Origin of the sequence: Cryptosporangium sp. NPDC051539, from assembly GCF_044454545.1 — a bacterium.
Lineage (GTDB): Bacteria > Actinomycetota > Actinomycetes > Mycobacteriales > Cryptosporangiaceae > Cryptosporangium.
In genome coordinates this window covers 57,672-115,342 of sequence record NZ_JBITDV010000003.1, presented here as the reverse complement: position 1 = coordinate 115,342, position 57,671 = coordinate 57,672, and the positions used below count along the sequence as shown (strand labels likewise).

Below are 57,671 nucleotides of genomic sequence, written 5' to 3'. Positions count from 1 at the left end.
GCGCTGGTGACCTGGAGGCCGACGGTCCCGACTGCGTGCTTCGGCGCCTTCGCCGTGAAGTAGCTCCCATCCGTGGCCATCTTGACCTCGGTCATCGCGGTACCGCCGAGGGACGCCTTCAGCGGCAGGGCGGTCGAGTTGGCGAACGGCGTGCCGCTGGCGGCCACGACCCGGACGACGGTGCCGCCCTCGATCGGTGACGTGACCGTCTGGTCGGCGTAGGGAAGACTCGCGGTGGTCTCGTTGAGGAGCGGGCGGTTCGAGCCGTCGATCGCGACGATCGCGGGCGGGGCCGCGAACGTCAGCACCTGGTTACCGGCGTTCGACGACACCGCGGTGTCCCCGTCGGCGTCGGTGATCGTGATGATCGCCGCGCCGGTCGCGCAGTCGGTCCCAGCCGTCTTGAGCACCATCGAGGTCGCGCTGACCACGATGTAGGTGGGCGCGGTCGAGCATTTGTCGATCGTCACGCCGGCGATGGTCGTCTCGTCGAACCCGGTGCCGGTCACCGTGATGACCTGGCTCTTCGTGGCCGACGCGACGATTTTCGGGCTGAGCGCGGTGATCGTGACGGATGCGCTGGTGCCGGCGAACGCCGGGACACCCGCGGTCAGGACGGTGCCGACTCCGACGGAGCCGGCGGCGAGAGCGGCAACGATCCGGAGCCGTCGCCGTTTACTGGTGAGCATCAAAACCCCTCCGTGTCTGCCGTGCCCTGCCCGGGTGCTCCGGGACAGACATAGGGGCACATATCAGACGTATACCGCGATTCTGACCTATCGCGGCGCGATACTCCGCCAGCGAACCGCGTGCACTTTCTGTCAGAGGTTCGTGTACGTGTAGATCGACCCCGCGGTGAGGCCTGCGGTGGTGCCGTCGGAGAACGTGGGAAGCACCGGGACGGCGCCGGCGGCGCCAGCCGGAATGTTGACGCACGTCCACGTCGTCGCCTCCTTGCCGGCGACCGCGGTGCACGTCCCGGCGGTCTTGCCGAACGTGAAGCCGGTGGCCGAGGAGAGCCCGACGCCGGTGATCGTCAGCACGGGTTTCGCCGTGGAGCCGGTGGTGCCGGCCAGCTTGCCGCTGGTCACCGACAACTTCGTGACGACGGCGTCGTAACGGGCATGGGTACTGTCGGCCGGGCCGGCGACGCCGTTGTTGTACACGACGACCAGGAGCTTCGCCCCCGACTTGGTCGGCAGCCCGGCCGGGGCGGTGAGGTCGGCGTGGGTGGCGTCGACCCAGGTCAGCGGTGCGACCGTGCCGTCGACCGTGGCGGTGATCTTCTTCGCGGTGAACGTGCTCTGCGACGTGCCGAGGTCGAGGTTCTTGCCCGACAGTGTCAGGCGGACGACCGTGCCGCCGGCGGCGGAGAACTCGGTCTTGTCCGGGAGCGCGACCGTGATCGGGTCCAGGTACGTGAAGTCGTCGCCACTGGTGTCGGGGCTGACGTACGTGCCGTCGGTGACCGAGACCTGGACCTTCGCGCCGGTGCCGGCCGGGGCGGTGGCCGCGATCTGGGTGTCGGAGAGGACGAGGAACGTCGCGGCCGGGCTCTTGCCGAACAGGACCGAGGACTTGTTGGTGGCGTCGACCCGGCCGAAGCCCTTGCCGGTGAGCACCACGGTGGTGCCTCCTGCGGTGCTGCCGAACGCGCTGCTCAGCGACGCGACCGAGATGACGACCGGTCCGGTCGGGCTCGGCTTCGCGGACGCCTTGGGAGTCGCGGACGCTGTCGGGGTCGCCGGCGTTTTCGGGGTCGCGGACGCTTTCGGGGTGGGTTTGGCCGACGTCTTCGCCGGCGCCTCGGCGGTTGCCGACGTCGTCACGCCGGCGAGCGCGGGGGCGGCCGTCGCGAGCGTGCCGATGCCGAGAGCGCTCGCGCTGACGAGAGCGGCCGCGGCGGCCGCGCGGCGGGCGCGGGTGTCGAGCTTCACGAGTCGTCTCCTCCGGCAGACCAGATGGTTCCGAAGAAAACGTCGGCGCGGCGCCGCCCGGCCTGAGGCGCCCGGCAGGAGTGCCCCGGGAGCACCCCGCCCGCCCTGCGACCGGGAGTACGGCCCGGCCATACGGCTCCGGCTCCGGCTCCGGCTCCGGCTCGAGGGCCGGCTCCGGCCCGGCCGGGGGGTCAGATGCCGGCTAAAGCCAGGACTGCGGCCAGGCCGTGTACCGCACCCGGCGGGCTCGCCGGGAGCACCAGCGCGGGGATCCCGCTCTCGGCGGCCCCCGCGTCCGCGAGCGTGTCGCCGACCATCAGCGCCCGCTCCGGCTCGACCCCGACCGCCGCGCACGCCGCCGCGAAGATCTTCGGGCTCGGCTTCATCGCGTCGACCTCGTACGAGAACACGAACGCGTCGATCCACCGCGTCAGACCGTGGTGGTCGAACGTCGGGCGCAGGTCGTGCGCGATGTTGCTGACCACCGCGACCTTGATCCCGCGCGCGTGCAGCGTCTCCAGTACGACAGCGCTGTCCGGGTACGGCACCCACGCTTCCGGCGGGAACATCGCGTCGTACAGCGCGTCCGCGAGCTCCGGGTGGGGCAGGCCCGCCCGGGTCATCAGCGCGACGTACGCGTCCCGGTGCTGCTCGGGCGTCAGGTCGCGGGCCGCGTACAACTCGGCCAGGCCGTCCGTCAGTCCGGTGGGTGCGGGACCACCCGGCCGGCCGGCTCGCAGCAACCGCTCGATCAGCTCGGCGGATTCGGTGTCGGTGAACTCGAGACCAAGAGGAGAAGACGCTCTGTGGAGCCAGTCGGCCGCCGGTTCGACTGACAGCAACGTGCCGGAGAAATCGAAAAAGACGGCGTCAATGGGACGGAGCTGTCGGGCATCGGACACGGCCCTCACGCTAACGCACCGCCCGAACCACACGCCTCCGTGGTGATCGTCCGCAAAAGCCTATCGATCGGGTAGGTAATGCGCTCCACCGGCCTGAAACAGGCCCGCTATTCGGAAATAACAATGTAATGGTATTAGTTTGGGGGCAACCGTCAGTGACGGTTGTACTGGTTTCCGTGGCGGTGAAACCGCAGGTGGCTGACTAGAAGGTGACCGTACGGCGGGTTTTTTCCGACGAACGGTTGTGGTCGACCTAGTACTCGCTGTTACCCCACTGGTGGTTGTGGTGGTAACTCCCGGATTCCACGATCATCATCACAAGGTCGATCCGATCGGCTTGCGGGGACCGATAGCGTCAGGCTTGAACAGGCCTGTATTGTCATTTCCCGACGGGCCTTCGTGTATTCGAAACTTTCCGTTAACCACAAGCCTTATACGAAAGATCCGAGTCGTTTGTGAGGCGACCGGGCTGGCCGGTGCGTCGTTTTGCACCGCGCGAGGCCGCGCGTATGTCCCCACACCAGACGGTCACGAACATCGAGGATGGGGGGCAGTCCATGCTCAGTCGCGCCGAGATCATCGACGAAATCCTGACGCTGGCTCCGGCCGGAGACTTCGGCTCCGACCCGGCGGCGGTACGGGCGCGCTTGTGGGAGCTGACGAGCACGCTCATCAGCTCCTACAACGCCGATGAGCCGATCACGGTCGATCCGATGGACATCTACCGGCAGCGCGCGGTGCCACTGGAGGCGGCCCGGCTGGCCGACTTCCTGCGCGGCCGGCGGGTGCTGGTCACCGGAGCCGCGGGGGCGGTCGGCTCCGAGGTCGTCGAGGCGCTGGCCAACCGGTTACCGACCGGCGCGATCCTGGCGCTCGACCTGAAGGAGTCGCCGGTCCCGGCGGGCGCGGAAGACCGCGTGATCCCGGTGGTGTGCGACATCCGCGACGCCGAGGCCACCGGCAAGGTCTTCGCCGAGTTCAACCCCGAGATCGTCTACCACCTGGCCGCCCAGCGCGAGCCCGGTCTGGCCGAGTTCGAGACCGCGTTCACGATCACGACGAACATCTCCGGCACCCGCAACATCGTCACGCTGTGCGAGCAGTACGGCGTCGACATCTTCGTCCACGCGTCGACCGGCAAGGCCGCCCGCTACTACACGCCGGACGTCTACGCGGGTAGCAAGAAGGTCGCCGAGTACATGATCGCCGAGCTCGCGCCGACGATGACGACGAAGGTCGGCATGGTGCGGTTCACGCACATCGCCGAGAACAGCATCGTCTTCGACGACTTCCGCCGGAAGGTCGCCAACGGCGTCCTGAACATCCACGAGCCCTACCGGCTGATGTACGTCCAGAGCATGGTCGAGGCCGTCGCGCTGGTGCTCAACACGACGCTCTACGTCGACGACGGTGACGCCACGCTCGTCACGGTGGGTGACCTGGGCTGGCCGCTCGACATCCTCCGCCTCGCGCTGCACACGATCGCGATCAGCGGCGAAGAGGTCCCGCTCTGCTTCATGGGTCTCCCGGCCGGCTACGAGAAGCACACGTTCCTCGGGCAGCTCGACTGGTCGGCCCCGTGGAAGACGCACCCGATGCTCAACGCGCTCGAGTCCGAGGGTGCGCACCTCACCGACGACGAGGGCATGATGATCTCCCGCCCGTCGCGCCCGGCGGTGTCGGTGCTCGCCGAGGTCGACCGGCTCTGTTCCGACGTCGAGGCGTCCGACCTCGAAGACCGCGACACCCACAAGCGCCGGCTCGCCGAGTTCCTCCGGTGGGGCTGCAAGGCGACGTTCGAGAGCTCGGACGCCGTGCAGCGGATGCGCATGCTGATGTGGGGCTGCGACCCCGACGTGCTCGCCCGCGAGGGGGCCACGGTCGGCGAGTTGGGCCCGGTCGTCCCGATGCTGATCGATTCTCTGCAGGGTGTGCAATTCGGTCCCGAATTCGCCACGCTGAACGCCGACCGGGTGGCCCGGACGCTGCGCAGCCTGGCCGAGGAGCCGGAATTGAAGGCGATGATCGAGGCGATCGACCCGGCCGCGAAGCCGGTCTCGGCGTCCGCCTGAGCGACCATTCCGAATCCCCGGGTGCGGCCTCCGCCGTGCCCGGGGATTCGTGCTTTCGCGAACTCATTCCGGCCGTTGCGGGGAATCCTCGAGGAATCGCCGGTAACCGACCGAACTGTCGGAATACGGCGCACTACTGTGGGTTAAGTACGCGATTACCAGCTGCTACCGACGGGTTACGTAAACCGATGGATGTAACGGGCGCCGCGCTCCGCGTGAATCGGTCGCGCACTCGCGTAGCCTGGGGCCCATGAGCTCCCCCGCCGAGCAGTACGCGGCGGCTCGTCGGAGGGCCTCTTTCCCGGCCTACACCGACTTCACCGCGCAGCTGTCGTTCGACCTCGATGATTTCCAGCGGGAGGCCTGCCAGGCACTCGAAGACGGTGGAGGGGTGCTGGTCTGCGCCCCGACCGGCGCGGGCAAGACGGTGGTCGGCGAGTTCGCGGTCCACCTGGCACTGCGCCAGGGCACCAAGTGCTTCTACACCACGCCGATCAAGGCGCTGTCGAACCAGAAGTTCAACGACCTGGTCGCCCGCTACGGCGCCGACAAGGTCGGGCTGCTCACCGGCGACAACGCGATCAACGGCGACGCCCCGGTGGTGGTGATGACCACCGAGGTGCTGCGGAACATGCTCTACGCCGGGTCCGCCGCGCTGACGAACCTCGCCTACGTCGTCATGGACGAGGTGCACTACCTCGCCGACCGGTTCCGCGGAGCGGTCTGGGAAGAGGTGATCATCCACCTCCCCGAGTCGGTCGCGCTGGTCTCGCTCTCGGCGACGGTCAGCAACGCCGAGGAGTTCGCCGAGTGGCTGGTCACCGTTCGCGGCGACACCGACGTCGTGGTGTCCGAGCACCGGCCGGTGCCGCTCTGGCAGCACATGCTGGTCGGACGCCGGATGTTCGATCTGTTCGCGGAGAAGTCGACCGGCTCGGCCACCCAGAAAGACGTCGACCCGGAACTCATCCGGCACGTCCGTGACCAGCTGCGTCGCGTGCAGTACACGCGCAGCGGCCGGCCGATCCGGGCCAAGAACCTGGTGCCGTTCCGGTCCGACGTCATCGAGCGGCTCGACGCCGAGGGTCTGCTCCCGGCGATCACGTTCGTGTTCAGCCGGGCCGGCTGCGACGCCGCCGTGCAGCAGTGCATGGCCGCCGGCCTGCGGCTGACGACGCCGGAGGAGCGGGCCGAGATCCGGCGCATCGCCGAGGAGCGCACCAAGGACCTCGCCGCCGAAGACCTCCAGGTGCTGGGCTACTGGGAGTGGCTCGACGGGCTGCAGCGCGGCCTCGCCGCCCACCACGCCGGCCTGCTGCCGGTGTACAAGGAGGTCGTCGAGGAGCTGTTCGTCCGCGGCCTGGTCAAGGCGGTCTTCGCGACCGAGACGCTCGCGCTGGGCATCAACATGCCGGCCCGGTCCGTCGTCCTCGAACGCCTGGTCAAGTTCAACGGCGAGACGCACGTGGACCTGACCGCGGGGGAGTACACCCAGCTCACCGGTCGCGCCGGACGGCGCGGTATCGACGTCGAGGGGCACGCGGTCGTCGTCTGGTCGCCGGAGATCGATCCGCGCCACGTCGCCGGCCTGGCCAGTACCCGCACGTATCCGCTGCGGTCGAGCTTCCGCCCGTCGTACAATATGGCCGTCAACCTGGTCGGCTCGGTCGGGCGCGAACGGGCCCGTGAGCTGCTGGAGACGTCGTTCGCGCAGTTCCAGGCCGACCGCGCGGTGGTCGGGCTGGCCAAGCAAGCCCAGCGCCAGCACGACGCGCTGGATGCCTATCAGGAGTCGATGACCTGCCACCTCGGCGACTTCGCCGAGTACGCGGCACTGCGGCGCCAGCTCAAGGACCGCGAGAACTCGCTGGCCAAGCAGGGTGCGAACCAGCGGCGCGCGGCCGCGGCCGACTCATTGGAGAAGCTGCGGATCGGTGACGTCGTGATGGTGCCGACCGGCCGGCGTGCCGGGCCGGCCGTCGTCCTCGACCCCGGGACGCAGCCGCTCGGCGAGGCGCGGCCGCTCGTCCTCACGGTCGACCGGTGGGCCGGCCGGCTGTCGCTCGCCGATTTCACCCAGGAGATCGACGTCCTCACCCGGATGCGGGTGCCCAAGCACTTCAACCACCGCTCGCCGCAGGCGCGGCGCGATCTCGCGTCCGCGTTGCGGACGGCGGCGGCCGACCTGGCCGACGTCCGGAAGCGCAAGACCCGGTCGGGCGCGGCCGACGACGAGGTGCTCGCCGAGTTGCGCGCGGCGCTGCGGCGGCACCCGTGCCACGGCTGCAACGACCGGGAGGACCACGCGCGCTGGGCCGAGCGCTTCGACCGGCTGGCAAAGGAGACACACCAGCTCGAGCAGCGCGTGCACAATCGCACGAACTCGCTCGCGAAGACGTTCGACCAGGTGTGCGGGCTGCTCGAGGGCCGCGGTTACCTCGACGGCGAGCGGGTGACCGACGCCGGTCGCGGGCTGGCCCGGATCTGGTCGGAGTCCGACCTGCTGGTCGCCGAGTGCTTGCGTGCGGGCGTGTGGGAGGGGCTGTCGGCGCCCGAGCTCGCCGGGGCCGTGTCCGCGCTGGTCTACGAGGCGCGGCGGGCCGACGAGAGCCCGGCGCCGGTGCCGAGCGGTCCGCTGCGCGACACGCTCGCGGTCATCGGCCGGCTCGCCTCGGAGCTGCACGGGGACGAGAGCGCGCGGGGCCTGTCGCTGACCCGCGAGCCCGACTACGGCTTCGTCTGGCCGGCCTACCGCTGGGCGCGCGGCGAGCCGCTCGAGCGGGTGCTCACGTCGGTGGCGGGCATCGAGGGTGAGATGCCGGCGGGTGACTTCGTGCGCTGGTGCCGGCAGGTGCTCGACCTGCTCGACCAGATCTCGGGCGCGGCCCCCACCGAGAGCGGCCTCCGCAAGACCGCCCGGGAAGCCATCGACGCGACCCGCAGGGGCATCGTGGCGTACACCGCCGTCGCCTGACCTCCGATGTGATTAGATTTCCGGCATACCGGGCGTCGGGACAGGTTCTTTGTGGCGAGTGGGGGCTCAGTGCCGCACGACGGGCAGTTCGACCGGGGGTTCGTCACCGATGACGCCGGCGGTGTGCCGACCGCCCGATCGGCGGCGGACGGTCTCGACCCGGCCGCCGATCACGCGGCCTTCCAGGCCGCGTTCCGGGCCCGGAGCGGTCCCGGTGACGGTGTCGACTTCATCGAGGACTTCGTCGACCTGGTCGGCCACCACCTGCGGACGCCACTGACCGCGATCCGCACGCTGCTCGAACTGCTGGCGGACGACAGCGCGGGTGGCCTCGACGCGGCGACGGCCCGCCGGCTGCTCGACGCGATCAAGTCCAATTCCGACCGGATGCTCCGGGTGATCGACACGCTGTTCCTGCTGGCCCGTGCCCGTCAGGCGAACACCGATCACGTGCCGGTGGACCTGGCCGCGGTCGTCGACCGGGTCGGCACCGCGGTGGCGCCGGCCGCGAACGGCAGCGGTGTCGCGGTGACCGTCGAGGCGACGCATCCGGTCTGGACGGTGGGAGACCCGGTGCTGCTCGAGCGGGCGATCGGGCACCTGGCCGGCAACGCGCTGCGGTTCACCGACCGCGGCGGCCGGCTGAGCCTGCGGGCGCTGGCCGGTCCGGAGCCGGTGGTCGAGGTGCAGGACACCGGCATCGGCATCGAACTGGAGCTGCAGCCCGGCCTGCTCCGCCCGCTCCGGCTCGTCTCCGGCGGTTCCGGGCCGCAGTTCGACGAGGTCACCCACCTGGGCCTGGGCACGGTGAGCGCGATCGCTCAGGCGCACCACGGAGACCTGGACGTCCGGTCGTCCCCGGGCACCGGGACGACGTTCCGCCTCCGTCTGCCCACGGCCCCGTCAGCCGGCTAGCGCTTTCTCCAGCCGGGTGACCGCGCTCTCCAGGCCCCAGCGTTCGGCCAGCGCGCCGACCCGCTCGGGATCGACCGGCGCGGACGGCAGCGGATCGGTCACCGGAGGAATCGGCGCGTTCGTGGCCACCTTGACGACGTCCGGCGCCACCGCGAGGTACTCCCGGGCGGCGTCCAGTTTGCGCCAGTGCGTCGCCGGCAGGGCCTGGGCTTTCGCGTCCACGGCGGCCATCAGACCGGACAGGTCGCCCCATCGTCCGAGCAGGCCGGAGGCGGTCTTCTCGCCGATCCCGGCGACGCCGGGCAGCCCGTCGCTCGGGTCTCCACGCAGCGTCGCGAAGTCGGCGTACTGACTCGGCTCGACCCCGTACTTACCCCGTACGGCGGCGTCGTCGAGCTCCTCCAGTTTCGCGACTCCGCGTCCGGTGTAGAGCACCCGGACGCCCCGGGCGTCGTCCACGAGCTGGATCAGGTCGCGGTCGCCGGTCACCACGTCCACCGGGCCCGGACCGCGGGTGGCCAGCGTGCCGATCACGTCGTCGGCCTCGTAGTCGGCCGCGCCCGCGGTCGCGATACCGATCGCGGCCAGCACCTCGAGCAGCACCGGGACCTGCGGCGCGAGGAGATCGGGCACCTCCTCGACCGTGGGGTCGCCCCCGACCTCGGCCAGCCGGTGCTCCTTGTACGAGGGCACCAGCGCGACCCGCCAGGCCGGACGCCAGTCCTCGTCCAGGCAGGCCACCAGCCGGGCCGGCCGGTACCGGGTGACGAGCGTCGAAACCATGTCGAGGAACCCGCGCACCGCGTTGATCGGCGTCCCGTCCGGCGCCGTGATCGACGTCGGCACGCCGTAGAACGCGCGGAAGTACAGACTGGCGGCATCGAGGAGCATCAGTGCCCCGGGAGGTCTGCTCACGGGGTAGAGCCTGCCAGACGAGAGTGATTCCGGTCGCGTCCGGGAAACCCGACGCGGGCACCGACGTTTTCCGACTGACGACCTGGGGAGGCAGTCATGGCGGAGGAACTGGTCATTTCCGACCTGAAGGACGAGAGCCGCTACGAGGCGACGCTCGACGGCACGGTCGCCGGAGTGGTCGAGTACCAGCTCGACGGCGACGTCATCATGTTCACGCACACCGGGGTCCCGTCCGAGTTCGAAGGCCGCGGCATCGCCTCGCAGCTGGCCCGGCACGTGCTCGACGACGCCCGCGGCCGCGGGCTGGAGGTACTGCCGCGCTGCCCGTACCTGGCGGGCTGGATCGCCAGGCACCTGGATTACCTCGACCTGGTGCCGCCGGCGTCGAGGGTGCGCTACAAGCTGCCCGCGGAGGCGTAGAAAACCTTCTAGCCTGGCGGCATGTCTGAATCGCTCTACCCGTCCGACCGGCTGCGCACGGCCCAGCAGGCCACCGCCGCAGCCGGTCTGGACGCGCTCCTGCTCACACCCGGCGCCGACCTGCGCTACCTCACCGGCTACGACGCCCATGCGCTGGAGCGGCTGACCTGCCTGGTGCTGCCGGCGGCCGGTGACCCCGTGCTCGTCGTCCCGGCGCTGGAGGAGGCGGCCGCCAAGGCGTCGCCGGCCGGGGGCGTCGACCTGGAGATCCGCGCGTTCCCGGAGGGCGACGACGCGTACGCGCTGATCCGAGGCCTGCTCGGCCCGGGCGCGCGGCGGCTGGGCCTGGCCGATCGGATGTGGGCCGAGCAGGTACTGGCGTTCCGGGCCACGTTCCCGGAGGCCGAGCAGGCGCTGGCCGGCGGGGTGCTGCGTCCGCTGCGGGTGCGGAAGTCGGCCGCCGAGGTCGAGGCGCTGCGCCGGGCCGGCCAGGCGATCGACCGGGTGCACCACCGGATGGGCGAGTGGCTGATCGCCGGGCGTACCGAGGCCGCGGTCGGCCGCGACATCGCCGACGCGATCCTCGAGGAGGGGCACGCGCAGGTCTCGTTCGTCATCGTCGGCTCCGGGCCGAACGGCGCCAGCCCGCACCACGCGGTCTCCGGCCGCGTGATCCAGGACGGTGACCCGGTGGTCGTCGACATCGGCGGCGTCACCGCCGAGGGCTACTGCTCGGACTCCACCCGCACGTACGTCGTCGGCGACGCGCCGGAGGGCTTCACGACCGCGTACGCGGTCCTGTTCGAGGCCCAGGAGGCGGGAGTGGCCGCGGTCCGGCCGGGTGTCACCGCCGCGTCCATCGACGCGGCCTGCCGGGACGTCCTGACCGCGGCCGGTTACGGTGACGCGTTCATCCATCGGACCGGGCACGGGATCGGGCTGGAGGAGCACGAGGAGCCCTGGATCATCGGCGGCAACGAAACCGTGCTGGAGCCGGGGATGGCGTTCAGCGTCGAGCCGGGGTTCTACCTGGCCGGGCGGTACGGCGCCCGGATCGAGGACATCGTCGTGTGCGGGAAGGACGGCCCGGACCGGCTGAACGTCACGCCGAGGACGCTGACGCTGCTCTGAGCGCGCCCGCGGCCGCCCGGCGGCCCCGCGGGGCGACTCTCCGTAGGCGGGCAGAATGACCCGTATGGCGACGCTCTACCGCAACGGTGAGATCTACAGCCCCGCGGATCCTTTCGCGACCGCGCTGCTGGTGGACGGCGACCGGGTGCTGTTCGTCGGCTCCGACGACGCCGCCGACGCGGCCGCGTTCGGGGCGGACGAGGTCGTCGACCTGGAGGGTGCGCTGGTCGCGCCGGGTTTCGTCGACGCGCACGTGCACGCGACCCAGACCGGTCTGACGCTGGTCGGCCTCGACCTCGCCGGGCTGCCGACGCTCACCGCAGCCCTGGACGCACTGGCCGCGTTCGCCTCGACGCACCCCGGGGCGATTCTCGGGCACGGCTGGGACGAGACGGCCTGGCCGGAGGGGCGGGCGCCGTCGGTGCGGGAGCTCGAGCGGGCGGCCGGCGCCGGCCGGCTGGTGTACCTCTCCCGGGTCGACGTCCACTCGGCGGTGGCCTCGGCGGGGTTGCGTTCGTTCGTGCCCGATCTGGCCGGGCGAGCCGGATTCTCCGACGACGGGCCGTTGAAGCGGGACGCGCACCATGCGGTGCGGATGGTCGCGCTGTCGGCGATCTCGGCGGCGCAGCGGGCCGAAGCGCAGCGGGCCACCCGGTCGCACGCCGCCGCCCGGGGCATCGTCGCGCTGCACGAGTGCGGCGGCCCCGACATCGGCGGCGAGGACGACTTCACCGGCCTCCTCGCGCTGGCCGCCGCCGAACCCGGCCCGGACGTGTTCGGCTACTGGGGCGAGTGGCGGTCGGCGGCGAAGGCGCTGGAGCTCGGCGCGGTCGGCGCCGGGGGAGACCTGTTCGTCGACGGGGCGCTGGGGTCGCACACCGCGGCGTTGTCGGCCCCCTACGCCGATCTCGACACGTCCGGGCACCTGTACCTGGACGCCGACCAGATCGCGGAGCACGTCGTGGACTGCGTCCGGCACGACACCCAGGCCGGGTTCCACGCGATCGGCGACGCGGCGCTGACCGCGGTCGCGGACGGGCTCTCCCAGGCGGCCGGGGTCGTGGGGCTCGACCGGGTCCGGGTCGGGCGGCACCGGATCGAGCACGCCGCGATGCTGGACTCCGCGCTGATCAAGGCGCTGGTCAACCACGGCGTCGTGGCAAGCATGCAACCGGCGTTCGACGCGTTGTGGGGCGGCCCGTCCGGCATGTACGTGCGGCGGCTCGGCGCGTCGCGGGCGGCCGAGCTGAACCAGTTCGCGGCGCTGGCCGGCGTCGGGGTGCCGCTGGCGTTCGGGTCGGACGCGCCGGTCACCCCGCTCGACCCGTGGGGAACCCTGCGGGCGGCGGCGTTCCCGCACGATCCTCGCCACGCGATCAGCGTCCGGGCCGCGTTCGCCGCGCACACGCGGGGCGGGTGGCGGGCACTGGGCCGCGACGACGGCGGGTTGCTGGTGCCGGGCGCGGTGGCCTCGTTCGCGGTCTGGGACGTCGCGGAACTCGTCGTCCAGGCGCCGGACGACCGGCTGGCACGGTGGAGCACCGATCCGCGGGCGGGCGTGCACGGCTTGCCCGCGCTGAGCGAGGACGCGATCCCCCCGCGATGCGTCCGGACGGTCGTCCGCGGAGTGCCGGTGTTCGTGGATCCGGCGACACGCCGATGAGCGCGACACGCCGACGGGATTGTCGTGCGGGGTGAACGGGGCTGACCAGGTGCGATGTCCGCTCTATACCGATTCGTCCCTATTGACAGGAGACGGACGGCAATTACGGTGACGGGGTAACTTCCGCGGGCACCGGACGGCGACGGAACGTGCCCTCGCGCGCTGGGCAAAAGCGGTGGCGCCACCGCAGGGGCCAGGTCCAGCGCTCGAGGGGTGGCGGGACGACGACGGTCGCGTCCGGCGCCAGGTAAGCGGTGATGGAGGTTCGGAAGAATCAGTAGACAACGGTCTGTGCGGCGGCAGCCAGCCGGTTCGCAGCCGGTCCGAAGGTTCTCCCACCCTCCTCCCGTACCGGTCGGGGAGTTTCACTGAGCAGGGGCGCGGCGTGCACGCCGCGCCCCTGCCCCGTGTAGCGGGCGTCTACCACAGGGCCTTCCCGGGTCTCGGTCCGGCCACCGTGCCGCGGTAGCGCGCAAGAGTGGGCACAATCGTTCTTCGAGACGACCCCCTCCCGGGTCGGGAGGAGGATCGGTGCTGCGCGAGACGGAGAGCGGGGCGGTCGCGGCTCCCGCGCCCGGCGCGGACGACGCGCCGGGGCCGGTGTCTACCGCCACCTCCGCTGAGACTTCGGCGGCGGAGGAGCAGGCGGGTGCGGAGGCGCCCCGCGGGAGGCGCTGGTGGCGGGCCCGCCGCAGCGGGGTCGCGGACCCGGAGCGGCCGCCGTTGCCGGGGTGGCTCGCCGCCGTGCTGGCGCTCGTCTCGGGGGCGCTGCTCGTCCCCGCGTTCCCTCCGCACGACCTGTGGTGGCTGGCGCCGATCTCGACCGCGCTGCTGGCCGCGGCCGTGCACCGGCAGCGGGCGCGGCGCGGTGCGTGGCTGGGCTTCCTGCACGGCGCGGTGTTCTTCGGGATCCTGCTGCAGTGGGTCGGCATCTACGTCGGCGAGTCGTTCGCGTACCTGCTGGCCGGCGTGGAAGCGGTGTACCTGGCCGGGTTCGGCGCGCTGCTGGCCGCGTCGTCACGTCTGGTCGACCGGTACCGGTGGTCGTGGCCACTCGTGCTCGGCGCCGGCTGGGTCACCCAGGAGGCGGTGCGCTCACGCTGGCCGTTCGGCGGCTTCCCGTGGGGACGGCTGGCGTTCGCCGAGACCGGCGGACCGCTCCTGAAGCTCGCCGTCCTCGGCGGCGCGCCGCTCGTCACGTTCGCCACCGCCGCGGTGGGCGGCCTCCTGGTGGCCGCCTTCTGGCGCCGCCGGCCCGCCGGGTCCGAGCTCTCCCGGCCCCGCGCCTCGGCCGGTGACGCGCGCCGCGCCGCGGTGCGGGGCGCCGCGTGGGTGGCCGCGGCGGGCCTCGTGCTGCTCGCGGCCTGGTTCGTGCCCTCGCCGGAGGCGTCGGGGAAGAACGTCACGGTCGCGGTGATCCAGGGGAACGTGCCCCGCCTCGGCCTGGACTTCAACTCCCAGCGCCGGGCCGTGCTCGACAACCACGTCTCCCGCACGCTCGCCCTGGCCCGGGACATCGCCGCCGGACGCGAACCGCAGCCCGACCTCGTCATCTGGCCGGAGAACGCCTCCGACATCGACCCGCTGCTCAACGACGACGCCTACTCCGAGATCAGCGAGGCCGCCGCCGCGATCAAGGCCCCGATCCTGGTCGGCGCCGTCCTCCAGGGCCCCGGCGACTACCTGACCAACGCCGGTCTGGTCTGGGAAGCGGGCAAGGGCCCGATCGACCGCTACGCCAAGCGTCACCCGGTGCCGTTCGGCGAGTACGTCCCGCTCCGTTCGCTGGCTCGCAAGGTCACCTCGAAGGTCGACCTCATCCGCCGCGACTTCAAGGCCGGTACCGAGATCGGCACGGTCGGCATGCCCACTGCCCGTGCGGGTACCGTCCGAGTGGGTGATGTGATCTGTTTCGAGGTGGCTTATGACGGTCTGGTCACCGACACCGTGAACGCCGGGGCGCAGATCCTCGCCGTCCAGACGAACAACGCGACGTTCGGCCTGTCGGGCGAGAGTCCCCAGCAGGTCGCGATGGCACGGTTGCGGGCCGTGGAACACGGAATGTGGGCGGTCGTGGCCTCGACGAGCGGAATCTCCGCCACAATAGGACCGGACGGGACGATTCACGACCACGCCGGGATGTTCGAAGCCGGAACCCTGATCCGGTCACTCGCGTTGTCCGATGACCGTACGCTAGCCACCCGACTAGGGATGTGGCCGGAAGCGGTGTTCTGTGCGCTCAGCGGCGCCGCGCTGATCGCGGCCGGGGTACTGCGCCGGCGAACGACGAAGGAAGGCTGACACGTGACGGCCGAGAAGATGGAACCGGACACTCCGGAGTTCCCCGCGGTCTCCGAACACTTTCCGGAATACCCCGGGCTGGGGCACGTCGTCGTGGTGATCCCGACCTACAACGAGGCCGACAACATCCGCCCGATCGTGACCCGGCTGCGCGAAGCCGTTCCGGACGTCCAGGTGCTGATCGCCGACGACGGGTCACCCGACGGCACCGGTGAGATCGCCGACGAACTGGCCGCCGCCGACCCGCTCGTGCACGTCCTGCACCGGGCCGGCAAGGAGGGCCTCGGCGCCGCGTACCTGGCCGGATTCGCGTGGGCGGCCGAACGCGGTGCCGACGTGATGGTCGAGATGGACGCCGACGGCTCACACAACCCGGACGAGTTGCCGCGCCTGCTCAACGCGCTGCGCAACGCCGACGTCGTGATCGGCTCGCGCAAGGTCGCGGGCGGGAAGATCGTCAACTGGCCGATGTCGAGGGTGATGATCTCGCACGTCGGCAACCTCTACACCCGGCTGGCGCTGAGTATCCCGATCAAGGACAGCACGGCCGGCTTCCGGGCCTACCGCGCCGAGGTGATCGCGGCCAAGAACCTCGGCGGCGTCGCGTCGCAGGGGTACTGCTTCCAGATCGACATGGTCTACCGGGCCTGGCGGTCCGGTTACCGCGTCGTCGAGGTCCCGGTCACGTTCGTCGAGCGCGAGCGCGGCCAGAGCAAGATGAGCTCGGACATCGTCCGGGAGGCACTCTGGCGGGTCGGGCTCTGGGGCGTGCAGGCGCGGCTCGGTGCGGCGAAGAAGGCGCTCGACCGGCTGCGCTGAGAGCCTGCTGAGAGTTCATCTCCGGGCTGCGAACCAGACGTACGCTTGATTCATGAAAGCCTTCCTCGCGGCCTTCGTCCTTCTGATCGTCGTCCCCACCGCTGAGATCAGCGTCCTGCTGCGGGTCGGCCACGCGGTCGGCCTCGGGTGGACGCTCGTGCTGTTGCTCGGCAGCGCCTTCCTGGGCAGCTGGCTGCTCCGCCGTGAGGGCGCCCGCGCCTTCCGGGCCCTCCGTGAGGCCGCGGCCGAGGGCCGCACACCGGCCAGGGAGACCGCCGAGGGCGCGGTCGTGCTCGTCGGCAGTCTGCTGATGATCCTGCCGGGCTTCCTGACCGACGTCGTCGGCATCCTGCTCCTGCTCCCGCCCATCCGGGCGCTCGCCGGACGGCTGGTCCTGCGTTCCGCGGCCCGCCGGCTCCCGCCCGAGGTCAGCAGTGCCCTGCTCGGCCCCATGCAGGTCCGTTCCAAGCGCATGCGGACGCCGGCCGGCGCGCCGGCCGACGCGTCAGCGGCCGGGCAGGGCGAGCCGATGCCGCCCCGCGTGACGAACGCCGGGGCGGGCACCGTCATCGAGGGCGAGCTCGACCGCTGACGGCGGGCACACGAAAACCCGCCAACCCATTTCGGGTTGGCGGGTTTTCGTGTCGTTGGCCGGTGCCCGGTCGCGCCGGGCGGCTCCGGCGTCAGGCCGAGCGGCTCCGGCGGCCCCGGAGGACCTCCAGACGCTCGGCCAGGACCTCTTCGAGTTCGGCGACGGTCCGCCGCTCGAGGAGCATGTCCCAGTGCGTCCGCGGTGGCTTAGCCTTCTTGGCCTCAGGCTCGTCACCGTCGATGATGCGGGCCACCGTGCCGTCGGCCCGGCATTCCCACGTAATCGGGATCTCGGCATCAGCCGCGAAGGGAACAGTGAACCGGTGCCCACGCGGGCACAGGTACTCTCCCTGCTGGCGGGGCGCCAGCTCCGTGTTGCGGTCGGTCTCGTAGCTCACTGCTCCGAGCCGACTACCGCGCAGCGTGCGCTCACCCATCTGCATCAACCCCCTGGCGTCTGCGGTCAGCCACCGGTACCAACGACGATGACGGACAGAAGATTCCGCCGCCGTTGAGTTATGTGCCCAGCAGCACAGCACCGCATGCGCACATGCGGCAACTCATTACAAGGAGGACACGCGTGGAGCACTCGACCGACACCGGATCAGCCTCGACCGATCGTGCTCGGCAGATCGTCGTCGCGGTCGCACTGCTCCGATTGGCCGTCGGTGCCGTGTCCACTGGTCAGGATACCGTGCTGCCCCGAGCGTTGGGTATCGATAGCGCCACCGCCGGGCGAATGGCGTTTATCACTCGAATGTTCGCGAGTAGGGAGATTGCGCTCGCTCTCGGAACCGGTGCCGCGGTGCTGAAGGGCGGACCGGGTGCCCGGTCGTGGGTGCTCGCCTCGGCGCTGGCCGACGGGGCCGACGCCGTGACGCTCGTCACTGCGGTCCGAACCGGCCGAGCGGCGGGCCTGGCCGGTTATGCCGCCGCCGCGGGCGCGGTAGCCGCCGTGGGCGCCGCCCTCTGGTACGCCGCGACCCGCCGGTAACGCTCGCCGGTCGCACTCGCGGGGGGCGGAAGCGGGCCACTTATCGCCCGTGCCGGTCGAAAAGTTCGGGCTGTTTCCGCGCGTCCCCGGAACCCCGAACCGAAAGCCGGGATGTCACGTGCAGTGACCGAAACCGGATTGGATACCGTGCGCACGGCTGCGGACAGTGGCCGTGGGGCACGGGCGGAGATGACGGGGTGGCAGGGAGCATGACGCGCTCAGGCGGGGACGAGTACGACGTGATCGTCGTCGGTGCCGGGCCGGTCGGGGAGAACGTGGCCGACACGGTCGTCCGCGGAGGCCTGTCGGCGCTGATCGTCGAACGCGAGCTCGTCGGCGGAGAATGCTCGTACTGGGCCTGCATACCGAGCAAAGCGCTGCTGCGCCCGGCGGCCGCACTGGCCGACGCCCGCCGCGTCGACGGGGCCGCCACGGCGGTGCGGGGTGGCCCGAACGCCGAGCAGGTGCTGGCCCGGCGCACCGCGTTCACCCACAACTGGTCCGACGACTCCCAGGTCGGCTGGCTCGACTCGGCCGGCATCGCGCTGGTCCGGGGCAGCGGACGGCTGGTCGGCGAGCGTCAGGTCGAGGTGCGCACGCGCGACGGCGGCACGCGTCGCCACACCGCGCGGCACGCGGTCGTGCTCGCCACCGGAAGCCGCGCGATCGTCCCGGAAGTGCCCGGGCTGGCCGAGGCCGACCCGTGGACCAGCCGCGACGCCACCTCGGCGACTGCCGTGCCCGACAACCTGGCGATCCTCGGCGGTGGCGTGGTCGGGTGCGAGATGGCGACGGCGTTCGCGGCGCTCGGCAGCCACGTCACGGTGATCGCCCGGGGGAGTGCGCTGCTACCCCGGCTGGAGCCGTTCGCCGGTGAGGCGGTGGCCGCCGGCCTCCGGAACGCCGGGGTCGACGTCCGGCTCGGCGCGACGGTCACCACCGTCGACCGGGACGCCGCCGGGGTCCGGATCGAGATCGAGGACGCCGACGGCACCCGGACGATCCGGGCCGACGAGGTGCTGGTGGCCACCGGCCGTCGCCCGGCCACCGACGGGCTCGGCCTGGACGCCGTCGGCCTGGCCCCGGACGCGCCCGAGCACGTCGACGACAGCCTCCGGGTCCACGGCGTCGACTGGCTGTACGCCGCCGGCGACGTGAACAACCGGTCGCTCCTGACCCACCAGGGCAAGTACCAGGCCCGGGCGGCCGGTGCGGCGATCGTGGCGCGGGCGGCCGGCGACGTGGTCGACCTCGGGCCGTGGAGCCCGTACGCCGCGACCGCGGATCACGTCGCGGTGCCGCAGGCGGTGTTCACCGACCCGGAGGTCGGCGCGGTCGGCCGGACCGAGGCGCAGGCGAGGGAGGCCGGGCTACCGGTCCGGACCGTCGAGTACGACCTCGGGCAGGTCGCCGGGGCGGCGCTCTACGCGGACGGCTACACCGGCCGCGCGAAGCTCGTGCTCGACACCGGGCGCGACGTGATCCTCGGCGCCACGTTCGTCGGCACCACCGCCGCCGAACTCGTCCACGCCGCCACGATCGCCCTCGTCGGCGAAGTCCCGCTGGCCCGCCTCTGGCACGCCGTCCCGTCGTTCCCCACCATCAGCGAGGTCTGGCTCCGCCTCCTGGAGGCGTCCCGCTCAGGCGGCTGACGCGGCCAGGCGCTCGGCCAGGGCTTTTCCGCTGAGCGCTGCGGTGGAGTGGGCGTTCGCCAGGGACTCCGCGGCCAGCCCGCGGAGTTCGGCCATCGCCGGGGTCACCTCGGCCAGCGTCAGCTCGGCCTCGACGATCTCGAGGTCCAGCCCCCACATGTCGACGAGCAGGCGGCGCAGGTACGGGGTGTTGTGGTCCCAGCCCTCGCGGGGCGTCCCGGGTGCATAGCCGCCACCCCGGACCGTCACCAGGATCCCCGGGCGCCCGGCGATCGCCGACGGCCCGCCGGGCGCGAACGCCGGGGTGGTGATCAGCGTGTCGGCCCACGTCTTCACGGACGCCGGAACGCCGTAGTTGTACAGCGGGATCGCGAACAGGAACGCGTCCGCGGCCACCATCTCGTCGGCCAGCGACGCCGCGAGCTCGGTCGCGCCGGCCACCGCGGGGCTGGGCTCCGCGGCCGGGTTCATCATCGCGCCGATGATCGTCGACCAGGTGTCGGCCGGCAGCGGGTCGAGGCCGAGGTCGCGCCGGGTGATCGGCGCGTCCGGGTGCTGGGCCCGCCAGCCGGCCTGCACGGTGTCGGCGACCGCCCGGCTCACGGAACCCTCGGTGCGAATGCTGGCGTCAAGGCGGTACAGGGTCACGACTCACTCCTCGAAATGTGATGCGCTGCCGAACAGCTGTGTTGGAGATAGTATTGCCAGCAGACGATCTCGTCGACAACCCTTTCGAGCCGCAGTTTTCTGGGAGATCGAGGGAGGCGACCCGTACGATGAACGTCATGGCCGCGGTCCCCACCCCCGTGCAGCCCTCGACGCTTCCGCTCAGCGACGATCTGGGCTGGGCGCTCGGTGTGCTGTTCCGGGCCTACGCCAAGGCGGCCGGTGTCGTGATGGCCGACGTTCCCGGCGGTCCGCGCGGCTACCAGGTGCTCGCGACCTGCGTCCGCGACACCCCGGGCACCCAGCTCGCGCTCGCCCACCAGCTCGGCGTCGACCGCACGGTGATGACGTACCTGCTCGACGACCTCGAGAAGGCCGGCCTGGTGACCCGGCAGCCCGATCCGTCCGACCGCCGGGCCCGGCGCATCGTCGCCACCGACACCGGCCGGGCACGCCTCGCCGAGCTCGACGAGGGCCTCTGCGGGGCCGAGAACCGCCTGCTCGCCGGCCTGCCCGAGGAGGAGCGGCCGCTCTTCCGCGACCTGCTGCAACGGCTCGCCGCGACCGTCAACGTGCACGACCCGATCCACAACGCCTGCCAGGCCGCCGACCAGATCGCCGGCCCCTGAACGGCCGTCTGAACGGCCGCCCGGGCGGCCCCGGCCGCTAGTCGGCCGCCAGCGACAACTGACCCGCCGACGGCACCGCCGGTCCGAGGTCTCCGTCGCGGTAGTGCCGGCGGCACAAGACCTGGTAATGGACGTCGGCCGGGTCGACGTCGGTATCCGCGACGAGAATCTGGTCGCCGGTGCGCGTCACCTCACCGTTCACCACGCGTGCGTTCTGCTGACCAGGGCGCCCGCACCAGCAGAGCACCTCCACCTGCAGCCGGACCAACTCGTCGGCCAGCTCGAACAGCCGCCGGCTACCCGGGAACAGCTCGCTACGGAAGTCGGTCGCCAGCCCGAACGCGTACACGTCGATGCCGGCCCGGTCAGCGAGATCGGCCGCCTGCTCGATCTGCTCGCAGGTGTAGAACTGGGCCTCGTCGCAGATCAGGTAGTCGACCTTGCGTCCGGCGAGCCACTCGGCCCCCACGACGTCGTGCAGATCGGTGCCGGAATCGACCTCGGTCGCCGCCGCGGCCAGCCCGACCCGGCTGGAGATCCGCGCGCTGCCGGCCCGGTCGAGCTTGGTCAGCAGCAGGCCGTGGCGTCCCTGCCGGGCGTGGTTGTGGTTGATCTGTAAGGCGAGCGTGGATTTCCCGCAGTCCATCGGTCCGTAGAAGAAGCGGAGCATCCCCGGTGAGCCGGCGGGAATACGGACGGATCGTGCGGCAGCCATCAGAGCAGCCTAGGTGGCTGGTTCCCGGCGGCGAGAATCGCCCGTCGCATCGGCACCGCCAGCAGCAGGAAGAACCCGGCGACGAAGAACACGATCAGCGACAGGATCGAGATCCGGTAGCTGTCGGTCAGCTGGTACGCCAGCCCGAACAGCAAGGGACCGAGCCAGCTCGTGCCCCGGTCGCTGATCTGGTAGATCCCGTAGTACTCGGCCTCTTTTCCGGCCGGGATCAGCTGGCTGAACAGCGATCGCGACAGCGCCTGGCTGCCGCCCAGCACCAGTCCGATCGCGGCCCCGAGCGCGACGAACTGCAGCGGCGCCCTGGCCGGCACGAAGTAGGCGGCGACCAGGACGACCGCCCAGAGCACCAGGCTCGCCAGCACCGCTTTCCACGCGCCGATCCGCCGGGCGATCGCACCGAGCAGCAGCGCCCCGCCGAACGCCAGGAACTGGATCATCAGGATCGTCGGCACCAGCGCGGTCTGCTCGAGCTTCAGTTCCTCGGTCGCATAGGTCGCCGAGAGCGTGATCACGGTCTGGATGCCGTCGTTGTAGACCAGGTACGCGATGAGGAAGAACAGCGTCAGCCGCAACTGACCGAGCTCGCGTAGCGTCCGCCCGAGTTGAGTGAAGGCGTAGAAGACCGATCGGCTGCGTACGGTCTCGACCGGAGGCCGGTCGCGCAGCGGCCGGAGCGCGTACACGGCGAACACGGCCCACCAGGCGCCCGCCGACACGATGCTCCACCGGGCGATCTCACCGGTCGACCAGCCGAGGCTGTCGCCGGCCAGCACCGCGACGACGTTGAACAACAGCAGCAGGCCGCCACCGAGATAGCCGATCGCCCAGCCGCGGCTGCTGACCGCGTCCCGCTCGTCGGGATCCGCGAGCTGCGGGAGGTAGGAGTAGTACACGGTCTCGGCCGCGCCGAACAGGACGTTCGAGACGACCAGCAGCGCGCCGCCGAGCAGGTAGCGGTCGCCGGTCACGAACAGCATCGCGAGCGTCGTACCGGCGCCGAACACGGTGAGCCAGGCCAGCAACCGCTTCTTGTGCCACGACCGGTCGGCGTACGCGCCGACCAGCGGCAGCACCAGCACCTGGGCGAACACCGAGAGCGAGAGCGCGTAGGCGAAGAACGATCCGGGGGCGACCGGGATGCCCAGCGGGTGCAGGTCGGCGCAGGTCTGACCCTCGTCGGCGCAGCCCGCGGCCCGTTCCGCGATCGAGGTCAGGTACGGGCCGAGGAAGACGGTGGTGACCGTCGTGTTGTAGGCCGACGCCGCCCAGTCGTAGAAGTACCAGCCCCGGCGCTCGCGCGGCGTGGAAACCGGTTCGATGACCGGCTCAGTGGTCGTCACGTGGCGTCCCGAGGGGTGTTCAGGCGGCCCACTGGCCGCGGGAGGTGAGCACGTCACGGAGGACGTCGATCCGGTCGGTCATGATGCCATCCACGCCGAGGTCGAGCAGACGGTGCATGGTCGTGGCGTCGTCGATCGTCCAGACGTGGACCTGGAGTCCGGCGCGGTGCGCGGCGGCCACGAAGCGGGCGTCCACCACCCGGAGGCCACCGTGCCTGACCGGCACCTGGGCCGCGCACACGCCCGGTCCGAACCTCGGCCGGGAGCCGGTGAGCGAGGCCAGCTTGAGGCGGGCCACGTCCCGCGGCCCGAGGCTGGTGGCCACCGACCCGCCGAACGCCGCCCGCACCCGTCTCAGCCGGGCGTCGGAGAACGACCCGACGCAGACCCGGTCTTCCGCCCGGTGTTCGCGTACCGCTTCGACCAGCGGCTCCACCGCCGCGTCGGCCTTCACGTCGATGTTGATCCGGACGTCCGGCCAGGCGTCGAGAAGCTCGTCGAAGAGCGGGACCTGCTCGGTGCCGCCGATCCGGGCGGCACGGACCTCGGTCAGCGGGAGCGCGGCGATCGCGCCGCTACGGTCGGTGACCCGGTCGAGCGTCCGGTCGTGGAACGCCACCAGCGCGCCGTCGGCGGTGGCGTGGACGTCGGTCTCGACGTACCGGTAGCCCGCGTCGACGGCCTGCGAGAACGCGGTCATCGTGTTCTCGAAGCCGTGAGCGGCTCCGCCACGGTGAGCGAACGCGAGGGGACGCGGAGCATCGAGATACGGGAGCGGCACGCGGTTCAGTATCGCCGTCGGTCGGGGAACCGACATGGGCGATCCAGCCCGTCGTACGGCCCCGATAAGGTGACCGGCGAAAGGGGGAGCCTCATGCGCGTGCTCGGTATCGACTTCGGCACGTCGAACACGGTGGCGATGCTCCGCACGCCTGACGGCCGGGTTCGGCCGCTGTTGTTCGACGGTTCACCGTTGCTGCCGTCGGCGGTCTATCTCGGGACCGACGGCCGGATGGTGGTGGGTCGAGACGCCGAGCGCAACGCGCGGGTCGATCCCGGGCGGTTCGAGCCCAACCCCAAGCGCCGCGTCGACGACGGCACGATCTTCCTGGGCGACCGCGAGCTGACGGTGCCCGAGGTCTTCGCGACTGTGCTCGGCACCGTCGCCACCGAGGCCCGCCGCCAGATCGGCGCGCTGCCCGACGAGGTGCGGATGACCCACCCGGCCCGCTGGGCCGAGCGGCGGCGCAACGTGCTGATCGAGGGCGCGGTCCGGGCCGGGTTACCGCGTCCGAAGCTGATCGCCGAGCCGGTCGCCGCGGCCTCGTACTTCACCGCTGAGCTGCAGACGTCGGTGCCGGTCGGCCGGTCGCTGGCGATCTACGACCTCGGTGGCGGCACGTTCGACGCCACGGTCGTGCGGCGCACCGCGGCGGGCTTCGAGGTGCTGGCCGAGGGTGGTCTGCCCGACGTCGGCGGCGTCGACTTCGACCACGCGGTCATCGAGCACCTCGGCCACGTCTACTCGCGTACCAACGGAGACTTCTGGCAGCGCCTGCAGAACCCGGTCGACGCCACCGACCGGCGCAACCGGCGGATGCTCTGGGAAGACGTGCGCGGCGCCAAAGAGATGCTCTCCCGCACGACCAGCGCCGACATCCACCTCCCGGCGATGGAGATCGACGCGCACCTCACCCGCGACGAGCTCGAGCAGCTGATCCGCCCGTACCTGGAGCGCACCGTCAACTGCCTGACGACGACGATCACCGAGGCGCACCTCAACCCGCGCGATCTGGTCGGCATCTTCCTGGTCGGCGGATCGAGCCGCATCCCGCTGGCCGCGCACCTGATCCACAGCCAGTTGCAGGTCGCCCCCACGGCGCTGGAGCAGCCCGAGACCGTCGTCGCCGAGGGCAGCCTGCGGGTGGGCTCCCTGCCCGGCGAGGCGGGCTCCCCGTCGGGCGTGCGTCCGGCCGTCACGCCGGCCCAGCCCCGCTCCGGTCCGCCGGGGCGTCCGGTCAGCGGCCCGCAGATGTCCGGCGCGGGTGCCGTCCGTCCGGTCTCGGCTCCGGCCCGGCCGGTGAGTGGCCCGCCGCCGCACGCGCAGGCGCGTCCGCTCTCCGGCCCGCCGGCCAGCCCGGCCCCGATGCGGACGCCGATGCCGCCGCGGGTCGCGAACCCGATGCCGCCCCGGGTCGCCACGCCGATGCCGCCGCCGAAGCCGGTGGCGGCACCGCGCAAGCGCTGGTATCAGGAGCCCGCGGTCGTGGTGACGCTGATCGTGGCGCTGGTACTGCTGCTCGGGTTCTTCATCATCCTGTGTCTGGCCCTGGGCAACTCGGCCGGTAGCAGCTAGCTCAGGAGCGCTTGCAGAGGCAGAACGGGTGCCCGGCGGGGTCGAGCACCACGGTCCAGCGGTCGCCGCCGGGCTGGAACTCGGGCTTGGTGGCTCCGAGCTCGACGCAGCGGGCCGTGGCCGCGTCCGGGTCGTCGACCGAGAAGTCGAGGTGGAATCGCTTGCCGGCGCCCGCGTCCGGCGACCATTCCGGGGCCTGGTAACCCTCGGCCAGGCCGAAGCCGATCGGTGCCGCCCCCTCGGTGCCGGAGGAGATCATCGCGTACTCGGCCTGCCGGTGGACGACCGGCCAGCCGAGTACCGCGCTGTAGAAGTCGGCGAGCGCTCCCGGGTCGGGGGCGTCGAGGTTCACCATCGCCAATGTGGCGAGCGAAGTCGTTTGTGACATGGCAGCAGCCTGCCGGGTGTTCCTGCCATCTTGTGTCAGGTACTACGCCGGGGGTCCCCAGAGACGGGCCAGGTTGCGTACGGCCGGGTCCTCACTGGCCACCAGTTCCCGGTAGGCGTCGTGGGTGGGGTCGCCGACGGGGGCCGGTTCGCCCAGCGCGGCGTGCAGGTCGTCGGCGCCACCGTCCGGGGTGGCCGGGACGCTGTCGCCGGTGACGGCCAGGTCGGCCGGGTCGGTGGGGTCGGCCGGGTCGGTGGGGTCGGTCGGGGTGTCGGCGTCGGGGCCGAGCAGGCCGGTGTCGACCCACGGGGGTCCGCCGACGGGCTCCGGGACGTCGATGTCGGCGAAATCGGGCAGGTCGAGCCAGCCGGTGTCTCCGAGGTCCGCGACCGGCAGGTCGGGGTCGGCCCCGACGCCGACCGGATCGTCGGTATCGGGAATCGCCTCCGGGTCGGGCGCCGTGTCGTCAGGCCGGCCGTCGCCAGGCCCGCCGTCGCCAGGCGCTGCGTCGTCAGGCCCGCCGTTGTCGGGGGCCGGGTGGTCGGGCCCGCCGTTGTCGGGGGCCGGGTGGTCGGGCCCGCCGTTGTCGGGGGCCGGGTGGTCGGGCCCGCCGTTGTCGGGGGCCGTGTCGTCGGGCGGGGGATCCGGGGCGTCGGAGTGGTCGTTGGCGGCCCCGTCGCCGGGGACGTGGTCGTCGGGCGGGTAGCCGCCGGGGTCCGCCGGGTGGTCGAACGCGTTCTCGCCGTCGGAGCCCAGTTCGCCGTCGGAGCCCAGTTCGCCGTCGGAGCCCAGCTCGCCGTCGGAGCCCAGCCCCACCGCGTCCGGGCGTTCCGCGTCCACGTGCTCCGCGTCCACGTGGACGGGGCCGGGCGGGAAGTCGTCGGGGCCGTCGTCGTCCAGATCGATGGTGATCTGGTCCCAGCCGTCGCCGACGGCGGGATCCCCGCTCTCGTCCGGCAGGTCCCCACCGGAAGAATCCGGCAGATCGTCCGGGAACTCATCGCCCACGTGGCCGTCCACGGCCTACCCCGCCTTCCCGCCGGCCGGCGCAGCCGCAGGCGCCGAGGCCGGGGCCTGCGCGGGGGGAACCGTGATCCGGGTGGCCGCCTTCGCCTTGCCGAGCACCTCGTCGAGCTGCTTGATCCGGGCCCGGATCCCGTCCCGGTCGGCCTGCAGCGCGGTCCGCTTCTTCGACCGGTTCGCCTTGTCGTCCGCCAGCGCCTTGTCGATCTCCGAGATCTGCGTGTCGAGCTGCTCGACCCGGCGTTCGACGGCCTCGTCCAGCGCCACGGTCAGCGCGAACTGCAGGTCGGTGAACCGGTGCTGGACCTCTTCGGAGATCGATGCCCTGGCCTCGTTGAACACCTCGCGCAGCCAGATCTTGGCCTGCTGGCGGTCGTTGCCGACCCGGCGGCGGTAGAGCATGAACGCACCGGCCGCGAGTCCGACGCCGAGGCCGATGACCGGGATCGCGACGCTGGCGGCGGCGGTGCCGGCCAGCACCACCCCACCGCCGTGCATGGCGAGGTTGCCCATCAGCGACGCGGTGCCCGCCGCGCCGGTGATGACCAGCGCGTTGTCGGCGCCACCGCCGTCCCGCTGGGGCCGGGCCGAGGCGACCGCCCGCAGCCGGGCGTTGAGCCGGGTCAGAATCTGGGAGAGCTCGGCGTCCGAGAACACTTCGCGCAGCACCTTCGCGCCGATCAGGCGGAACCGGCGCTCCATCTCGGCCGAAATCCGCAGCGCGATCGCCTGCAAGGTCTGGTCGACGTCGGTGGGCAGACGTTTGATCCGTTCGCCGTTCGCCTTCTCGACGATCGTCAGGAAGTGTTCCTGCGCCTTCGTGACCTCGGCCCGGAGCAGGCTGGTCGCGTCGGTGCGGGCGCGCTGCACCTCGGTGTTGAGCGTGAGCGTCCAGGTGCGGGCGTCCTTGCGCTTGCGCTGGACGAACTCGGCCCGCTCGGTTTTGAGCTTCTCGGCCATGCCGGGGTCGGGGTCGACCGCGCGCATCTTCTCGCCGATCTGGGTGTCCATGCCGACGAGTTCCGACCGGACCGTCCGCAGCATGTTCGCCTGTACCAGCAGCCCGTTGCGGATCGCGACCTGACGCTGCAACGCGTTCCGCAGGTCGGCGATCCGGGACTCCTTACGGACCTCGGCGGCGGCCTCCGGGATCGGCATCTGGTCGGCCAGCTCGGCGAGCCGGGCCGAGACCGGGAAGAACGCGGCCTGCGCGAACCGGGGCGCGTGCGTGTGCAGCAGCGCCTTGTCGTCGTCGAGCACCGTGCGCCAGCCCGGGAACGCATCGGTCTTGGTCAGCGCGAACATCACCAGGTTGACGCGTTTGCTGGCCTCGAGCAGGAAGTCGAGCTCGGGCTTGGAGAACGGCGACGAGGCGTCGACGACGAACAGCAGCGCGGTGGCTTTCGCGACCGCGTCCAGCGCGATCTCGGCGTGCGTGGAGTCGAGCCCGCCCACGCCCGGGGTGTCGATCAGCGTGATGTGCTGCAGCAGCGGGGCCGGGTGGAACACCTGGATGTGGCGGGGCGGCCGCTGCCCGTCGGGCATCGCACCGAGGACCGTGCCCCAATCGCGCAGCGCCTCCAGCGACAGCGGGTGCGGCGACGAGTCGCCGGGCACGTGGGCCAGCGCCCGCGCCGGCTCGCCCGCCGCGAACTCCAGGTACGCGCTGGTGGCGACCGCGGCGTCCACGGGGGAGAGGTTCGGGCTGGCCAGCAGCGCGTTGATCAGCGAGCTCTTGCCGCGCTTGGTCTCGCCCACCACGACGACGGTCGGCTCGCCGACGTCGGCCCGGCGGACCTGGTCGAGGTCGGAGGCCAGGTCGGGGTCGAGGCGGCGGATGTGGCCGAGGCCGGTGTCGACCGCACCCCGGATCTGCTCCTCCACCGCCTTCAGCGCGGCGGCCGGGTCCTGCTTCGGTGCGGCGGCGGGGGCGCTCATCGGGCGTCCGGCTGGTAGACGGTCACGACCGGCGCGCGTAGCACCTGGCCGCGGTCGGTGTAGCCGGAGATCTCGACGGCCGCGATGCGGCCGGCCATCGCCTGGTCGGCGGTCGGCGTCGTGCCGCCGGCCTCGTGCCGCGCGGTGTCGAACGGCTCGCCGGCCGGCCGGTCCTCCACGACGCCGACCTCGTTGAGCGCCCAGGCCAGCCGATCGGCGATCGCCTTGCTGGTGGCCCGGTCGCGGACGTAGATGCAGGTCTCGACGAGCGTCTTGCGCTCGCGCCTGAGCAGGCCGGTCTCCGCGGGCGCGCCGGTCTCGGTGAGCACGGCGTGGGTGCCGGTCGCGGTCGATCGTCCGACGAGTGGTTGCCCGACACCGAGGTCCCCGGAACGGCCTCCGCCGGCACCGTACCCGGCGCCCGAGCTGAGCCCGCCCGAGCCCGCGGCCACCGGGGCGGGCGCATCGGTGCGGGGGAGGAACAGTGCCACGCCGCCGACGATCGCCCCGGTGAACAGCGCGCCGAGGAAGCCGAACACCGCGGTCAGCGCGGAGAACCCGCTGCAGTCGGCGGTCGCGCCGGTGAGCGTCAGCGACTCGTTGATGCCGGGCTGGTCGATCTTGCCGGTGTCACTCTTCGGGGACTGCGGCCTGCTGTCGTTCCCACCCGGGTTGAGCTCACCCTTGTTGATGTCTCCGGAGGCACTCGGCGAGGCACCGGCCGGCGCGTTCGCCGGTCCGTTGCCGGTCGACGCCGGCCCGGTCGAGACGGTGGACGTCGGCGTGATCTCGTCACAACCCGGCCCGCCAGCGACGAAACCGGTGACCAGGCCGGTGAGCACGGCCAGGACAAGGGTCAGCCCGGCCACGATGAGCCGGACGAAGCTGGTCGGCATGGTAGCGGTACTCCTTAGGAGGCGTTCGCGCGGACGCGTTGCGAGAGCAGGTAGAAGCCGCGGTGGGCGACGTGGGCGATCCGGGCCTGGGCGGGGCTGGCGCTGGCGACCGCGAACGTCCGCCAGCGGGTTGCGGCCTCCAGCGCGGCCTGGGCCAGCTGCGGGGTCGGTGCACCGGCCAGCTGGAGGATCCAGCCCGGGTCGTCGGAGAGCGCGAGCCGGGTGAGCTCGCCCTCCATCCCGGACGGCAGTTCGACCGCGCCGGTGGTGACCTGCTGGGCCACTTCGAGCAAGCGGAGCTGGTGGTACTCGGGCTGCTGGAGCAGGCGCTCGACCGCGTCCCGGAGCAGCTCCCGGTCGGCCGGACGCTCGGCCCGTGCCGCGACCTGCTCCAGCGTGGTGAGCGCCCAGCCGGCCTTGATCGCGTCGGTCCGCCAGCGGAAAGCCTGGTCGAGCGTCTGCCGGACCCGGGGGAAGCCGGACGCCCGGTAGAGGCGGCGGATCAGCTCACCGGTGGCGAGCGTGGGGTCGGCGGCCAGCGAGGCCACCGCGAACTGGATGCCGTAGAGGTCGAGCAGCCGGAGCAGGCGTTCGCGCTGCTCGGCCGGGATCTCGCAGTCGCGCGTGGTGAACAGGTCGACCGACGCCATCAGCACCGCGCGGTCGACCGCGGGCAGCGCGGCCAGTGCGCGCAGGCTCTCGCAGTCGGCGGCGGTCAGGCGCCCGGCCTCGGTGGTCTCGGCCAGCAGCCCGACCACCGGGACCACGTCGGCGACCTGGCGGCGCAGGGCCTGGGCCTGGGTCTCGGCCAGCGGACCGGCCACCGGCCAGGGGTCGCCGCCGCCGCCCAGCTTGTCGACCTTGTTGAACAGGCCGAGCGAGTTGATCGGGTTGGACGACAGCCGCGCGGAGATCGACCGGAACGCCTCCAGGGCCTCCAGGTCGTCTTCGCGTACCGACTGCGTGAAGACGTAGATGATCGCCTCGGCGCCGGACAGCGCACTCTGCGAGTCGGAGTCGAGGTCGTCGTCGACCGGGTTGTCGTTGAAGAGGAAACGGCGGGTTCCGGCGCTGACCTGCGCGTTCGTCGAGCTGAGGCCGGGCGTGTCGACGACGGTCAGATCGCGCAGCCGGTCGCTGGCGAGCGTGACGTCGACATAGGACACCTCCTGGCGCGGGATGCCGAGACGCTGCGGGATCATGCCCGATTCGTCCAGCGGGAGGCTGACGCGCAGCCCGTCGCGGCGGACGACGTCGACGCGGTCGGCCGGGCCGTACCGGAACTGCGTCACCAGCCGCGTGCACTCGCCGACCTCGGTCGGGGCGACCCGGCGGCCGATCAGCGCGTTCACCAGCGTGGATTTGCCCGCCTTGAGCCGTCCGGCGATCGCGACCCGCAGCGGTTCGCCGAGCCGGCGGGACAGGTCTGCGACCGCCACGCCGGTACCGCCGCCGAGCCGGGGACCGACCTCCCGGCAGAGTCCGGCGACGCGCTGGCTCAGCGGACCTGGCCCCACAGTGCTTCTCCTAGTACTCGGAAGTTATCCCCAAATGATGCCGCTCGCCGGGGCGCGGTCGGCAACCGCTCCCCGGCGAGTAGTGCGGATCAGGCGGTGGTGAGGTCCGGCGCGCCCGTGGTGGAGGTGGTGGGGTCGGCCGGAGCGGTCGACCCGGTGTCCCACTGGCCGTCGCCGTCGGCGTCGGTGTAGGTCGCGTCGATGTTGCCGTCGTTGTTGCTGTCGACGTACTCGGTGTCGGCCACGCCGTCGTTGTTCGTGTCCGCCACGAACGTGTCGATGACGCCGTCGTTGTTCGTGTCGGCGCCGACGATGTCCGCGTCGCCGTCACCGTCCGCGTCGTAGGCGACGGCGTCGATGACACCGTCGGTGTTCGTGTCGACGCCGATGGCGTCGGCGTCGCCGTCACCGTCGGTGTCGACCACGACGGTGTCGTACGCGCCGTCGCTGTTGGTGTCGACTACCTCGTAGGCCGTACCGTCGGTGTTCTCGACGAGGTAGCCATCGGCGGTGCCGTCGCTGTTGTAGTCGACTTCCGTGGCACCGTCCGGCGTGCCGTGGTCGTCGAAAGTGGCGTCGGAGCCGTCGTCGCTCATCGGGGTGTTCCTTTCGGGGTTATCTGTCGGGGGTTTCCGGCGGCTTCATCGTGCCGAGGTCGGCGGTAGCGCCGGGAGCTGTGTCGGGGGTTTGACTGTGCAGGATTCGCAGTACTGACCCTAGGCATATCCTGCGGCGGTTCCATCCCTGATTCGTGCCAGTCGGACGGGCGCTCGGAGCAGTAGGTGCGGGAGGAAATCGCGGTGGTCGACGCCGACGGCGCAACGCCGGCCGGCCGGGACGGGCTCATCGACCGGCGGCTGGACGGCCGGCTGCTGGGCCCGGGGCTGGTGGTGCTCGCCGGTGGGCCCGGTACGGGCCGCACCACGGCGCTGCGTACCTTCGCGTCCTCGTTCCGCGGACCCGTGTTCCACGGTGGCGGTCTGGCCACACTGCGTCACTTGCCGGGGATGGCGCTGGCGCGCGCGGTGCGCGCCCGGCTTCCCGAGCGTGACGCTCCGCTCGCGGCCGAGGCCGTGCGGGCCCGGGTGGGTGACGGTCTCCTGGTGGTCGACGACGTGCATCACGCCGACGCACTGTCACTGGCTGTGCTCCCGTTGCTGGCGGACGCCTGCCGGGTGCTGGTCGCGATCCGGACGCCCGGCGGGCTGCCGCCGGGGGCGGAGGAGGCGTTGCGGGCGGCTGCTACCCAATGGACCGTGCTGACCGGCCTCGACGCGGTCTCGGCGCGGGAACTGGCCCGATCCGTGGCCCCCGCGCTGGAGGAACGCGGGCTCGACGCCGTGCTGGCGCGCGCCGGCGGCAACCCCCTCGCGGTGCGGGCCCTCGCGCTGCGGGCCGCCCAGCGCGGTGACGCCGAGACCGCGCCGACGTCGGGCGACGAAGACAGCGCGGCCGGTGCGCTGGATCGGGCGGTGGCCGCGGCAGTGGCGGACCTGCCCCGGTCGGCGCGTACCGCGCTGGCGGCGCTCGGGTTGCTCGGCCGGCCGGCATCGCCGCTGCTGCTCGGGCCGGGCCTGCCCGAACTGGTGGACGCCGGCTGGGTGACCGTGGACGGCGACCTGGCCACCCCGGCGCCGCGGTACCTCGCCGAGGTCGCGGCCGCGGTGCTGCCGCCGGCCGAGCGGTCAGGGCTGCACCGGCGGCTGGCCGATCTGCTCGGCGGCCTCGAGTCGGCCCGCCACAGCCGGGCCGGTGGCGACCCGGTGGGCGCGTACCGGTCGGCGCTGGCGGCGACACGCGCGGCCCCGACGGTCGGCGACCGCGCGGCGGCGCTGCTGCTCGCGGTGGACGCCGCGGTCGAGGCCGGTGCCGCGGGCGACGTGGACCCCGGCCGGACGCCCACCGGTCCGGACGGTGCCCGGCCCCGGCCGCTTCCGGCGCTGCGTCTGGAGGCGGCCGAGGCCGCGCTGGCCGCCGGTGACCTACCCGGCTGCCACCGGATGCTCGCCGACGGCTCCGATGCCGGTCCGGGCCCGTTCGCCGGGGCCTCGGCCGGAGACCGGGTCCGGGCGGCGGTGTTGCGGGCCGAGGCGCTGCTGCAGGGCGGTGACGCCCGGGAGGCGATGTCGGCGGCCGGCGCCGTCGCCGCCACCGGAGCGCCCGACGTCCTGCGGGCCGAGCACACCCGCGTGACGCTGCTCGCGTCCCTCGCCGGAGACCCCGGCGACGCGGCCGAACGCGCCGGAGCGGTACCGGCCGAGCTCTCCGGATTCCCGGCGGTGCAGGTCGCGCTGGCGGCGGTGGGGGCGCGGGCCCGGCGCGACGGCTGGATCGAGCGCCTGAACGCGGCCGCGAGCGCCGCACTCGCCGACGGGCGGCCGGTCGACGCCTGGTGGAGCGGCTGGCTCCTGACCGAGAACCTGCTGGCCGACGGCCGGGTCACCGAAGCCAACGCGGTCGCGGCCCAGTACCGGGCCGCCTGTGCCGGACAGCTCGCCTACTCCTGGGAGACCCGGTTCGCCGCCGCCGAACTCTGGTCCGGCGCGCTGCTCGGCGTCGATCTCGACTCGGTCGTCCGCGGCGCGGTGGACCTGCTGGACCGGACGCTCCCGGTGCAGGCCCGCAGCTACGCGCTGGCCGCCGCGTCGCTGGCCCTCGCCGACACCGGCGCACTGGCACCGGCCCGCAGCCGCCTCGACCACGACCGGGCCGGCCGGGGAGCGTCCGAGGTGGTGCGGTGGGTGGATTCCGAGGTCGCCTGGCTCGACGGCCAGCCGGATCGGGCACTCGCCGCGGCCGGTCCCGCCGACGGTTCGCTGCCGGGTGGTCTGGGCGCGGTGACCGCCCGCTGGGCCCGCCACGACCTGCGCGGCCCGGACGAGCCCGGTTCGCCCGGTCCCGGTTCGCCCGGTCCCGGTTCGCGCGGCTCTGGTGCGCCGCCCGAGCCGGACGGCCGCCACCGCCTGCTCCCGGTCCGGGCCACGCTCTCGGCCTGGGCCGCCACGATGCCGGACGGTTCCGGGGACGCGAGTGGCCCGGCACCGTCCGTGGTCGCGTTCGAGACCGCGGCCGCGCTCTGGCAGGGCAGTGCGCTGCGCGAGCAGGTCCGGTGCCTGCTCGCGGCGGGTCTGTCCACGCCGGACGCCGACCGCGCGCTGCCGCCGTTGCTCGCGGCCGAGAAGTACGCCGAGCACGCCGGGCTCACGGTGCTGCTGGGCCGGGTCCACCGTGCCCTGCGCCAGTTCTCGGTCCGCCGGACGACGATCGACCGCAGCCGCACCAGCACGCTCACCGGCCGCGAACGCGAGGTCCTCGCGCTGGTCGCGGCGGGCGAACCGACCCGCCGCATCGCCGGTCAGCTCGGAATCTCCCGCGAGACCGTCGAGACGCACGTCCGCTCCGGCATGCGCAAGCTCGGTGCCCGCACCCGCACCGAAGCCGCCGCCCTCGTCCTGGACGGCGCCGGATGACCGGTCCCGCGGCGCGTCCGCTCTACGTCCTGCGGTCTCCGGGCGACCTGGCCGCGGTGGTGCGGCAACTGGCCGCGGACGGCTGGGTGGTCCGCAACGGCCTGGCCGTTCCGGACGAGCCCTGGGACCTCACCGCGTCCCGGACGGTGGTCACCGGACCGGTCGCCGACGACGTCGCGGTGGCCGGTGCGGTGCTGGCCGCCGCCCGCGGCGCCGGTGTCGTCGCGGTCGCCGACGCGGAGAGCCCGTCCGGCCAGGCGTTGCTCGCGGACCTGGCGCGGATCGGACCGGTCCGGCGTGCACCGCTGGTGGCCGACGGCAACGGGCCGGCACCGGAGCGCGCCCCCGGGCCGAACGGGGTCGGCTTACCGCTGACCGCGGAGCAGCGCGCGCTGCTCGACCGGCTCGCGGCCGGTGACTCGATCGCCGCGGCCGCGGCCGCGGAGTTCCTCTCGCTCCGCACCGCCAACCGTCGTATCGCCGCCGCCCGCAACGCCCTGGGCGTCCGGACCACCCGCCAGGCGGTCGTCGAGTACGTCCGGCGCCGCTAGGCCGCGCGGGCCTCGCTCCCGGCTAGCGGCAGGCCCGGTCCAGGAAGATCGAGAGCGCGGTGAGGACGCCGCCGCTCAGTGTGGTGGTCACCTCGATCGCGCGGGAGTCGTCCGGGCGGGTGAGCGTCGTCCGCAGGCGCAGTTCGGTCTCGTTCAGGGCCTTGGCCTGGACGCAGTCGGTCACCGCCCAGCGGATCGTCACGATCCTGGTCGAGCCGTTCGTGACGCGGACCGGCAGGTCGTCGACGGTGGCCGCGAGACCGGGGCCTTCGCTGCGAAGAGCGCTGATGTCCCACGCCGGGGTCCAGTTCAGCCGGAACCGGACCGGAATGAACAGACCGCGGTCGTTGATCACGATCGTGCCCTCCTGCTCGGCCGCCGACCAGAGCCCGAAGTCGACGTCCACGCAGGTCTGGCGGGCGGCGGTGAGCAGCAGCGAGGTGTCGTCGGCGAGCGGGATCCGGACGTCGCGGGCCGGGCGGCCGTCGGGGGTGATCGAGGCCGTCATCGTCGTCGGGGTGCGGGTGAGGCCACCGCCGGCGCAGGCACCGGAGACGTCCATCGTGACCCAGGTGTCCTTGCCGGGTGGGAGCGCGACGTTGCGGCTCACCGATCGCAGCGACGAGTGCAGCGCGGTGTCGGCCAGTTCGGCCGAGCGCAGGTGCAGGGTCGTGGCACCGCGGTTCGAGAGCACGACCCGGAGCAGCCAGGAGTCACGGCCCTGGCCTCCGGACGACTGGATCGGCACCACGCGTGCCACCAGCGAGACCGTGTCGCGCCGGGACTGCTCGGCCAGCCGCTGGTCGTACCCGTGGATGAACACACCGCCGAGCACGACGCCGACGACCAGCGCCGCTACCAGCCACCGCCGCCCGAGGCCTCCCGCCCGGCCCGGTGGAGCCGCGGGGGCCGGGACGTCCGGCGAGTCCTCGTCCGGATCTCCGGCCTGCTCCTCGTCCCGGAGCCTCGCCCCGGCGAGTGCGTTCGAGGCCCTGGCCAGGCGGGGGAACCGCTCCCTCAGCGGTGGACGGTCTTCGCGGCGCGGCGCCGGGCCACCGGATTCGAGGAGATCGGGCTCGGGGGGTGGGACCGGTGTGTCCCAGGAGTGCGGTAAGTCGGCCAACGGCACCCGGCGGTCTTCCGACGGCACCTCGCCGTCGTCGGCAGCGCCGCGCCAGTTCGCCATATCCCCAGCGTACGGCCGGTCTGAGCGCACCGGTACCGCGGCTGTGAATACTGTGCTCATGGCCTTCGTGCAGTGGGATCCCGCGGTGTACGTGCGCCGGGCGTCGGAGCGGGCACGGCCGTTCGTGGAACTCGTCGCGAGGGTCGGCGCGGAGCCCGAGGCGGTCCGCTCGATCACCGACGTCGGCTGCGGCCCCGGTCACCTCACGGTTTCGCTCGCCGACCGCTACCCGCTCGCCCGGATCACCGGTTTCGACTCGTCACCCGCGATGATCGCCGAGGCGCGGGCCACCGACCGGGTGCACTTCGCGGTCGGTGACGCCACGAGCTACCGGCCGGCTCCCGACACCGACCTCGTCGTCAGCAACGCGGTACTGCAGTGGATCGACGGTCACCCGGGCCTTCTCGGCGACTGGGCGCGGCAGCTGCGTCCGGACGCGTGGCTCGCGGTCCAGGTTCCCGGCAACCGCGACGCCCCGTCGCACGTCGCGGTCCGGGAGCTGTCGGCCGACCCGCGCTGGAGCGACCGGCTCACCGGCATCGCCGAGTCCGGCCCGGTGCTCGACCCGGCCGGCTACGCCGCCCTGCTCACCGCCGAGCACTGCGAGCCCGACGCCTGGGAGACCACGTACCTGCACGACCTGGACGCCGAGGGCGACGTGCATCCGGTCCTGACCTGGCTGGAGGGCACCACGCTGCGCCCGGTCATCGCCGCGCTCGGCCCCGGCGACTACCCGGGCTTCGCGGCCGCGCTCACCGCCCGCCTGGATGCCGACTACCCGATCGGCGACGGTCACGTCTGGTACCCGTTCCGCCGCGTGTTCGTCGTCGCCCGCAAGCGCCGTTGAACGAAACACGCTCCCCGTAGGCTGGGCGCCGTGGGCACTCTCCATAAGGTCGGCCTGGTCCTGCACCCGGCGCGCGACTCCAAGCAGGCCATCGACACGATCCTCGACTGGGCCCGCGTCAAGGGCGTCGAAGTCCTCGGTCTGAAAGACGAGGTCCAGCGGATCGACTGCGAGGCCGTACCGGTCGACGTGGCCGAGCTCGCGGCCTCGTGCGACCTGATCATCAGCCTCGGCGGCGACGGCACGATGCTGCGCGCGATGCGGATGATGCCCGGTCACCACGGCGCGATCCTCCCGGTGAACCTCGGCCGGCTGGGCTTCCTGGCCGAGGTCGACGTTCCCGACCTGGCCGACGCGCTGGCGCAGATCGACGCGGGCAAGTACCGGGTCGAGCCGCGCTCCGCGGTCGCCGCGACCGTGCCGGCCTGGGGCGCCGGCCCCGACACCGCGTCCCGGCTGCTCGCGTTCAACGACATCGCGCTGGTCCGGACGCCTGGTCACGGGCTGGCCTCGGTCGAGCTGAGCGTCGGCGGGCAGCCGTTCCTGCGCTACGCCGCGGACGCCGTCGTCGTCGCGACCGCGACCGGCTCCACCGCGTACAGCTTCTCGGCCGGCGGCCCGATCATCTCGCCGACGGTGAAGGGGCTGGTCGTGACGCCGGCGGCGCCGCACTCGACGTTCAACCGCTCGGTCGTGCTCGACTGCTCGGAGACGCTCGAGCTGACCGTCGAACCGGGCAGCGGCGCGCTCGCGGTCGAGGTCGACGGGTTCGTGGGCGGTACCGCCGAGCCCGGCACCACGCTCGTCCTGCGCACCGACCCGGATGCCGCCCACGTCGTCCGCCTCGGCGACACCACGTTCTACCAGCGGGTCCGCCGCAAGCTCGGCATCGTCGACGGCGCCTCGTACAGCTAGGAAAAGCAGAACCCCCGCATCGGCGAGCCGATGCGGGGGTTCTGTTCTCGCCCCGGCGGAACCGGAGGGGATCGGTCGACCGGGGTGGTCTCAGGGGCGGAAGCCGCGGCTGGGGCGAACCAGCTTGACCAGCATGGAGAGCGTCTGCACGACCGTGACCACCGCGAGCAGCGACCAACCGGTGGTCAGCACCCGCTCCTGCAGCCAGAGCGGAGCGTGCAGCCAGCCGAAGACGGTCAGGCCGGCCAGAATCGCGATGATCGCGACGGCGGTGATGATCCGGCCCGGGCCGTTCGAGGCGCCGCGCTCGGCGCGGGCCTGGTCCTCCCAGCCGTCACGCTTGATGCCGGCCAGGACGTTCGACCAGGAGGCGGTGGTGCAGGCGAGGCGGAACCAGAGGTACGCCTCCACCGGGAACAACAGGGCGCCGGTGATCACGTCACCCATCGTCCGGTTGGGCATCGACCAGGCGACCTTCGCGTTGAGCAGCGACGCGATCACGGTCGGGGTCATCCACCACCAGGACCAGACGAACTGGTGCACCATCAGCGAGAACGTGAGCAGGAAGAGGAACAGCAGCCGGGTGGCGCCGTTGGAGAGCAGCGAGAGCTGCTGACGCCAGAGCGTCGCGGTCCACTTCGAGAGCTGCGGCTTGGCCAGCAGGCGGGCCATGCCCTCGTCCCACTTGCGACGCTGCGCCCAGAGCGAGCGGAAGGTCAGCATGGCGCCGGCGTGGGCCCGGGCGGTGGAGGAGACCAGCGTCTCGTAGCGCATCGACCGCAGGTCACCGGTGAGCTGCATGTCCTCGACCTGCGCGGACGCGTCCCACGGGCCGTTGGTGTTGTTGTGCTCGGTCACCCGGCGTAACGCGTCGGCGTTGAACAGGGAGGCCTGGCCGCCGAGGACGTAGGTCGTCCGGTTCTTCTGCAGCGCGTCCATCGTCCAGCCGGCGAACTCCATGCGCTGGAGGCGGATCAGCAGGCGGGCCATCGGCGTGGTGCCGAGGCGCTGGTCGAAGGTGTAGCGGGCCATCACGCCGCCGGCCTTCGGGGTGCTCGCGAGCTCCTCCTCGAGCTGCTGGAGGCAGTCGGGGGCGAGCTGGGTGTCGGCGTCGATGCCGGCGATGAAGTCGTAGCCGGCCTGCCAGCGGCGCCAGGCCTGGTTGAGGGCGCCGACCTTGCGGTCGTGGTTGTCGACGGTGCGCATGACCGTGACTCCGCGGTACCGGCGGGCGATCTTCTCGGTGTTGTCGGTGCAGTTGTCGGCGATGACCACGATGCGGTCGGGGACCCGGGTCTGGGTGAGGAGCGCGTCGAGCGTCTTCGCGATCGTCGCTTCCTCGTTGTGGGCCGGGATCAGCACCAGGAGGCGGGCGGTCCGGCTGCGCGGGGGGCGGTAGCGGACCTCGTGGACGAAGCGGTCGACCGTTCGCTTGGTCTCGCCGAGCCGGGCGGCCAGGCGGATGGCGAACGACTCGTCGTCCAAGTCGGTGGTCTGCCCGTAGGGCACGGGCCTCGGTGCGATCACGATTTCTTTGCCGGCCACGGAGTTTCCCCTCTCCTGCGTGTCGCTCCGCGGTGTTCCGCAGCGCGCTTTCACAGGCACAGAACCGCCGGGCGGCGCGGAAATACCGGCTGTGGCCGTCGTCACTGTCAGTGCACTGCAAGCGCGCTGACAGCGGGCTCCCGCACCGTGGCCGCACTGCCTACGGAGGAGTTCGACATGACCGACGTACTCGTCATCGGAGCCGGACCGACCGGCCTGACCCTCGCGATCGACCTGGCCCGCCGCGGGGTGGGCGTCCGGATAGTGGACGCCGCCCCCGGACCGTCCGTCGGGTCGCGGGGAAAGGGGCTCCAGCCCCGCACGCTGGAGGTTTTCGACGACCTCGGGGTACTGCCCCGGGTGCTGGAGGTGGCCAGGCCCTACCCGCCGATGCGCGCGTACGCGGGGTCGGACGTGGTGTGGGAGGGCGCGATGGGCACGCCCCGCCCGGCGAGCCCGGACGTGCCGTATCCGAGCATCCTGATGCTGCCGCAGTTCCTGACCGAGGAGATCCTGCGGGACCGCCTGTCGTCACTGGGCGTGAGTGTCGAGTTCGGGGTAGCGGTGACCGGGGTGTCCGGGACCACGGCGGTCCTCGCCGACGGGTCGGTGATCGAGGCGACGTACCTGGTCGGGGCGGACGGCGGGCGCAGCACGGTCCGGCGGGCGCTCGACATCCCGTTCCTCGGCGAGACGTTCGAGACCGAGCGGATGGCGCTGGCCGACGTGCGGTTCGCGCCCGGCCGGCTCGACCACGAGCACTGGCACATCTGGGGTGATCTCGTGTCCCAGGACCTCTCGCTGGGGCTGTGCCCACTGCCCGGCACGGACCTCTTCCAGCTCACCGCGCCGCTGACGGCGTCCGAGGATCCCGGCGACCTGCAGGAGTTCGTGTCGGCGCGGTCCGGACGCCCGGATCTGCTCATCGACGCGGTCACCTGGCGCTCGTTGTACCGGGTGAACATCCGGCTGGCGGCCGCGTACCGGGCCGGGAACGCGTTCCTGGCCGGCGATGCGGCGCACGCGCACTCGCCGGCCGGCGGCCAGGGCCTGAACACCGGTGTGCAGGACGCCTACAACCTGGGGTGGAAGCTCGCGAGCGGGTCGGACACCCTGCTCGACACCTACGAGGCCGAGCGGCAGCCGATCGCCGCCGAGGTGCTCGGGTTGTCGACGCTGCTGCTGCGGGGCTCCTCCGGGGCGCCCGAGCGCGGCAAGGACACCGACCAGCTGGACCTGCACTACCGGGACAGCTCGCTGTCGGCCGACCTCCGGCGCGCGCCTTCCGGCCCGCTCCGGGCCGGCGACCGCGCCCCGGACGCGCCCTTGGGCTCCGGCACGCTCTTCGACCGCCTCCGCGGCCCCGGGTGCACGGTCCTCACGTTCACCGAGCCTCTGGCGGACGCCGTTGCGCTGGACGCCGCCGCGGCCGCGGCCTACGGCCTGGACGCCGGGGGATACGCGGTCGTGCGTCCCGACGGCTACCTCGGCCTGTTCGCCGACGACCCGGCCGACGTGGCCGCCTACCTGCGTCGGCTCTGCCCCCCGACGCCGCTGCGGGGAGCGATCGCGGGCCGGTAGGAACCGGGTGGGACCGGACTCCGTGATCCGGGCAACGGTTTTGCTCAGTGTGGGCTCTTCCCCGCCGAACTGACGACTGGAGTGGCAAACGGGGAGGGGCTAGGTGCATGGGCCTGTTCGGCAAGAAGACGGCGCCCCAGACGACGTTCGTCATCCCGCGCGATGTCGAGGCTCTGGAGCGGGTCGTGGTCGCACTCGGGAGCGGCGTCGACAGCCTTGCGGACGCGAGCGGCAAGATCATCACCGAACTGGTGAAAACGCTTGACCTGGCCTACGGTGCCTGGTGGTCGCGGGAGCCGTCGGGCCACTACGTCCTGACCGCGGAGGCCGGCACGCTGGGCGCGACCCTGCGTGCGGCGATCAACAACGCCGAGTCGGTCCCGCCGGACGCCGGGCTGCTCGGCGTCGCCGTGAGCAGCCGCCGGCCGGTGATGACCAGCGAGATGCCGCACGCCGGCGACAAGTGTCTGCGCTGGAGTGCTGCGCAGCGTTCCGGAATGGAGCACGCGGCCGCGGTGCCGCTGCTGCAGGACGGGAACGTCGTCGCGGTCATGGAGTTCTTCGGCTCGCACCCGCTGCCCGCGTTCGGCGGCGAGAAGTGGGCGGCGATCACTCGGATCGCGCAGATCGCCCGCAATCAGGCGTTCAGCAACGCGGCGCTGCAGGAGACGCTGGAGGACCGCGAGGCCGTCACCACGGTCGTGGCCCGCGTCGGTGACGCCCACGACCAGGACAGCGCGCTCCGGGTGGCGCTGGAGACGGTCCGCTCCGCGTTCGGCTGGGCCTACGGGTCGTTCTGGCAGCTGGACCCGAACGAGAACGTGCTCCGGTTCAAGGTCGAGTCCGGCTCCGCCGGTGAGGAATTCCGCAAGGTCACGCTCGAGGCCACGTTCGCCGAGGGCGTCGGTCTGTCCGGGCGGACGTGGAAGTCGAGGGACCTGTTCTTCGTCCGCGACATCGGCGAGATGACCGACTGCGTGCGTGCACCCGCCGCTCAGCGCGCCGGTGTGAAGTCGGGCGTGTGCTTCCCGATCCTCGACGGAGACGCGTTCATCGGGACGATGGACTTCTTCACGACCAAGGAGATCGACCTCTCCGAGTCGCGCGCGGCGGCGTTGCGCAACGTCCAGCTGCTGGTCTCGCAGCGGATGTCGGTCCTGCGCCGGTCCGAGCGGGACGCCGAGAAGGCGCAGGCCCTGCTCGGTAGCATTTCCGAGCTGCGCCGTGCGTCGATGGACGCGAGTTCGGTCGGCGAGCAGGCGATGCGGGGCGCCAGCGCGATGACGACCGAGGTCGAGGCGCTGGGCAACGCGTCCGCGGCGATCGGCGACGTCATCCGGATCATCAGCGGCATCGCCGAGCAGACCAACCTGCTGGCGCTGAACGCGACGATCGAGGCCGCCCGCGCCGGTGAGGTCGGACGCGGGTTCGCGGTCGTCGCCAACGAGGTCAAGGAGCTGGCGCGGGAGACCGCGGAGGCGACCCAGAAGGTGTCCGACCAGATCACCGGCATCCAGGCCAGCAGCCAGCAGGTCGCCTCCGGTATCCACGCGACCAGCCAGACGATCGGGCAGCTCGACACCGTGCAGGCCCGGATCAACGAGGTCCTGGAAGACCAGGCCCGGATGGCCCAGGCCTTCGAGCGCTCCTAGGTCTCCAGGACCGCGGAGCCGGACGCCGACCGGAGGGGTACTGAACCTTTCCGGCGGCGGAGCCGTGCGTCTCCTGCCTCTCCACCGAACGGCTGAGCAGTTCGTCCGTAAACGGCCGGATCTGCAATGCAATTCCCACCGGTCTACGGCACTACGTCAGTGCGCGCTTCGCACCTACGTCAGTCGACCGATGTCTCGTCACCGTGCGTAGACGACCGTATCCCTCAGCGACGGAACCCCTCTGGAGTCCTCCAACCGGGCCCCGTCGGTGAGGAAGGTGGAGCGCAGATGGCTATTTACACGACGCTGGATGCAACCTCGGCATCCGCGGCTGACGTCTTCCGGCTCCCGCCCGTCCTGACCGAGCCCTCCGTGGCGTCCTCCCTCGCGGAGCCGCTGCTCGACGCGAAGGCACTCACGTTCTCGCCGATGGGCGCCGCCGCGATCGTGGCGCTCGCCGGGCTGGACCTGATCGGCAGCTACTGCGCGATGCGCTACCTCGACACGGGCCACCAGCTCTGGTGGTCGGCCGGCGCGATCGCCTTCCTCGGACTCTTCGCGGTCTACTCGGCCAGCCTCCAGTGGGCCGAGCTCGGCACCGTCACGCTCGGCTGGATCGTGTTCGTGCAGGTCGGCGTCCTGGCCATGGACAAGATGGCGCACGGAACGGTCATCCCGACGACCAAGTGGCTGGCGATGGGCGTGATTTTCGTCCTGATGGCTTACATGCTGCTGGCCCCCAACGGCAAGACCTCCTCGTCCACCCAGATCGTCCACTCCCCGGGTGCCGGACTTCCGTCCGGTGCGCCAGGCGGCACGGCGGTCATCGGTCACGAAAGGACGGCGAACCGATGACCGCCGTTGCCCTGTCCGGCGGGGACCGTCCGGTCCTCTACGACGCCGCTCACGGCGCCGCCCCCTTGGTCGACGCCATCATCCGCTACCGCGGCCTGGAGACCGGCGCGCTGCACGTCCCCGGCCACGCCGGTGGCCGCGGCGTCGGCTCGACCCTCCGCAACCTGCTGGGCAGCACGTTTCTCGCCTCCGACGTCTGGCTGACCCCGGCCGACGCGACCCGGGCCCGCCGCGAGGCGGAGGCGCTCGCCGCCAAGGCCTGGGGAGCCGACACCGCGCTCTTCCTGCTGGACGGCTCGTCCGGCGGCAACCGGGCGGTCCACCTGGCGCAGCAGCAGGCGTTCGGGCCGGGCACCGACCACGTCGTGATCGCCCGCGACAGCCACACGTCCACGCTGGCCGGTCTGGTCCTCTCCGGAGCGACGCCGCACTGGGTGATCCCGCGGATCGACCAGGCCGGGTTCGGTATCAGCCTCGGCATCGACCCGGCGTCGCTCGACGCGGCGCTGTCGTCGCTGGGGCGCCGCGCCGGGCTGGTCAGCATGGTCAGCCCGGGATACGCGGGTGCCTGCTCCGACGTTCGATCGCTGGCCGCGGTCGCGCACCGGTACGACACCTCGCTCTTCGTCGACGAAGCCTGGGGCGCGCACCTGCCGTTCCACCCCGACCTGCCCCAGCACGCGATCGCCCAGGGCGCCGACGTCGCGGTCACCTCCGCGCACAAGATGCTGGCCGCCCCGTCCGGCGCCGCGATCATCATGACCGCGGGCGCCCGGGTCGACGCCGGCCGGATCAGCCGCACCGTCCAGATGACCCAGACCACGTCGCCGCTGCTCCCGGTGCTGGCCAGCATCGACGACGCCCGCCGCACGATGGTCAGCCGCGGCCGGGTGCTGCTCGACCGCACGCTGGAGCTCGCCTCCGACGCCCGCCGCCGGCTCGCCGCCATCCCCGGCGTCCGGGTGGCCGAGGCCGAAGACCTCGGCGTTCCCGCCGACCGGTTCGACCCGCTGCGGCTGGTCATCAGCGTCCGCGGCCTCGGCCTCACCGGCCTCGAACTCGAACGGCTCCTGCGGACGCCCGGCCCCGGGCTCGGCACCAGCGGGCTGCTGCACCCGGCGGTCGCCGTCGAAGGGGCCGACGAGAGCAACCTGTTCGTGGCGATCACCACCTGCACGTCCCCGGACGTCGTGGACGCGTTGGTGACCGCCCTGCGGACGGTGGCCTGCCGCCCTCGCCGCCGGCTCCGCCCGGCCTGGGACGGCCAGCTGGTCGAGGCCCTGCTCGCGCCGCGGACCCAGGTCTGCACACCGCGCGAGGCGCACTTCGCGGCCACCGAGTCGGTACCGCTCGAGCGTTCGGTCGGCCGCACCAGCGCCGAGCCGATCACGCCCTACCCGCCCGGCGTCCCGTCGGTGATGCCGGGCGAATGCCTCGACCGCGACGCCGTCACGGCCCTGACCAGGGCGGTCGCCAGCGGAATGCACATCCACGGAGCCAGCGACCCGAGTTTGAGCACGGTCTGCGTCATTCGCGATTAGTTCTGGAGGTGCCGAAATGATCGACCTCGTCGCGGCGGAGCGTGGACACCTCGCCCCAGCTGTTCCTACGATTCCCACCACCGAGCAACTCGCCTGGGCGGCCCGGGTCGCCTGGGCCAACGCCGACAAGGGCATCGGACGCCTGCGCTGGCGCGGGCTGCACGTCCGTGACCTGCGCGGGGTCACCGATCCCGACGCGGTCGCCTCCGGGCTGGCCGAACACCTCCGGGTAGCGACCCGGGACGGCCGGATCCGCTCGGTCGCCACCGTGCTCGACCCGAGCATCGAGATCCTCAACGGTCAGCTCGTCAGCTACGCCGGCTACCGGCAGGCCGACGGCTCGATCCTGGGAGACCCGCACCACCTGGAACTGACCACGCTGGCGCTGCGGGCCGGCTGGCCCGGCGGGCGTCCGGTCGACGGTGGACGACTGCTCCCCGGCCCGTTCGACGTGCTGCCGCTGCTGCTGCGCGTGCACGGCGGCCCGGTGATCGCCTACGAACTGTCGCCCGAACGAGTGCTGGAGGTGCCCCTCGAGCATCCGGCGTTCGCGTGGTTCGCCGCACTGGGCCTGCGCTGGTACGCGGTGCCGGCGTTATCGCGCCACCGGCTGCACTTCACCGAGGCGCTCGCGTACCCGGTGGCGTTCTCCGGCTTCTACGTCGCGTTCGAGATGGCCTGCCGTGAGCTGGCCGATCCGAACCGGTACAACGTGCTGCCGATGATCGCCCGCTGCCTGGGCCGGGAAGGCCATCCGGTGGACGGGCCGTGGCTCCGCGAGGCGGCCCGGGTGCTCCAGCAATCCATCCTGCACTCGTTCGGACGCGCCGGGATGGTCCCGCCGACGGCGTCCGCACGGCTGGAGATCTACCACCGCTACATGCCGCGCCCCAAGTCCGGGCCCCGGCCCATGTACCGGCCGATCGACGCCCCGGTGCCGTCCGGCGTGACCGCGGTCCCGGCGGGACTCGGCCCGGCCCGGCACCGCCTCGAGCGAGCGGCGGGGTGAGGGCCGTGCGTCACTGGGTGTCACACCTGCCTAGCACTCCGCCTTCGTTCGCCTCGGCGTCAGCGGGTCCGCTGTGCTCGGTCTGCGGCACGTTGCGGCCCTGTGCCGACGGTGCGCCGGAACGGAGCCTTGCCGTCGTCGTCGCACCGCCGTCGTACGACCGCACGGAGCTTCGCGGCTACGTCAGTCGACCGATGTCTCCCGATCGGACTTAGACGAGTCTTTCTACCAGCGACGGAACCCTTCCCGGGCCCCGTCGGAGCCGGAGGGTGGTGTGTTTCGATGGCCAACGAACTGACGGCCGGCCGGATGGTTTCCGAGCAGCGCGACGCACGGACGCGGGAAACCCCGACCCAGCGCTGGAACCGGAACTACCTCGAGATCCTGCACGAGGTCCGGGCCGCGCAGATCGGAACGCAGTTACTCCTCGTGTTCTTGCTGCTACTCGCATTTACCGGACGGTTCGCGGAGACCACGCAGTTCCAGCGGACCGTGTACGTGGTGAGCCTGGTGCTGGTGGCGGGCGCGACCTGCCTGCTGATCGCACCGGCGCCGTTCTCGCGGCTGGTGTTCCGCCGCCGGTTGGAGGCGCAGCTCGTCCGTGCGTCCAGCCGGTTCGCGTTCTGGGGCGTCACGATGCTGATGCTGGCGATCAACGGCGTGGTGCTGCTGATCCTCGACGTCGTGATGGGCGCCCCGTACGCCTACTGGATCACCGGCGGGTCGCTGGCCTGGTTCCTGATCTGGTGGTACGTCGCACCGGGCTGGGTCCGGGCCGGCCAGCGCAAGCGCCGGAAGGAGGCGACGGTGGTCGCCCTCGAGGCCGCGAGCCAGAAGCTCCACAGCGAGCGCGTCCGCGACGGGGAGGCCGCGCCGCGTGCGCTCGGCTCGGGTGCCCGTCCGGCGGGTGCGCTGGGTTCCGCCGAAGGTGCGGTCGGCACCGCGGGCGTGGTGGGCAGTACGGCTCCGGTGAGTTCGGTGCCCGTGAGTTCGCCGCTGGGCGCCGCGCTCGGCGGGGGCCGGGGACGTCCCGGCCCGCACCCGCCGCAGCTGCGCCCGGGGCCTACCTGGCCGGCGCCGCGGCTGCCGATGATGCCGACACCGCACCCCTCGCTGGCCACCGGCGACCAGCTGGGTTATCCGGGTGGCCACGCCCCCGCGGTCGGCTTCGACCGCCCGTCGCCGCAGCCCGGTGCGGCGACGGGCCCGAACGGCCGGTACCCGATGGGCCCCCGGCCCGCGGGGGGGCCGAACGGCGCCCGGAACGGCCGCAACGGACCGGTCCCGGTCGGATACCCCGGCCCTACCAGCGGCCCCGCCGGCGCCCTCGGCGGGCCCCGCTCCGGCACCGACGGCCCCATCGGCGGGGGCGTCCCGAACGGAACGGGCCCCGTCCCGATCAACGGCGGCCCGCTCCACGGCGGCCCGCTCCACGGTGGGGGACCGATCCACGGCGGCCCGATGTACGGGGGGCCGAGGTACGGGGGGCCGATCTATCCGGCTCCGCCGTCCGAGCCGGGACGCCCGGCCGGCGCGTACGCCGCCGTCGACCCGCTCGGCCCGATCGCAGTAGGTGGCCTGGCCGTCCCGCCGTTCGACCACCCCGTTCCTCCCTACGACAGCTCTGGACCGGTGAATCCGATGCAGTACGACGCCCCTGGCGCCTCCCGGCCGATCAGCTCGATGCCGGTGAGCTCCACCCCGTTCGACGGCGCGGCGGCTAGGGGGCCGCGCCACCCCTACGGCCCCTTGGTTCCGGGGTCCGCAGGCCCGGTGGCACCCGGCACGGCGGAGCCGGGTGCCCCGGGCCGAGCATCGGCGGGACGCCACCGCGGTATCTCGCTCACCGATCTGCCGATCACCCACACCACGGGCGACGTGCCGCTGATGTACGGCACCGGCGACATCCCCCGGCTCTCGGGCGACGGCATGCAGCACGGCCGGTCCGGTGACGGCATGCAGAACGGGTCGGGGGGTGACGGCGTCACGCAGTTCGGCGTCGCGATACCCACCGCACCGGCCCCCTCCGGCCTCCCCGCCTCGGGCGGGGGGGCCGTTCCGACTCCGGCCGGCGCGTCCGGCTCTGCGGCGGCCGGCCCCGCGGCCGCAGGCCCCGCGCCGGCCGGTCCTTTCCCGTCCGAGACGTCCGAGGCCTCCGAAGCGTCCGTGCCGGACGAGGCGGGTGAGCGGCTGGTGTCCGATCTCGACGGCGAGACCGGCGCCACCACCGACGCCGACGGTCAGGGCGTCGTCGGCCGGGCCCGGGTCACGCCGCCGAACGCGGTGACGTCCCGGCACGGATACCCCACTCCCGCGGAGGAGTAGGGGAGCGGGGAACGAGTTCAGCCGGGGACACGAGGGGTGTCCCCGGCTGATTCGTGTGCGGAGGAAGGCGGTTACTCGGACCGGCGGGCGGCTTCGCGCGCCAGGTCGATCCGGGACCGCAGGTCGAGCTTGCTCAGGATGTGCGAGACGTGGGTGCTGACCGTCCGCGGCGAGAGGAACAGCTGCGCGGCGATCTGCGGGTTCGACATCCCCTGCACGACCAGGTCGGCGATCTTCGCCTCGGTCGGCGTGAGGCTGTCCCACCCCGAGCGGACCTGGCGGTGTTTGACCCGCGGGGCCCGCCGGATGCCGTACTCGCGGAACCGGTTCTGCAGCCGCGCCGCGTCCCAGTGGGCTTCCAGCATGTGGTAGCCGTCGAGTGCGCGGCTGAAGGCGTTCCGGGCCTCGGCCCGTTCGCCGAGCTCGGCGAACAGCCCCGCGGCGGCTTCCAGCGCGGTGGCCCGGCGGAGCGGACGCCCGCCGGCCAGATAGCGCTCGGCCGCCTGGAGCAGCAGGTGCGGGTCGCGCTCGAGGAGCCCCCGGCAGTACGACGCGGTGCCGACCCGGTGCGGGATCGCGGCCCGCCCGACGGCCTCCTCGGCCAGCCGGAGCACGTGCGCCGCGCTCTCGTGGTCGTTCTGCTCGAGCGCGAGGCGCATCGCGTCGGGGACGAGCTCTTCCATCTCGTCGAGTTCGTCGACCTCACCGGTGAGGTTGGTGAGGAGCGCGGCGAGGGCCTGGTCGGGCCTGCCTTCCTGTTCGAAGCGGAGCGAACGGGCCTGCGCCAGCGACGCCAGGACGCGTTGCCCCAGCGTCTCGGCGTGCGACTCGGACTTGGCCAGGTTGACCAGGCCGTCCTCGGTGTCGCCCCGGTGCAGCAGGATCGCGGCGGCCATGCCCCGGTTGTGACAGGCCGACGCCTGGTCCCACGCCTCGTCCGGCACCGCGGCGACGCTCGCCAGCGCGTCGTCCCACTGGCCGTTCTCGAAGTAGAGCTCGCAGAGCGCGGTGTGGGCCTGGGCCAGCCGGATCGCCGAACCGACGCGGGTGGCCGCGTCGCGGACCTCGCGCGCGGACTCCAGTGCCTCGGGATACCGGTCGAGGTCGCCGAGCGCGACGGCCCGGTTGACCTGCACCAGCAGGCGCAGGTCGGTCAGCGACAGCTCATCGGTGGTGACCGCGATGGCCTGGTCGAACAGGGGGATGCTCTCGGCCGCGTCGCCGCGGGTCACGGTGGTGACGCAGAGCAGGTGCAGCGCCCAGGCCAGCGCCCATCGGTCATTGGACTCCAGCGCGAACTCGCGCGCCTCTTCACCGGCCTTGGACGCCAGCTCGAGCTGGCCGATCATCCGGTGCGCGCGGCCGACCGGAATCAGCAGCCGGGCCCGGTGGCGCGCGGTGAGCTGCGGGTTGGCCAGTGCCTTGTAGAGCACTTCGAGCGCGTTCGCGGTCTCGCCGGACTGCATCTGGGCCTGGCAGCTGATCCAGTGCAGCTCCACCATCAGGTCGGGATCGGTGACCCGGTCGAGCGCGGCGGTGGTGACGCCGATCGCCTCGGCGGCCTTGCCGGTGCGGTAGAGCGCGTCGGCGAACAGCGCGGAGAGCACGGTGTTGGACGGGCGCACCGGCCAGCCGGACGTCGCCCGCCGGAGCAGGTCGACCGCGGCCTGCGGTGCCTGGCCGACGAGTGCCGGACCAGCCTCGACCAGCCAGTCCTGCACCCACGGGTCGAGCGGGCCGAGGCGCGGGCCGGACGGGTCGTCGGCCGAGAGCAGCTGCCTGGCCACCCGGTCGACCGGGGCGTGGGCGGCAGCCAGCGCGCGGCCGGCGTCGCGGTGCAGCGCCGAGCGGACGGACGCGGGCAGCTCTTCGTAGAGCGCGGTCCGGATCAGCGGGTGCCGGAACCCGAGGCCGTCGGGGGTGTCGGCGAGGACGCCGGCCGCGATCGCCTCCTGCAGCGACGGCAGCAGGTCGGTGACGCTCTGCTTGAGCACGAGCGCGAGGTCGTCGACCGCGAACCGGACTCCGAGCAGGGCGGCGGCCCGGAGCACGCCGCGCACCTGTTCGGACAGGAAGCCGAGCCGGTCGGCGATCGCCGCGGTCAGCGTCTGGGGCGCCGAGTCGGAGACGACGTCGACCGTGCCGGGTTCGGTCTCGGTCAGGAAAGCACCACGGCTGAGCGCGCCGATGAGCTCGGTGAGGTAGAGCGGGTTGCCTGCGGCGCCGTCGGCCAGCCGGGCCAGCCCGGCGCCGGGGCGGGCGCCGGTCAGGCTGGTCAGCAGCGCGGTGACGTCGGACCCACCCAGCGGGCCGAGCCGGACCAGCTCGCTCGCGTCGACCGTGCGGCGCAGTGCGCGGAGGCTGTCGCCCTGCGGCGTCGGGCGGGCGAGACCGAGGAGGAACAGCGGCAGGGGCAGCGGCAGCTGACGGGCCGCCCGGGCGAGCCGGCCCCACAGCGCCACCGACGTCGGGTCGCCCCACTGCAGGTCGTCGATCACGATCATCGTCGGCGACTGTTCGCAGAGCTGCTCGATCAGCGCGAACAGGTGCTCGGACGCGGCGGTGACGACGTCGACCGCGGTCGCCGCGGACAGGTCACCCCTTAACAGCCGGAGCACCGCGCGCCGGCGCGGGTCGGTAGTGGACTCGCGGACCTCGAGCGCGTCGAGGAACGGGATCAGCGGCAGGGCCTGGCCCAGCTCGTCGCCCGCTCCCCGGTAGACGGTGAACCCCGCCTCGGCGGCCTGGAGCGACACGGTGCGCATCAAAGTGGATTTGCCGATGCCGGCCTCGCCGTCGATCAGCACCGCGCGGCCCTCACCGGCCATGCAACCGGTGATCCACCGGTCGAACTTCGCGATCTCCAGGTCACGCCCGATCAACGAGCCGGGAACCGGAGAGATCGTCACGAAGTCAGGATAGATGTTGGACGGAGAGTGAACAAGTGACTCACGCCCTTCAGCGAGTGAACAACTGAGCTCACTCAGACTGACACTACCCCATACCGTGCGGAGTTCACGATTCCGGGCCAGTCGGAAATGCATTCCGGAATTGCCGCCCAGGCCCGCCGACGGCCGATGGCCGGCGCCGGGGTGACCGCTGGGTCGTACTTTAAGAGAACCACCTATTTACCTTAAGAAGGTTGCCATTACGTTCGGCTGTGGAATGGTTACTCACGTCCTCGGAATTGCTCGGGAACACGACGCGTCGAGCATCTTGCGAAACCCCTAGGGCACCCGAATCAAAATCGGTTCCCCCTCAAGGAGTAATCATGCGGATCGGTCGTCTCATCGCAGCTGCTGCCACTGCAATCACGCTCGCCACGGTTGCCTTCCTTGCCGGCGGCGGCGGCGCTGCGGTCGCCTCTGGAATGATGCACCCCTGATCTTCGTTCCCATTCGATGCCGAATTCTTTCGGTCTGATGTCGAGGAGTAGTGCCATGCAGCACGGCTGACCATTCCTGGTCTTTCACGGTCCCTTTTCCTACGGAGCAGTTTCCTCGTCGACCGCGCCTTCCGCGCCGGACCGGCCCCTCGCGGCCCTGGTGGAACGACACGGTCACCCCCGCTCGCTGGACGTTCGCCACAGCAGCGGGTCCCGAACGGCCGTCAACGCCGTTCGCAGACGTCCCGTCTCGCCGGGCTACGACCCCGAACATCCTGATCAGCAGGTATGGCGGTCGGCCCGGCGAGGGCGGGGACGTCGGAGCAAGCGCACGACATCGAGCTCACCGCGCGCCGCCGGCTCTCACTCGTGACACTCGGCCCGGCGCGCCGGCAACAGGCCCCGGCCGACGACCCGTTCCGGTCTTCCGGAACGCGTGCTCGTCGGCCGGGGCCTTTTCGTGTCCGCGCCGGCTCCCGGCCGTCGTCCGCCCCGTTCCGGCCGCGGCTGCACAATGCCGCCGCAATGCCTGTGCGGCACCTTTCCGGCGAGCCGGGCCGCTGGGGTGTCCTCTCCTGCGCGTGTTCGTCCGAAGCCTTCTGCGGCCTTTTCAGGGCCGCTCCCGGCCGCGCGTAACCAGAAATGGTCGACGCCATTCTTCGGCCTTTGTGTGAGGGTGCCCGGTACCGCTCGCGGATATTTGAGCAGACTTTTGAATCCGGTTGCGAACAGGCCTCTACTCTCCGGTACGGTTCGGAGGCGGGCGCGGTGCCGCCCGAAAAACTGCATCGGCACTACTGAACGAAACCCGTCAGTATTAAGGACAGATAAGGTTGGGCCCTGGATCGCAATTCTTGAACACAATTCAAAGCCGAATAAATTTAAAATCGCATTTAAAATACCGGCTTTGAAAAAGTCGGCAGAAAGCCCTTGGCCGAACGTGCCGATTGGGGCTTCTGCGGTGTTCTCCACGTGGGCCGAGACGGCCCGACTTCAACTCTGCGTGACTATCCGAGAGTCCACTTTAGTACCTCGCGCGTTCGGTGCGGCATTCACGTCGACTCACGCGCAGCACGCCGACGTGGGAAAACTGCGACGGATCGTGATCGGATCAGCCGATTGGGCCACGTGAAGTGCCTACATCGGACGATGACGACCCGGACGTGAATGCCGCGGACCGGTACGTTCGGACAGCTAGAACTCCGGAACGTCCCGGTGGAGCTCGTCCAGCCAGGTCCGGGCGGACGCGTCGGACGGGGCCCGCCAGTCTCCGCGGGGTGACAGCGACCCGCCGGCCGAGACCTTCGGCCCGTTCGGCATCGCGGAGCGCTTGAACTGGCTGAACGCGTAGAAGCGGGCGACGAACACCTCGAGCCAGTGCCGGATCTGCGCCAGGTCGTAGGCGTTGCGGCTCTCCTGGGGGTAGTTCGGCGGCCACTCGCCGGCCGCGACGTCGCGCCAGGCGTGCAGCGCCAGGAACGCGATCCTCGCCGGGCCGAAGCCGTAGCGCAGGACGTGGAACAGCGAGAAGTCCTGCAGCGCGTACGGACCGATCTTGGCCTCGGTGCTCTGCGGGGTCTCGCCCTCGCGGGTCGGCACCAGCTCCGGGGTGATCTCGGTGTCGAGCACCGCCTGCAGCACCTTGCCGACCTCGTCGTCGAACTGGTGCGACGCGATGACCCAGCGGATCAGGTGCTGCATCAGCGTCTTCGGGACGCCCGCGTTGACGTTGTAGTGCGACATCTGATCGCCGACGCCGTACGTCGACCAGCCCAGCGCGAGCTCGGAGAGATCTCCGGTGCCCAGCACGATGCCGTTGCGCTGGTTCGCCGCCCGGAACAGGTAGTCGGTGCGCAGCCCGGCCTGGATGTTCTCGAACGTGACGTCGTAGACCTCTTCGCCGCGCGAGTACGGGTGCCCGAGGTCGGACAGCATCTGGTTGGCGGCCGGCCGGATGTCGATCGTCTCGAACGTGACGCCGAGGGTCTCGGCCAGCCGCTCGGCGTTGTTGCGGGTGTGGTCGCTGGTCGCGAACCCGGGCAGCGTGAACGCGAGGATGTCGCTGCGCGGGCGGCCCTCCCGGTCCATCGCTTTCGCCGCGACGATCAGGGCGTGCGTCGAGTCCAGGCCCCCGGACACGCCGATCACGACCTTCGGCTGCCCGATCGCCCGCAGCCGCTGCTCCAGGCCGGAGACCTGGATGTTGTAGGCCTCGTAGCAGTCCTGCTCCAGCCGGGAGGCGTCGGCGGGCACGAACGGGTACCGCGCGAGCGGGCGCCGCAGCCCGATGTCGCCCGCCGGCGGCCGGGCGGTGAACTCGATCTGCCGGTAACCCTCGAGCCGGGCGGCGTGGTGGCGGCGGTTGTCGTCGAACGTCCCCATGCGCAGTCGTTCGGCGCGGATCAGGTCGAGGTCGACGTCGGCGATCGCGTGGCGTTCGCCGCGCGGGAACCGCTCGGTCTCGGCCAGCAGGACGCCGTTCTCGTAGATCATCGTCTGCCCGTCCCAGGACAGGTCGGTCGACGATTCACCCTCGCCGGCGGCCGCGTAGAGATAGGCCGCCAGGCAGCGCGAGGACGCCGACCGGCAGAGCAGCCGCCGGTCGTCGGCGCGGCCGATCGTGATCGGGCTGCCGGAGAGGTTCACCAGCACGGTGGCCCCGGCCAGCGCCGCCTCGGCGCTCGGCGGGATCGGCACCCACATGTCCTCGCAGATCTCCACGTGCAGCGTGAAGCCGGGCACGTCGACCGCGGTGAACAGCAGATCCGGGCCGAACGGGACGTCGTACCCCGCGGCGCCGCCCAGCCGGATCGTCCCGGTGACGTCGTCGCCGGGCGCGGTCTGCCGCCGCTCGTAGAACTCGCGGTAGGTCGGCAGGTACGACTTCGGGGCGACGCCGAGGACGCGGCCGCGGTGGACGACGACCGCGGTGTTGTAGAGCCGGTGCCGGTACCGCAGCGGCGCGCCGACGACCAGTACCGGCAGCAGGTCTGCGGACGCGGCCACGATCGTGGCCAGCGCGGTCTCCACCGCGTCCAGCAGCGTGTCTTGCAGGAGCAGGTCTTCGATCGAATAGCCGGACAGCGTCAGCTCGGGGAAGACCACCAGGCCGACGCCCTCGCCGGCGCACTCGCGCGCGGCCTCGAGCACGGACGCGGCGTTGGCCACCGGGTCGGCGATCGCGGTCTTCAGCGCGCTGGTCGCGACTCGGAAGAAGCCCTGGTCGTAAACGGAGTAGAAGTCCATCGCGGCCCAGTCTTACAGACGCCCCTGATAGATCGCCGCGAGCCACACGCCGAGCAGCACGTCCACCACGTCCGGGCCGGCGATCGCCGGTTCGAGGCCGCCGAACGTCCCGTGGATCACCCGCTCGTTCATCGCGGTGAGCGCGATCGCCAGGTCGCGAGCCGGGGGAGCGGTGGGACCGGCCGGGGCCGCGCCGCGGGCCCGCTCGGACTCGATCGCGAGCTGTGTCCGGCTGACCCAGCCCTCGACGATCCCGGCCCAGAGCGCGCCGACCTCCGCGCTGGTGGTGCGGGCCTGGGCGGCGGCCAGCGCGACCGACCGGTGGGCGGAGAACGTCTCGTAGAACGTCCGGATCGCGGCCCGCCAGAGCGCCCGGGGGTCGTCGGTCGTCGAGTGTTCGAGCGCATCGGTCGCTCCGGCGTGCGCCTCGAGGCCGACCCGGTCGAGCAACGACAACAGCACCGCTTCTTTGGACGCGAAGTAGAAGTAGAACGTCGGGCGCGAGATACCGGCACCACGGGCCAGGTCGTCGATCGAGATCTCGGCGAACGGGCGCTCGCCGAGCAGGCGTTCGGCGGTGGCCAGGATCGCGGACTCGCGCTCGTCGCCGGACGGCCGCGCCTTCCGTCGTCCTCGGGACGTCTGCATACCGGGCACCTTACTCGACGACCTGTCGAGGTTCTCGACACGGTGTTGAGAGCGTTGCTACGGTCGTGTCCATGGAGCACGTCGATGTGTTGATCGTCGGAGCCGGGCTGTCCGGGGTCGGGGCCGCCTGCCATCTCAAGGCGCTCATGCCGGACAAGACGTTCACGATCCTCGAGTCGCGCGACGCGATCGGCGGCACCTGGGACCTGTTCCGCTACCCCGGCGTCCGCTCCGACTCGGACATGTTCACGCTCGGGTACTCGTTCCGGCCCTGGACGAGCCGGAAGGGCATCGCCGACGGCGCGACGATCCTGGAGTACGTACGGGAGACCGCGCGGGCGTTCGGCGTCGACCGGAAGATCCGGTTCCACCATCGCGTGGTCAGTGCCGACTGGTCGTCGGAGACCGCGCAATGGACGGTGGTCGCGGACCACCGGGGCGAGACCGTCACGATGACGTGCTCGTTCCTGTACTTCTGCTCCGGCTACTACCGCTACGACGAGGGCTTCACCCCCGACTTCCCGGGCGTCGGTGACTACCGTGGCCGGGTCGTCCACCCGCAGCACTGGCCGGACGACCTCGACTACACCGGCCGGCGGATCGTCGTCGTCGGCAGCGGCGCGACCGCGGTGACGCTCGTGCCCGCGCTGGCCCGGAAAGCCGGGCACGTGACGATGGTGCAGCGCTCGCCGAGCTACGTCGCCACGCTGCCGACCGTCGACCCGATCGCGGCCCGGCTGCGCAAGCGGCTGAGCCCGGAACGCGCCTACCCGGTCATCCGGTGGAAGAACGTGCTGTTCACGACGCTGAGCTACCAGCTCAGCCGCCGCCGCCCCGAGCTGATGAAGAAGCTGCTGCGCTCCGGCGCGCTGCGGCAGCTCCCGCGCGACTACGACGTCGACACCCACTTCGGGCCCCGGTACGACCCGTGGGACCAGCGGCTCTGCTTGTCTCCCGACGGCGACCTGTTCGAGGCGATCCGAGCCGGGACCGCCTCGGTGGAGACCGACCGGATCGAGACGTTCACCGAGTCCGGCCTCCGGCTGGCGTCCGGAAAGGAACTCGAGGCCGACGTCGTGGTCACCGCGACCGGGCTGAACCTGCTGTTCCTGGGCGGTGCGACGCTGCGCGTCGACGGGGTGGAGCCGGTGCCGTCCGAGCTGGTCGCCTACAAGGGCATGATGCTCTCCGGCATCCCGAACTTCGCGCTCACGGTCGGGTACACGAATGCGTCGTGGACGCTCAAGGCCGATCTGGTCGCGCGGTACGTGACCCGGCTGCTGCGCTATCTGGACGAGCACGGCTACGCGGTGTGCACCCCGGTGTCGCCGCCGGTGTCGCCGGACGCCCCGCCGCTGATCGACCTGAAGTCCGGCTACATCCTGCGCAGCGCCGACGACCTGCCCCGGCAGGGCCCGGCCGCGCCGTGGCGGCTCCACCAGAACTATCCGCGGGACGTGATGATGCTGCGCCACGGCAAGGTCGACGACGGGGCGCTGCGGTTCTCCCGTGCGCCGGCCGGCACACGGGAGACCACGCTCAGCTGACGTCGATCGTCAGCCGGGGGACGAACAGCGCGTCCACCCCGACCCGGAACGCGTCGCTGCCGTAGATGAAGCTGCCGTCCGCGCCGCCGGTGTTGTTGCTGTTGCGGTAGAGCCACAACCGCAGCCTGCCCTCGGGGTTGCTCGCCGGGATGTTCCTCAGCAGGCCCGGGGAGTCGACGCCGTCGCCGTTCCAGTCGCCGACGATCGGAACCTCCCGGATGCGCGACGCGGTCGCACCGAACGGGAAGTTCGTGTCCGGCGAGCCGCCCGACAGCACGTCGTTGATCTGCATCCACTGCTTGCCGCGCACGATGCCGGCCGTGTCGGCCCCGTCGCCGTTCCAGTCGCCGACGACCGGCGTGTCACCGAGGTGGCCGTAGGCGAACGTGACCGTCGGCGAGGACGCGGTGAGGTCGAGCCGGATGGTCCACCGCAGCGTCCCGGTGGTGTCGGCGATCACGTAGCCGACCTCGTAGGCGTCGTCCGAGGGATCGAAGTTGCCGGCGATCGGCGTCCCGCGCAGGATCTCGGTCAGCCCCGGCTGGCCGAACGTGAACGAGCGGTCCGAAGGACCGGCGCTGTTCGCGTTGCGC

General features: G+C 72.0%; 45 protein-coding genes (2 of these 45 cut by a window edge). 24 read left to right on the top strand and 21 right to left on the bottom strand.

Going from position 1 to position 57,671, the window contains the following annotated elements; all coding sequences use genetic code 11:
* The 3 genes from ACIBZJ_RS10790 to ACIBZJ_RS10780 all read right to left on the bottom strand — a co-directional run.
* On the bottom strand, positions 1–689 hold the 5' portion of the coding sequence (locus ACIBZJ_RS10790; RefSeq protein ID WP_395927985.1) for an IPT/TIG domain-containing protein. It extends 343 nt beyond the left edge of the window; 689 of the gene's 1,032 nt are visible here — the first part of the coding sequence; its start codon is at positions 687–689; the stop codon falls past the left edge of the window.
* Between the two features lie 132 nt (positions 690–821).
* Positions 822–1,937 (bottom strand): IPT/TIG domain-containing protein, encoded by a 1,116-nt coding sequence (locus tag ACIBZJ_RS10785; protein WP_395927983.1) that lies wholly within the window; start codon positions 1,935–1,937, stop codon positions 822–824.
* A gap of 191 nt (positions 1,938–2,128) precedes the next feature.
* Positions 2,129–2,839: an HAD family hydrolase gene (locus tag ACIBZJ_RS10780; protein ID WP_395927981.1), complete on the bottom strand. Its 711-nt coding sequence runs from the start codon at positions 2,837–2,839 to the stop codon at positions 2,129–2,131.
* 557 nt (positions 2,840–3,396) lie between these two features.
* On the opposite strand from ACIBZJ_RS10780, the gene ACIBZJ_RS10775 reads away from it, so the two are divergent.
* From ACIBZJ_RS10775 to ACIBZJ_RS10765, 3 genes are all read left to right on the top strand, one after another.
* Positions 3,397–4,911 (top strand): polysaccharide biosynthesis protein, encoded by a 1,515-nt coding sequence (locus tag ACIBZJ_RS10775; protein ID WP_395927979.1) that lies wholly within the window; start codon positions 3,397–3,399, stop codon positions 4,909–4,911.
* A gap of 250 nt (positions 4,912–5,161) precedes the next feature.
* Positions 5,162–7,885, top strand: a complete 2,724-nt coding sequence (locus ACIBZJ_RS10770; protein WP_395927976.1) for a DEAD/DEAH box helicase — start codon at positions 5,162–5,164, stop codon at positions 7,883–7,885.
* Between the two features lie 69 nt (positions 7,886–7,954).
* On the top strand, positions 7,955–8,800 hold the full coding sequence (locus ACIBZJ_RS10765) for a sensor histidine kinase (protein ID WP_395927974.1): 846 nt from the start codon (positions 7,955–7,957) through the stop codon (positions 8,798–8,800).
* Here ACIBZJ_RS10765 and ACIBZJ_RS10760 read toward each other — a convergent pair.
* Positions 8,789–9,691 (bottom strand): 5'-3' exonuclease H3TH domain-containing protein, encoded by a 903-nt coding sequence (locus ACIBZJ_RS10760; RefSeq protein ID WP_395929085.1) that lies wholly within the window; start codon positions 9,689–9,691, stop codon positions 8,789–8,791. The two genes, ACIBZJ_RS10765 and ACIBZJ_RS10760, sit on opposite strands and share 12 nt — an antisense overlap.
* A 120-nt stretch (positions 9,692–9,811) precedes the next feature.
* On the opposite strand from ACIBZJ_RS10760, the gene ACIBZJ_RS10755 reads away from it, so the two are divergent.
* From ACIBZJ_RS10755 to ACIBZJ_RS10730, 6 genes are all read left to right on the top strand, one after another.
* Complete coding sequence (locus tag ACIBZJ_RS10755) at positions 9,812–10,135, top strand: GNAT family N-acetyltransferase (protein ID WP_395927972.1); 324 nt, start codon at positions 9,812–9,814, stop codon at positions 10,133–10,135.
* Between the two features lie 21 nt (positions 10,136–10,156).
* Positions 10,157–11,266: a M24 family metallopeptidase gene (locus ACIBZJ_RS10750; RefSeq protein ID WP_395927970.1), complete on the top strand. Its 1,110-nt coding sequence runs from the start codon at positions 10,157–10,159 to the stop codon at positions 11,264–11,266.
* A 64-nt stretch (positions 11,267–11,330) separates the two neighbouring features.
* Entirely contained in the window at positions 11,331–12,929 is a 1,599-nt protein-coding gene (locus tag ACIBZJ_RS10745) for an amidohydrolase (protein WP_395927968.1), read from the top strand.
* A gap of 531 nt (positions 12,930–13,460) precedes the next feature.
* Entirely contained in the window at positions 13,461–15,230 is a 1,770-nt protein-coding gene (gene lnt, locus ACIBZJ_RS10740; RefSeq protein WP_395927966.1) for an apolipoprotein N-acyltransferase, read from the top strand.
* An 18-nt stretch (positions 15,231–15,248) separates the two neighbouring features.
* The gene (locus tag ACIBZJ_RS10735; protein ID WP_395929083.1) at positions 15,249–16,049 is read left to right on the top strand and encodes a polyprenol monophosphomannose synthase; all 801 of its coding nucleotides are present in this window, start codon (positions 15,249–15,251) and stop codon (positions 16,047–16,049) included.
* 52 nt (positions 16,050–16,101) lie between these two features.
* Positions 16,102–16,641, top strand: a complete 540-nt coding sequence (locus ACIBZJ_RS10730) for an FxsA family protein (protein WP_395927964.1) — start codon at positions 16,102–16,104, stop codon at positions 16,639–16,641.
* Positions 16,642–16,732: 91 nt separating this feature from the next.
* Here the strand turns inward: ACIBZJ_RS10730 and ACIBZJ_RS10725 are convergent, their stop codons facing one another.
* Positions 16,733–17,077, bottom strand: coding sequence for an RNA polymerase-binding protein RbpA (locus ACIBZJ_RS10725; RefSeq protein WP_035856302.1), 345 nt, complete (start codon positions 17,075–17,077; stop codon positions 16,733–16,735).
* A gap of 320 nt (positions 17,078–17,397) precedes the next feature.
* Here ACIBZJ_RS10725 and ACIBZJ_RS10720 point away from each other — a divergent pair, with 320 nt between their 5' ends.
* Positions 17,398–17,634, top strand: coding sequence for a hypothetical protein (locus ACIBZJ_RS10720; protein ID WP_395927962.1), 237 nt, complete (start codon positions 17,398–17,400; stop codon positions 17,632–17,634).
* Between the two features lie 209 nt (positions 17,635–17,843).
* Entirely contained in the window at positions 17,844–19,286 is a 1,443-nt protein-coding gene (locus ACIBZJ_RS10715) for a dihydrolipoyl dehydrogenase family protein (protein WP_395927960.1), read from the top strand.
* Here the strand turns inward: ACIBZJ_RS10715 and ACIBZJ_RS10710 are convergent.
* A complete protein-coding gene (locus ACIBZJ_RS10710) occupies positions 19,275–19,934 on the bottom strand; it encodes an FMN-dependent NADH-azoreductase (RefSeq protein WP_395927958.1) in 660 nt (219 codons plus the stop codon). The genes ACIBZJ_RS10715 and ACIBZJ_RS10710 overlap by 12 nt on opposite strands.
* Positions 19,935–20,071: 137 nt before the next feature.
* On the opposite strand from ACIBZJ_RS10710, the gene ACIBZJ_RS10705 reads away from it, so the two are divergent.
* Positions 20,072–20,581: a MarR family winged helix-turn-helix transcriptional regulator gene (locus ACIBZJ_RS10705; RefSeq protein WP_395927956.1), complete on the top strand. Its 510-nt coding sequence runs from the start codon at positions 20,072–20,074 to the stop codon at positions 20,579–20,581.
* 37 nt (positions 20,582–20,618) lie between these two features.
* Here the strand turns inward: ACIBZJ_RS10705 and ACIBZJ_RS10700 are convergent, their stop codons facing one another.
* From ACIBZJ_RS10700 to ACIBZJ_RS10690, 3 genes are read right to left on the bottom strand one after another with little or no spacing between them, the layout of a single operon-like run.
* The gene (locus ACIBZJ_RS10700; RefSeq protein WP_395927954.1) at positions 20,619–21,296 is read right to left on the bottom strand and encodes a thymidine kinase; all 678 of its coding nucleotides are present in this window, start codon (positions 21,294–21,296) and stop codon (positions 20,619–20,621) included.
* Positions 21,296–22,657: an MFS transporter gene (locus tag ACIBZJ_RS10695; protein ID WP_395927952.1), complete on the bottom strand. Its 1,362-nt coding sequence runs from the start codon at positions 22,655–22,657 to the stop codon at positions 21,296–21,298. The genes ACIBZJ_RS10700 and ACIBZJ_RS10695 overlap by 1 nt, the downstream gene beginning before the upstream one ends.
* Before the next feature lie 19 nt (positions 22,658–22,676).
* Positions 22,677–23,474, bottom strand: a complete 798-nt coding sequence (locus ACIBZJ_RS10690; protein WP_395927950.1) for a glycerophosphodiester phosphodiesterase — start codon at positions 23,472–23,474, stop codon at positions 22,677–22,679.
* Between the two features lie 57 nt (positions 23,475–23,531).
* Here ACIBZJ_RS10690 and ACIBZJ_RS10685 point away from each other — a divergent pair, with 57 nt between their 5' ends.
* On the top strand, positions 23,532–25,013 hold the full coding sequence (locus tag ACIBZJ_RS10685; RefSeq protein ID WP_395927948.1) for an Hsp70 family protein: 1,482 nt from the start codon (positions 23,532–23,534) through the stop codon (positions 25,011–25,013).
* 1 nt (position 25,014) lies between these two features.
* On the opposite strand, the gene ACIBZJ_RS10680 is transcribed toward ACIBZJ_RS10685, so the two are convergent.
* The 6 genes from ACIBZJ_RS10680 to ACIBZJ_RS10655 all read right to left on the bottom strand — a co-directional run bounded on the left by ACIBZJ_RS10680 (position 25,015) and on the right by ACIBZJ_RS10655 (position 31,371).
* A complete protein-coding gene (locus tag ACIBZJ_RS10680; RefSeq protein ID WP_395927946.1) occupies positions 25,015–25,401 on the bottom strand; it encodes a VOC family protein in 387 nt (128 codons plus the stop codon).
* Between the two features lie 42 nt (positions 25,402–25,443).
* Positions 25,444–26,409, bottom strand: a complete 966-nt coding sequence (locus ACIBZJ_RS10675) for a hypothetical protein (protein ID WP_395927944.1) — start codon at positions 26,407–26,409, stop codon at positions 25,444–25,446.
* 15 nt (positions 26,410–26,424) lie between these two features.
* Positions 26,425–28,362, bottom strand: coding sequence for a dynamin family protein (locus tag ACIBZJ_RS10670; RefSeq protein ID WP_395927942.1), 1,938 nt, complete (start codon positions 28,360–28,362; stop codon positions 26,425–26,427).
* On the bottom strand, positions 28,359–29,258 hold the full coding sequence (locus tag ACIBZJ_RS10665; protein WP_395927940.1) for a nucleotide exchange factor GrpE: 900 nt from the start codon (positions 29,256–29,258) through the stop codon (positions 28,359–28,361). Before ACIBZJ_RS10665 ends, ACIBZJ_RS10670 begins: the two co-directional genes overlap by 4 nt.
* 14 nt (positions 29,259–29,272) lie before the next feature.
* Positions 29,273–30,775, bottom strand: coding sequence for a dynamin family protein (locus ACIBZJ_RS10660; protein ID WP_395927938.1), 1,503 nt, complete (start codon positions 30,773–30,775; stop codon positions 29,273–29,275).
* A gap of 89 nt (positions 30,776–30,864) precedes the next feature.
* Complete coding sequence (locus tag ACIBZJ_RS10655; protein ID WP_395927936.1) at positions 30,865–31,371, bottom strand: hypothetical protein; 507 nt, start codon at positions 31,369–31,371, stop codon at positions 30,865–30,867.
* A 186-nt stretch (positions 31,372–31,557) separates the two neighbouring features.
* On the opposite strand from ACIBZJ_RS10655, the gene ACIBZJ_RS10650 reads away from it, so the two are divergent.
* Positions 31,558–34,245 carry a LuxR C-terminal-related transcriptional regulator gene (locus ACIBZJ_RS10650; protein ID WP_395927934.1) on the top strand — a complete coding sequence of 896 codons (2,688 nt, stop codon included), beginning with the start codon at positions 31,558–31,560 and terminating at the stop codon, positions 34,243–34,245.
* Positions 34,242–34,796 carry a LuxR family transcriptional regulator gene (locus ACIBZJ_RS10645; RefSeq protein WP_395927932.1) on the top strand — a complete coding sequence of 185 codons (555 nt, stop codon included), beginning with the start codon at positions 34,242–34,244 and terminating at the stop codon, positions 34,794–34,796. Before ACIBZJ_RS10650 ends, ACIBZJ_RS10645 begins: the two co-directional genes overlap by 4 nt.
* A 22-nt stretch (positions 34,797–34,818) precedes the next feature.
* Here ACIBZJ_RS10645 and ACIBZJ_RS10640 read toward each other — a convergent pair whose 3' ends face one another.
* Entirely contained in the window at positions 34,819–35,982 is a 1,164-nt protein-coding gene (locus ACIBZJ_RS10640; RefSeq protein ID WP_395927930.1) for a hypothetical protein, read from the bottom strand.
* Between the two features lie 58 nt (positions 35,983–36,040).
* Here ACIBZJ_RS10640 and ACIBZJ_RS10635 point away from each other — a divergent pair, with 58 nt between their 5' ends.
* Both ACIBZJ_RS10635 and ACIBZJ_RS10630 read left to right on the top strand, forming a co-directional pair.
* Complete coding sequence (locus ACIBZJ_RS10635) at positions 36,041–36,829, top strand: methyltransferase domain-containing protein (RefSeq protein ID WP_395927928.1); 789 nt, start codon at positions 36,041–36,043, stop codon at positions 36,827–36,829.
* Positions 36,830–36,850: 21 nt separating this feature from the next.
* A complete protein-coding gene (locus tag ACIBZJ_RS10630; RefSeq protein WP_395929081.1) occupies positions 36,851–37,744 on the top strand; it encodes an NAD(+)/NADH kinase in 894 nt (297 codons plus the stop codon).
* A gap of 90 nt (positions 37,745–37,834) precedes the next feature.
* Here ACIBZJ_RS10630 and ACIBZJ_RS10625 read toward each other — a convergent pair whose 3' ends face one another.
* Positions 37,835–39,289, bottom strand: coding sequence for a glycosyltransferase family 2 protein (locus tag ACIBZJ_RS10625; RefSeq protein WP_395927926.1), 1,455 nt, complete (start codon positions 39,287–39,289; stop codon positions 37,835–37,837).
* Between the two features lie 177 nt (positions 39,290–39,466).
* On the opposite strand from ACIBZJ_RS10625, the gene ACIBZJ_RS10620 reads away from it, so the two are divergent.
* From ACIBZJ_RS10620 to ACIBZJ_RS10595, 6 genes are all read left to right on the top strand, one after another.
* Complete coding sequence (locus ACIBZJ_RS10620) at positions 39,467–40,870, top strand: FAD-dependent monooxygenase (protein ID WP_395927924.1); 1,404 nt, start codon at positions 39,467–39,469, stop codon at positions 40,868–40,870.
* A gap of 107 nt (positions 40,871–40,977) precedes the next feature.
* Positions 40,978–42,522: a methyl-accepting chemotaxis protein gene (locus ACIBZJ_RS10615; protein ID WP_395927922.1), complete on the top strand. Its 1,545-nt coding sequence runs from the start codon at positions 40,978–40,980 to the stop codon at positions 42,520–42,522.
* A 288-nt stretch (positions 42,523–42,810) separates the two neighbouring features.
* Entirely contained in the window at positions 42,811–43,377 is a 567-nt protein-coding gene (locus ACIBZJ_RS10610) for a hypothetical protein (RefSeq protein ID WP_395927920.1), read from the top strand.
* On the top strand, positions 43,374–44,918 hold the full coding sequence (locus tag ACIBZJ_RS10605; protein ID WP_395927918.1) for an aminotransferase class I/II-fold pyridoxal phosphate-dependent enzyme: 1,545 nt from the start codon (positions 43,374–43,376) through the stop codon (positions 44,916–44,918). The genes ACIBZJ_RS10610 and ACIBZJ_RS10605 overlap by 4 nt, the downstream gene beginning before the upstream one ends.
* Before the next feature lie 16 nt (positions 44,919–44,934).
* Positions 44,935–45,927, top strand: a complete 993-nt coding sequence (locus tag ACIBZJ_RS10600) for a nitric oxide synthase oxygenase (protein WP_395927916.1) — start codon at positions 44,935–44,937, stop codon at positions 45,925–45,927.
* A gap of 282 nt (positions 45,928–46,209) precedes the next feature.
* Positions 46,210–48,252: a DUF6328 family protein gene (locus ACIBZJ_RS10595; protein ID WP_395927914.1), complete on the top strand. Its 2,043-nt coding sequence runs from the start codon at positions 46,210–46,212 to the stop codon at positions 48,250–48,252.
* A gap of 71 nt (positions 48,253–48,323) precedes the next feature.
* On the opposite strand, the gene ACIBZJ_RS10590 is transcribed toward ACIBZJ_RS10595, so the two are convergent.
* The 3 genes from ACIBZJ_RS10590 to ACIBZJ_RS10580 form a co-directional block, all read right to left on the bottom strand.
* Entirely contained in the window at positions 48,324–51,161 is a 2,838-nt protein-coding gene (locus tag ACIBZJ_RS10590; protein ID WP_395927912.1) for an AAA family ATPase, read from the bottom strand.
* 1,670 nt (positions 51,162–52,831) lie between these two features.
* The gene (locus ACIBZJ_RS10585; protein ID WP_395927910.1) at positions 52,832–54,883 is read right to left on the bottom strand and encodes an NAD(+) synthase; all 2,052 of its coding nucleotides are present in this window, start codon (positions 54,881–54,883) and stop codon (positions 52,832–52,834) included.
* Positions 54,884–54,895: 12 nt separating this feature from the next.
* Positions 54,896–55,531: a TetR/AcrR family transcriptional regulator gene (locus ACIBZJ_RS10580; protein ID WP_395927908.1), complete on the bottom strand. Its 636-nt coding sequence runs from the start codon at positions 55,529–55,531 to the stop codon at positions 54,896–54,898.
* A 71-nt stretch (positions 55,532–55,602) separates the two neighbouring features.
* Between ACIBZJ_RS10580 and ACIBZJ_RS10575 the strand changes: the two genes are divergently transcribed.
* Positions 55,603–57,078 carry a flavin-containing monooxygenase gene (locus ACIBZJ_RS10575; RefSeq protein WP_395927906.1) on the top strand — a complete coding sequence of 492 codons (1,476 nt, stop codon included), beginning with the start codon at positions 55,603–55,605 and terminating at the stop codon, positions 57,076–57,078.
* Here ACIBZJ_RS10575 and ACIBZJ_RS10570 read toward each other — a convergent pair.
* A protein-coding gene (locus ACIBZJ_RS10570) for a hypothetical protein (protein ID WP_395927904.1) crosses the window boundary here: on the bottom strand, positions 57,071–57,671 show its 3' portion. The gene runs 311 nt beyond the window's last position; only the last 601 of its 912 coding nucleotides appear in the window; its start codon lies beyond the right edge, outside the window; its stop codon occupies positions 57,071–57,073. The genes ACIBZJ_RS10575 and ACIBZJ_RS10570 overlap by 8 nt on opposite strands.

Bases quoted from the DNA above. Each gene is read 5' to 3' on its own strand.
- ACIBZJ_RS10670 (WP_395927942.1), bottom strand. From the start codon at position 28,362: ATGAGCGCCCCCGCCGCCGCACCGAAGCAGGACCCGGCCGCCGCGCTG.
- ACIBZJ_RS10725 (WP_035856302.1), bottom strand. From the start codon at position 17,077: ATGGGTGAGCGCACGCTGCGCGGTAGTCGGCTCGGAGCAGTGAGCTAC.
- ACIBZJ_RS10645 (WP_395927932.1), top strand. From the start codon at position 34,242: ATGACCGGTCCCGCGGCGCGTCCGCTCTACGTCCTGCGGTCTCCGGGC.
- ACIBZJ_RS10700 (WP_395927954.1), bottom strand. From the start codon at position 21,296: ATGGCTGCCGCACGATCCGTCCGTATTCCCGCCGGCTCACCGGGGATG.
- ACIBZJ_RS10705 (WP_395927956.1), top strand. From the start codon at position 20,072: ATGGCCGCGGTCCCCACCCCCGTGCAGCCCTCGACGCTTCCGCTCAGC.
- ACIBZJ_RS10680 (WP_395927946.1), bottom strand. From the start codon at position 25,401: ATGTCACAAACGACTTCGCTCGCCACATTGGCGATGGTGAACCTCGAC.
- ACIBZJ_RS10715 (WP_395927960.1), top strand. From the start codon at position 17,844: ATGACGCGCTCAGGCGGGGACGAGTACGACGTGATCGTCGTCGGTGCC.
- ACIBZJ_RS10580 (WP_395927908.1), bottom strand. From the start codon at position 55,531: ATGCAGACGTCCCGAGGACGACGGAAGGCGCGGCCGTCCGGCGACGAG.
- ACIBZJ_RS10640 (WP_395927930.1), bottom strand. From the start codon at position 35,982: ATGGCGAACTGGCGCGGCGCTGCCGACGACGGCGAGGTGCCGTCGGAA.
- ACIBZJ_RS10755 (WP_395927972.1), top strand. From the start codon at position 9,812: ATGGCGGAGGAACTGGTCATTTCCGACCTGAAGGACGAGAGCCGCTAC.
- ACIBZJ_RS10600 (WP_395927916.1), top strand. From the start codon at position 44,935: ATGATCGACCTCGTCGCGGCGGAGCGTGGACACCTCGCCCCAGCTGTT.
- ACIBZJ_RS10635 (WP_395927928.1), top strand. From the start codon at position 36,041: ATGGCCTTCGTGCAGTGGGATCCCGCGGTGTACGTGCGCCGGGCGTCG.
- ACIBZJ_RS10775 (WP_395927979.1), top strand. From the start codon at position 3,397: ATGCTCAGTCGCGCCGAGATCATCGACGAAATCCTGACGCTGGCTCCG.
- ACIBZJ_RS10690 (WP_395927950.1), bottom strand. From the start codon at position 23,474: ATGTCGGTTCCCCGACCGACGGCGATACTGAACCGCGTGCCGCTCCCG.
- ACIBZJ_RS10615 (WP_395927922.1), top strand. From the start codon at position 40,978: ATGGGCCTGTTCGGCAAGAAGACGGCGCCCCAGACGACGTTCGTCATC.
- ACIBZJ_RS10595 (WP_395927914.1), top strand. From the start codon at position 46,210: ATGGCCAACGAACTGACGGCCGGCCGGATGGTTTCCGAGCAGCGCGAC.
- ACIBZJ_RS10575 (WP_395927906.1), top strand. From the start codon at position 55,603: ATGGAGCACGTCGATGTGTTGATCGTCGGAGCCGGGCTGTCCGGGGTC.
- ACIBZJ_RS10735 (WP_395929083.1), top strand. From the start codon at position 15,249: ATGGAACCGGACACTCCGGAGTTCCCCGCGGTCTCCGAACACTTTCCG.
- ACIBZJ_RS10620 (WP_395927924.1), top strand. From the start codon at position 39,467: ATGACCGACGTACTCGTCATCGGAGCCGGACCGACCGGCCTGACCCTC.
- ACIBZJ_RS10770 (WP_395927976.1), top strand. From the start codon at position 5,162: ATGAGCTCCCCCGCCGAGCAGTACGCGGCGGCTCGTCGGAGGGCCTCT.
- ACIBZJ_RS10655 (WP_395927936.1), bottom strand. From the start codon at position 31,371: ATGAGCGACGACGGCTCCGACGCCACTTTCGACGACCACGGCACGCCG.
- ACIBZJ_RS10720 (WP_395927962.1), top strand. From the start codon at position 17,398: ATGTTCGCGAGTAGGGAGATTGCGCTCGCTCTCGGAACCGGTGCCGCG.
- ACIBZJ_RS10605 (WP_395927918.1), top strand. From the start codon at position 43,374: ATGACCGCCGTTGCCCTGTCCGGCGGGGACCGTCCGGTCCTCTACGAC.
- ACIBZJ_RS10665 (WP_395927940.1), bottom strand. From the start codon at position 29,258: ATGCCGACCAGCTTCGTCCGGCTCATCGTGGCCGGGCTGACCCTTGTC.
- ACIBZJ_RS10730 (WP_395927964.1), top strand. From the start codon at position 16,102: ATGAAAGCCTTCCTCGCGGCCTTCGTCCTTCTGATCGTCGTCCCCACC.
- ACIBZJ_RS10750 (WP_395927970.1), top strand. From the start codon at position 10,157: ATGTCTGAATCGCTCTACCCGTCCGACCGGCTGCGCACGGCCCAGCAG.
- ACIBZJ_RS10745 (WP_395927968.1), top strand. From the start codon at position 11,331: ATGGCGACGCTCTACCGCAACGGTGAGATCTACAGCCCCGCGGATCCT.
- ACIBZJ_RS10760 (WP_395929085.1), bottom strand. From the start codon at position 9,691: ATGCTCCTCGATGCCGCCAGTCTGTACTTCCGCGCGTTCTACGGCGTG.
- ACIBZJ_RS10585 (WP_395927910.1), bottom strand. From the start codon at position 54,883: ATGGACTTCTACTCCGTTTACGACCAGGGCTTCTTCCGAGTCGCGACC.
- ACIBZJ_RS10610 (WP_395927920.1), top strand. From the start codon at position 42,811: ATGGCTATTTACACGACGCTGGATGCAACCTCGGCATCCGCGGCTGAC.
- ACIBZJ_RS10685 (WP_395927948.1), top strand. From the start codon at position 23,532: ATGCGCGTGCTCGGTATCGACTTCGGCACGTCGAACACGGTGGCGATG.